General features: G+C 63.8%; 52 protein-coding genes, 2 tRNA genes and 2 pseudogenes (1 of these 56 cut by a window edge). 36 read left to right on the top strand and 20 right to left on the bottom strand.

Annotated elements, in window-relative coordinates:
• The 4 genes from D9R08_RS10705 to D9R08_RS10690 form a co-directional block, all read left to right on the top strand.
• Nucleotides 1–559 carry the 3' portion of an SDR family NAD(P)-dependent oxidoreductase gene (locus tag D9R08_RS10705; RefSeq protein WP_121898051.1) on the top strand. It extends 203 nt beyond the left edge of the window, so only the last 559 of its 762 coding nucleotides appear in the window; its start codon lies off the left edge, out of view; the stop codon is at nt 557–559.
• 165 nt (nt 560–724) lie between these two features.
• The gene (gene edd / locus D9R08_RS10700; RefSeq protein WP_121898050.1) at nt 725–2,530 is read left to right on the top strand and encodes a phosphogluconate dehydratase; all 1,806 of its coding nucleotides are present in this window, start codon (nt 725–727) and stop codon (nt 2,528–2,530) included.
• 75 nt (nt 2,531–2,605) lie between these two features.
• Entirely contained in the window at nt 2,606–3,244 is a 639-nt protein-coding gene (gene eda, locus D9R08_RS10695; protein WP_121898049.1) for a bifunctional 4-hydroxy-2-oxoglutarate aldolase/2-dehydro-3-deoxy-phosphogluconate aldolase, read from the top strand.
• A 158-nt stretch (nt 3,245–3,402) separates the two neighbouring features.
• Entirely contained in the window at nt 3,403–4,017 is a 615-nt protein-coding gene (locus D9R08_RS10690) for an outer membrane protein (protein ID WP_233557413.1), read from the top strand.
• A gap of 70 nt (nt 4,018–4,087) precedes the next feature.
• Here D9R08_RS10690 and D9R08_RS10685 read toward each other — a convergent pair whose 3' ends face one another.
• The 4 genes from D9R08_RS10685 to D9R08_RS10670 form a co-directional block, all read right to left on the bottom strand.
• Nucleotides 4,088–4,912 carry an isocitrate lyase/PEP mutase family protein gene (locus D9R08_RS10685; protein WP_121898047.1) on the bottom strand — a complete coding sequence of 275 codons (825 nt, stop codon included), beginning with the start codon at nt 4,910–4,912 and terminating at the stop codon, nt 4,088–4,090.
• The gene (locus D9R08_RS10680) at nt 4,909–5,970 is read right to left on the bottom strand and encodes a bifunctional transcriptional activator/DNA repair enzyme AdaA (RefSeq protein ID WP_121898046.1); all 1,062 of its coding nucleotides are present in this window, start codon (nt 5,968–5,970) and stop codon (nt 4,909–4,911) included. Before D9R08_RS10680 ends, D9R08_RS10685 begins: the two co-directional genes overlap by 4 nt.
• A gap of 50 nt (nt 5,971–6,020) precedes the next feature.
• Nucleotides 6,021–7,208: a pyridoxal phosphate-dependent aminotransferase gene (locus D9R08_RS10675; RefSeq protein ID WP_121898045.1), complete on the bottom strand. Its 1,188-nt coding sequence runs from the start codon at nt 7,206–7,208 to the stop codon at nt 6,021–6,023.
• Nucleotides 7,209–7,286: 78 nt separating this feature from the next.
• On the bottom strand, nt 7,287–7,685 hold the full coding sequence (locus D9R08_RS10670; RefSeq protein ID WP_158598981.1) for an MmcQ/YjbR family DNA-binding protein: 399 nt from the start codon (nt 7,683–7,685) through the stop codon (nt 7,287–7,289).
• 217 nt (nt 7,686–7,902) lie between these two features.
• Between D9R08_RS10670 and cysS the strand changes: the two genes are divergently transcribed.
• From cysS to D9R08_RS10650, 4 genes are all read left to right on the top strand, one after another.
• Complete coding sequence (gene cysS, locus D9R08_RS10665) at nt 7,903–9,390, top strand: cysteine--tRNA ligase (RefSeq protein ID WP_121898043.1); 1,488 nt, start codon at nt 7,903–7,905, stop codon at nt 9,388–9,390.
• A gap of 393 nt (nt 9,391–9,783) precedes the next feature.
• A complete protein-coding gene (gene cimA, locus D9R08_RS10660; protein WP_121898042.1) occupies nt 9,784–11,406 on the top strand; it encodes a citramalate synthase in 1,623 nt (540 codons plus the stop codon).
• A complete protein-coding gene (locus D9R08_RS10655) occupies nt 11,403–12,110 on the top strand; it encodes a class I SAM-dependent methyltransferase (protein WP_121898041.1) in 708 nt (235 codons plus the stop codon). The genes cimA and D9R08_RS10655 overlap by 4 nt, the downstream gene beginning before the upstream one ends.
• Nucleotides 12,107–12,877, top strand: coding sequence for a squalene/phytoene synthase family protein (locus D9R08_RS10650; protein ID WP_121898040.1), 771 nt, complete (start codon nt 12,107–12,109; stop codon nt 12,875–12,877). The genes D9R08_RS10655 and D9R08_RS10650 overlap by 4 nt, the downstream gene beginning before the upstream one ends.
• A 30-nt stretch (nt 12,878–12,907) precedes the next feature.
• On the opposite strand, the gene D9R08_RS10645 is transcribed toward D9R08_RS10650, so the two are convergent.
• Nucleotides 12,908–14,140: an MFS transporter gene (locus D9R08_RS10645; RefSeq protein WP_121898039.1), complete on the bottom strand. Its 1,233-nt coding sequence runs from the start codon at nt 14,138–14,140 to the stop codon at nt 12,908–12,910.
• Nucleotides 14,141–14,254: 114 nt separating this feature from the next.
• On the opposite strand from D9R08_RS10645, the gene D9R08_RS10640 reads away from it, so the two are divergent.
• The 8 genes from D9R08_RS10640 to pgi all read left to right on the top strand — a co-directional run bounded on the left by D9R08_RS10640 (nt 14,255) and on the right by pgi (nt 22,540).
• Nucleotides 14,255–14,875: a DNA-3-methyladenine glycosylase family protein gene (locus D9R08_RS10640; RefSeq protein WP_121898038.1), complete on the top strand. Its 621-nt coding sequence runs from the start codon at nt 14,255–14,257 to the stop codon at nt 14,873–14,875.
• Nucleotides 14,872–15,546, top strand: coding sequence for an alpha/beta hydrolase (locus tag D9R08_RS10635; RefSeq protein ID WP_121898037.1), 675 nt, complete (start codon nt 14,872–14,874; stop codon nt 15,544–15,546). The genes D9R08_RS10640 and D9R08_RS10635 overlap by 4 nt, the downstream gene beginning before the upstream one ends.
• Before the next feature lie 171 nt (nt 15,547–15,717).
• The gene (locus tag D9R08_RS10630) at nt 15,718–16,344 is read left to right on the top strand and encodes an HNH endonuclease (protein ID WP_407690607.1); all 627 of its coding nucleotides are present in this window, start codon (nt 15,718–15,720) and stop codon (nt 16,342–16,344) included.
• Between the two features lie 46 nt (nt 16,345–16,390).
• A complete protein-coding gene (gene speB, locus D9R08_RS10625) occupies nt 16,391–17,350 on the top strand; it encodes an agmatinase (RefSeq protein WP_121898036.1) in 960 nt (319 codons plus the stop codon).
• Nucleotides 17,347–18,558 carry a 4Fe-4S double cluster binding domain-containing protein gene (locus D9R08_RS10620; RefSeq protein WP_121898035.1) on the top strand — a complete coding sequence of 404 codons (1,212 nt, stop codon included), beginning with the start codon at nt 17,347–17,349 and terminating at the stop codon, nt 18,556–18,558. Before speB ends, D9R08_RS10620 begins: the two co-directional genes overlap by 4 nt.
• Before the next feature lie 229 nt (nt 18,559–18,787).
• Nucleotides 18,788–20,239 (top strand): glucose-6-phosphate dehydrogenase, encoded by a 1,452-nt coding sequence (gene zwf, locus D9R08_RS10615; protein WP_121898034.1) that lies wholly within the window; start codon nt 18,788–18,790, stop codon nt 20,237–20,239.
• The gene (gene pgl, locus D9R08_RS10610) at nt 20,239–20,913 is read left to right on the top strand and encodes a 6-phosphogluconolactonase (RefSeq protein WP_121898292.1); all 675 of its coding nucleotides are present in this window, start codon (nt 20,239–20,241) and stop codon (nt 20,911–20,913) included. Before zwf ends, pgl begins: the two co-directional genes overlap by 1 nt.
• A 19-nt stretch (nt 20,914–20,932) precedes the next feature.
• A complete protein-coding gene (gene pgi, locus D9R08_RS10605; RefSeq protein ID WP_121898033.1) occupies nt 20,933–22,540 on the top strand; it encodes a glucose-6-phosphate isomerase in 1,608 nt (535 codons plus the stop codon).
• A 30-nt stretch (nt 22,541–22,570) separates the two neighbouring features.
• On the opposite strand, the gene D9R08_RS10600 is transcribed toward pgi, so the two are convergent.
• From D9R08_RS10600 to D9R08_RS10575, 6 genes are all read right to left on the bottom strand, one after another.
• Nucleotides 22,571–22,644 (bottom strand) — tRNA-Gly (locus tag D9R08_RS10600).
• 54 nt (nt 22,645–22,698) lie between these two features.
• Nucleotides 22,699–24,738 (bottom strand): ASKHA domain-containing protein, encoded by a 2,040-nt coding sequence (locus D9R08_RS10595; RefSeq protein WP_121898032.1) that lies wholly within the window; start codon nt 24,736–24,738, stop codon nt 22,699–22,701.
• A gap of 41 nt (nt 24,739–24,779) precedes the next feature.
• Nucleotides 24,780–25,469: a hypothetical protein gene (locus D9R08_RS10590; RefSeq protein WP_121898031.1), complete on the bottom strand. Its 690-nt coding sequence runs from the start codon at nt 25,467–25,469 to the stop codon at nt 24,780–24,782.
• A 129-nt stretch (nt 25,470–25,598) separates the two neighbouring features.
• Nucleotides 25,599–26,564 carry a methyltetrahydrofolate cobalamin methyltransferase gene (locus tag D9R08_RS10585; RefSeq protein ID WP_121898030.1) on the bottom strand — a complete coding sequence of 322 codons (966 nt, stop codon included), beginning with the start codon at nt 26,562–26,564 and terminating at the stop codon, nt 25,599–25,601.
• A 12-nt stretch (nt 26,565–26,576) separates the two neighbouring features.
• The gene (locus D9R08_RS10580; protein ID WP_121898029.1) at nt 26,577–27,506 is read right to left on the bottom strand and encodes a methylenetetrahydrofolate reductase; all 930 of its coding nucleotides are present in this window, start codon (nt 27,504–27,506) and stop codon (nt 26,577–26,579) included.
• A 34-nt stretch (nt 27,507–27,540) separates the two neighbouring features.
• On the bottom strand, nt 27,541–27,852 hold the full coding sequence (locus D9R08_RS10575) for a virulence factor (RefSeq protein WP_121898028.1): 312 nt from the start codon (nt 27,850–27,852) through the stop codon (nt 27,541–27,543).
• A gap of 236 nt (nt 27,853–28,088) precedes the next feature.
• Here D9R08_RS10575 and D9R08_RS10570 point away from each other — a divergent pair, with 236 nt between their 5' ends.
• The 5 genes from D9R08_RS10570 (at nt 28,089) to D9R08_RS10550 (ending at nt 35,338) form a co-directional block, all read left to right on the top strand.
• Nucleotides 28,089–29,246 (top strand): Ppx/GppA phosphatase family protein, encoded by a 1,158-nt coding sequence (locus D9R08_RS10570; protein ID WP_121898027.1) that lies wholly within the window; start codon nt 28,089–28,091, stop codon nt 29,244–29,246.
• Nucleotides 29,247–29,376: 130 nt separating this feature from the next.
• Complete coding sequence (locus D9R08_RS10565; RefSeq protein ID WP_121898026.1) at nt 29,377–30,093, top strand: RlmE family RNA methyltransferase; 717 nt, start codon at nt 29,377–29,379, stop codon at nt 30,091–30,093.
• A gap of 107 nt (nt 30,094–30,200) precedes the next feature.
• A complete protein-coding gene (gene guaB / locus D9R08_RS10560) occupies nt 30,201–31,655 on the top strand; it encodes an IMP dehydrogenase (RefSeq protein WP_121898025.1) in 1,455 nt (484 codons plus the stop codon).
• 31 nt (nt 31,656–31,686) lie between these two features.
• Nucleotides 31,687–32,859: an RsmB/NOP family class I SAM-dependent RNA methyltransferase gene (locus tag D9R08_RS10555; RefSeq protein ID WP_121898024.1), complete on the top strand. Its 1,173-nt coding sequence runs from the start codon at nt 31,687–31,689 to the stop codon at nt 32,857–32,859.
• Nucleotides 32,860–32,986: 127 nt separating this feature from the next.
• Complete coding sequence (locus tag D9R08_RS10550) at nt 32,987–35,338, top strand: ATP-binding response regulator (protein ID WP_121898291.1); 2,352 nt, start codon at nt 32,987–32,989, stop codon at nt 35,336–35,338.
• Nucleotides 35,339–35,398: 60 nt separating this feature from the next.
• On the opposite strand, the gene D9R08_RS10545 is transcribed toward D9R08_RS10550, so the two are convergent.
• Nucleotides 35,399–36,004 (bottom strand): gamma-glutamyl kinase, encoded by a 606-nt coding sequence (locus D9R08_RS10545; protein ID WP_121898023.1) that lies wholly within the window; start codon nt 36,002–36,004, stop codon nt 35,399–35,401.
• Nucleotides 36,005–36,188: 184 nt separating this feature from the next.
• On the opposite strand from D9R08_RS10545, the gene recA reads away from it, so the two are divergent.
• The 3 genes from recA (at nt 36,189) to D9R08_RS10530 (ending at nt 40,438) form a co-directional block, all read left to right on the top strand.
• A complete protein-coding gene (gene recA / locus D9R08_RS10540) occupies nt 36,189–37,271 on the top strand; it encodes a recombinase RecA (RefSeq protein WP_121898022.1) in 1,083 nt (360 codons plus the stop codon).
• 212 nt (nt 37,272–37,483) lie between these two features.
• Entirely contained in the window at nt 37,484–40,144 is a 2,661-nt protein-coding gene (gene alaS, locus D9R08_RS10535) for an alanine--tRNA ligase (protein ID WP_121898021.1), read from the top strand.
• Nucleotides 40,145–40,147: 3 nt separating this feature from the next.
• Nucleotides 40,148–40,438 carry a DUF1330 domain-containing protein gene (locus tag D9R08_RS10530; RefSeq protein WP_121898020.1) on the top strand — a complete coding sequence of 97 codons (291 nt, stop codon included), beginning with the start codon at nt 40,148–40,150 and terminating at the stop codon, nt 40,436–40,438.
• 137 nt (nt 40,439–40,575) lie between these two features.
• Here D9R08_RS10530 and D9R08_RS10525 read toward each other — a convergent pair whose 3' ends face one another.
• A complete protein-coding gene (locus tag D9R08_RS10525) occupies nt 40,576–41,034 on the bottom strand; it encodes an Lrp/AsnC family transcriptional regulator (RefSeq protein WP_121898019.1) in 459 nt (152 codons plus the stop codon).
• Nucleotides 41,035–41,151: 117 nt separating this feature from the next.
• Here D9R08_RS10525 and D9R08_RS10520 point away from each other — a divergent pair, with 117 nt between their 5' ends.
• Nucleotides 41,152–41,358 carry a DUF6356 family protein gene (locus D9R08_RS10520; RefSeq protein ID WP_199709330.1) on the top strand — a complete coding sequence of 69 codons (207 nt, stop codon included), beginning with the start codon at nt 41,152–41,154 and terminating at the stop codon, nt 41,356–41,358.
• 144 nt (nt 41,359–41,502) lie between these two features.
• Here the strand turns inward: D9R08_RS10520 and D9R08_RS10515 are convergent, their stop codons facing one another.
• The 4 genes from D9R08_RS10515 to D9R08_RS10500 form a co-directional block, all read right to left on the bottom strand.
• Nucleotides 41,503–42,717, bottom strand: a complete 1,215-nt coding sequence (locus D9R08_RS10515; protein WP_121898017.1) for an NADP-dependent isocitrate dehydrogenase — start codon at nt 42,715–42,717, stop codon at nt 41,503–41,505.
• A 118-nt stretch (nt 42,718–42,835) separates the two neighbouring features.
• Complete coding sequence (locus tag D9R08_RS10510; protein WP_121898016.1) at nt 42,836–43,417, bottom strand: hypothetical protein; 582 nt, start codon at nt 43,415–43,417, stop codon at nt 42,836–42,838.
• Nucleotides 43,418–43,482: 65 nt separating this feature from the next.
• Entirely contained in the window at nt 43,483–43,704 is a 222-nt protein-coding gene (locus D9R08_RS10505) for a hypothetical protein (RefSeq protein ID WP_121898015.1), read from the bottom strand.
• 11 nt (nt 43,705–43,715) lie between these two features.
• Nucleotides 43,716–44,369, bottom strand: coding sequence for an alpha/beta hydrolase (locus D9R08_RS10500; RefSeq protein WP_121898290.1), 654 nt, complete (start codon nt 44,367–44,369; stop codon nt 43,716–43,718).
• Between the two features lie 174 nt (nt 44,370–44,543).
• On the opposite strand from D9R08_RS10500, the gene iscR reads away from it, so the two are divergent.
• The 11 genes and pseudogenes from iscR (at nt 44,544) to D9R08_RS10445 (ending at nt 53,788) form a co-directional block, all read left to right on the top strand.
• Nucleotides 44,544–45,005 carry a Fe-S cluster assembly transcriptional regulator IscR gene (iscR, locus tag D9R08_RS10495; RefSeq protein WP_121898289.1) on the top strand — a complete coding sequence of 154 codons (462 nt, stop codon included), beginning with the start codon at nt 44,544–44,546 and terminating at the stop codon, nt 45,003–45,005.
• Between the two features lie 148 nt (nt 45,006–45,153).
• Nucleotides 45,154–46,075 (top strand): annotated as a pseudogene (locus D9R08_RS10490) (cysteine desulfurase family protein).
• A gap of 103 nt (nt 46,076–46,178) precedes the next feature.
• Nucleotides 46,179–47,699 carry a Fe-S cluster assembly protein SufB gene (gene sufB, locus D9R08_RS10485; RefSeq protein WP_121898014.1) on the top strand — a complete coding sequence of 507 codons (1,521 nt, stop codon included), beginning with the start codon at nt 46,179–46,181 and terminating at the stop codon, nt 47,697–47,699.
• The gene (locus tag D9R08_RS10480) at nt 47,699–48,577 is read left to right on the top strand and encodes an FkbM family methyltransferase (RefSeq protein WP_121898013.1); all 879 of its coding nucleotides are present in this window, start codon (nt 47,699–47,701) and stop codon (nt 48,575–48,577) included. The genes sufB and D9R08_RS10480 overlap by 1 nt, the downstream gene beginning before the upstream one ends.
• Nucleotides 48,578–48,588: 11 nt before the next feature.
• Nucleotides 48,589–48,900, top strand: coding sequence for a heavy metal-binding domain-containing protein (locus tag D9R08_RS10475; protein ID WP_121898288.1), 312 nt, complete (start codon nt 48,589–48,591; stop codon nt 48,898–48,900).
• A gap of 159 nt (nt 48,901–49,059) precedes the next feature.
• Nucleotides 49,060–49,815: a Fe-S cluster assembly ATPase SufC gene (sufC, locus tag D9R08_RS10470; protein WP_121898012.1), complete on the top strand. Its 756-nt coding sequence runs from the start codon at nt 49,060–49,062 to the stop codon at nt 49,813–49,815.
• Nucleotides 49,815–51,113, top strand: a complete 1,299-nt coding sequence (gene sufD / locus D9R08_RS10465) for a Fe-S cluster assembly protein SufD (RefSeq protein WP_121898011.1) — start codon at nt 49,815–49,817, stop codon at nt 51,111–51,113. Before sufC ends, sufD begins: the two co-directional genes overlap by 1 nt.
• A gap of 3 nt (nt 51,114–51,116) precedes the next feature.
• Nucleotides 51,117–51,614, top strand: coding sequence for a YIP1 family protein (locus tag D9R08_RS10460; RefSeq protein WP_121898010.1), 498 nt, complete (start codon nt 51,117–51,119; stop codon nt 51,612–51,614).
• A 1-nt stretch (nt 51,615) separates the two neighbouring features.
• The gene (locus D9R08_RS10455) at nt 51,616–52,212 is read left to right on the top strand and encodes a Yip1 family protein (RefSeq protein ID WP_121898009.1); all 597 of its coding nucleotides are present in this window, start codon (nt 51,616–51,618) and stop codon (nt 52,210–52,212) included.
• Nucleotides 52,213–53,433, top strand: a complete 1,221-nt coding sequence (locus tag D9R08_RS10450) for a cysteine desulfurase (RefSeq protein WP_121898008.1) — start codon at nt 52,213–52,215, stop codon at nt 53,431–53,433.
• A 278-nt stretch (nt 53,434–53,711) separates the two neighbouring features.
• Nucleotides 53,712–53,788: transfer RNA gene (locus tag D9R08_RS10445), tRNA-Arg, on the top strand.
• A 493-nt stretch (nt 53,789–54,281) separates the two neighbouring features.
• Here the strand turns inward: D9R08_RS10445 and D9R08_RS10440 are convergent.
• The 3 genes and pseudogenes from D9R08_RS10440 to D9R08_RS18910 all read right to left on the bottom strand — a co-directional run.
• Nucleotides 54,282–55,328, bottom strand: a pseudogene (locus D9R08_RS10440) (recombinase family protein); the annotation flags it as partial.
• Entirely contained in the window at nt 55,325–55,651 is a 327-nt protein-coding gene (locus D9R08_RS10435; RefSeq protein ID WP_121898007.1) for a hypothetical protein, read from the bottom strand. The gene D9R08_RS10435 and the pseudogene D9R08_RS10440, both read right to left, overlap by 4 nt.
• A 111-nt stretch (nt 55,652–55,762) precedes the next feature.
• Entirely contained in the window at nt 55,763–56,200 is a 438-nt protein-coding gene (locus tag D9R08_RS18910; protein WP_233557412.1) for a hypothetical protein, read from the bottom strand.
• Between the last annotated feature and the right edge of the window lie 333 nt (nt 56,201–56,533).

Here is a 56,533-nt window from a genome sequence, read left to right as displayed (position 1 = left end):
GGTGGCGGAGGCTGCCGAGGCGATGGGCGGGCTTACCGCCGCCATCAATTGCGCAGGTGTCGCCACGGGGGCCAAGACCGTGGGACGCGACGGCCCCCACCCGCTCGACCGGTTTCAGCGCATGATCGACATCAACCTTGTCGGGGCCTTCAATGTTCTGCGCCTGGCGGCGGCGGAAATGGCCAGGAACACCCCCAATGACGATGGCGAGCGGGGTGTGATCGTCAATACGGCCTCAGTCGCGGCGTTCGAAGGGCAGAAAGGGCAGGCGGCCTATGCGGCCTCCAAGGCGGGTGTCGCGGGAATGTCCCTGCCGGTTGCCCGCGATCTGGCCTCGCTTGGTATCCGCTGCTGCGCAATCGCGCCGGGTATATTCCACACGCCGATGCTGGAAGGTTTGGGACAGGACATCATGGATAGTCTGGCCGCCGATGTGATCTTTCCCAAGCGGCTGGGAAGGCCCGAAGAATTCGCCCGGCTGGCGGCGTTCATCCTGACCTGCCCCTATCTGAACGGCGAGACGATCCGCCTTGACGGGGCGCTGCGCATGCCGGCCTGAATGCAAACAGGTTGCAAAAAATCCGGATCGTGATTTTTTGCAACCTGTTCCGGCGGCTGGCCTTCCGGATCGCCCAGGCAGGGGGCGAAGATTTCCGGTGCGGAGCCTCTGGAATTGTTAGCGCTAACAAGTTAAGGTGCCGCAAGCCGATCTCAGGAGACACCCATGCCCCTCGACGCACGTATTGCCGATCTCACAGCCCGCATTCAGGACCGTTCGCGCAAGACACGCAGCATCTACATGGAACGCATGCGTCGCGCGGCAGAGGATGGCCCGCGCCGGGCGCATCTGAGTTGCGGCAACCAGGCCCATGCCTATGCCGCGATGGGCGCCGACAAGGACGCGCTGGTGGATGCGAGAGTGCCCAATCTGGGGATCGTGACGGCCTATAACGACATGCTCAGCGCCCACCAACCCTTCGAGACCTATCCCCGGAAGATCAAGGATGCCGCGCGCGCCGCAGGTGCGACAGCGCAGGTGGCCGGTGGCGTTCCCGCGATGTGCGACGGGGTCACCCAGGGACAGGTGGGCATGGAGCTGAGCCTGTTTTCCCGCGACGTGATCGCGCTGGCCACAGGGGTGGCACTGTCGCATAACACGTTCGACGCGGCGGTCTATCTGGGTGTCTGCGACAAGATCGTGCCCGGTCTGGTCATCGCGGCGGCCACTTTCGGCTATCTGCCGGGTATCTTCATTCCCGCAGGACCGATGGTCTCGGGCCTGCCCAACGACGAAAAATCCCGGGTCCGCCAGCAGTTTGCCGCGGGCGAGGTGGGGCGCGACGTGCTTATGAAGGCCGAGATGGACAGCTATCACGGCCCCGGAACCTGCACCTTCTACGGCACGGCCAATTCCAATCAGATGCTGATGGAATTCATGGGTCTGCACCTGCCGGGCGCCAGTTTCGTCAATCCCGGCACGCCGCTGCGGGAGGCGCTGACGGCGGCGGCGGCGGAGCGGGCCGTCTCGATCACCGGTCTGGGCAACGATTACCGCCCGGTTTGCGATATTCTGGACGAAAGGGCCTTCGTGAACGGCATCGTGGGCCTGATGGCGACGGGCGGGTCCACCAATCTGGTGATCCATCTGGTGGCGATGGCGCGGGCTGCGGGCGTGATGCTTGACTGTTCCGATTTCGCCGAGATCTCCGCGGTCACCCCGTTGATGGCGCGGGTCTATCCGAACGGTCTGGCGGATGTGAACCACTTCCATGCTGCCGGCGGGCTTGGCTACATGATCGGCGAGTTGCTGGAGGCGGGACTGCTGCATCCCGATACTGAAACCGTGGCGGGCACGGGCCTGCATCGCTATGCGCAGGAGCCGAAGCTGAAGGACGGCGTGCTGGTCTATGAGGACGGCACGGGGGAGAGCCTCAACACGAAGATCCTGCGCCCGGCAACCGACCCGTTCCAGCAGACCGGGGGGCTGGCTGAACTGCGCGGCAATCTGGGCCGGGGGATCATGAAAGTCTCCGCCGTTGCGCCCGAGCGCCATGTGGTCGAGGCGCCGGCGGCGATTTTCGAGAGTCAGGCCGACGTCAAGAAAGCGTTTCAGAACAACGAACTCAATCGCGATGTTGTCGTAGTTGTCCGGTTTCAGGGCCCGAAGTCGAACGGGATGCCCGAATTGCACGCGCTGACACCGGTTCTTGCGGTGCTGCAGGATCGGGGCCACAAGGTTGCGCTGGTCACCGACGGGCGGATGTCCGGTGCGTCGGGCAAGGTGCCGTCGGCCATTCACGTGGCCCCCGAGGCGCTGGATGGAGGGTTGATCGGCAAGCTTGAGGACGGCGATATCATCCGGGTCGATGCCACGAGAGGCGTGCTGGAGGTTCTGACCGAGGGCGTCGAGGACCGCGCGCCCGCGACGCCGGATCTTTCCGCCAATTCCCATGGCATCGGGCGGGAGATGTTCGAGATCTTTCGTCGGACAGCCGGTTCGGCCGCCGATGGCGCGGGCGTGGTTGTCTAGGCGCCGCGGCCTGCGTATCCCTGTGGCAGGCATTGCGGTGCCGCCGGAGCCGCCCCGAGTGAAAAGGACGACAGGATGACCCCTTTGCAGGCCAGCCAGGCCACCCGCAAGATCTGCCAGATGGCGCCGATCGTCCCGGTCCTCGTGGTGGAGGAGGCAGTCCATGCGCGCCCGTTGGCAGAGGCGCTGGTGGCCGGAGGCCTGCCCGCGCTGGAGGTGACGTTGCGAACCCCCGCCGCGCTGGAGGTTATCGCGGAAATGGCCCGGGTACCGGGCGGCGTGGTGGGGGCGGGTACGTTGCTGACCCCCGCGGATGTCCGGGCGGCCAAGGATGCGGGCGCGCAGTTCGGCGTGTCCCCGGGGGCGACCGACCGGCTTCTGGCCGCCTGCGAAGACGCCGATCTGCCGCTTCTGCCCGGCGCGGCCACCGCCTCGGAGGTGATGGTGCTTTTCGAGCGCGGCTACGACATGCTGAAATTCTTTCCCGCCGAGGCCTCGGGCGGGGCGCCTGCGCTGAAAGCCATCGGGGCGCCGATCCCGCAGGTCTCCTTCTGCCCCACCGGGGGCGTGTCGCCCGGCAATGCGGCGGAGTATCTGGCCCTGCCGAATGTGCTTTGCGCGGGGGGAAGCTGGGTCGCGCCCGCCGATGCGGTTGCACGCGGGGACTGGACGCGGATTACCGCCCTTGCCGCCGAGGCGGCCGCACTCGGCTAAGGCTTGCCGAAATCCCCGCGCGCGGGCGGCGGGTGATTGCCAGATCGCGGATTCTGACGATCTGGTTCAAAGAAATGATCGAAATGTGCATCGTAACTGCCCCCGGATACCCCCAAATTCTGCCGTATCGCGCAAGACATCAAAAAAGGAGTCGCCCGATGCGAAAACGACATATCTTTGCTTTGCCCATGGCCTTTGTCGTGGCCGCCGGAACAGGCCCGGCACTGGCAGGCAACCTTGACCCGGCGCCGATGGAACAGCCTGTGGTTGTTGCACAGCCGGCGCCGGTTTTTGCCGGCAACGACTGGACCGGTTTCTATCTCGGTGGACAGCTCGGCTATGGTGACGTTGGCACCGGCGGAGCGGCCAACGTGGATGGCGATGGCGGGTTTGCCGGTATTCACGGCGGCTATATGTGGGATTTCGGGAACACCGTGATCGGTGCCGAAATCGACTATGATTTCTCCGAGATGGAACTGGACGCAGGCGCCGGCACGATTGACGAGGTCGGGCGGCTGAAACTGCGTGCCGGTTGGGATGCGGGCAACACGCTTATCTACGGCACCGTGGGTGCGGCAAATGCGGCTGCCAATATCGGTGGCGTCGATTATGACGATACCGGCTGGCTGGCGGGCGCGGGCCTTGCCTACGATCTGGGCAACAGCTGGCTGGTCGGCGGCGAGATCCTGTATCACGAGTTCGAAGATTTCGACTCCACCGGCATCGACGTGGACGTGACCACGATCAGCGCGCGGGTGTCCTACCGGTTCTGATCCGATCCGCACTTAATGAAACAAGGGGCGGGCCGCGAAAGCGCGGGCCGCCCTTTTTGGTGGTATCGTCTCAGTCCTCTCCACGCAGCAAAGCGTCGACCGTGTCGCTGGAAATGCCCCGGGTCAGGGGCGTGAAATCGCCATGATTGAACATTGCCATCGCGGCATCATGGATCACCCGGTGCGTGGCCCGTGCAAGGGCGGACCCAAGCGAGATGCGCGCCACGCCCGCGGCGGCATAGTCGGCCCGGGGAACTCCGGCAAACCGGCCCGCGGCCAGGGCGTTGACGGGCACCGGGCTTGCCGCACAGAGCCGGGCGATGTCGGACAGATCGGGCGGCATCGGCGTATAGACGCAATCGGCCCCGGCCTCGGCATAGGCCAGGCAGCGGCGCAGCGCCTCTTCCATATCGTATTGCCCGGTCATGACCCCGTCGGCGCGTGCGCACAGCACGAAATCCCGGGCCGACGCGCGGGCGGCCGCAGACGCGGCCCGGATCCTGTCCACCGCGTCGGGAAACGCATAGGGCTTGCCTGAGGGGAAGGCCGTATCTTCGATGGAGATGCCCGCAAGTCCCGCCTCGATCGAGAGCCGTACCGTTTCGGCGCAGTCCTCGGGGCCGTCGCCGAAGCCGTTCTCGAAATCGCCAGATACGGGCAGGGGCGTGGCCGCGACCAGATCCACGGCGTGGGCCAGCGCCTCGTCACGGGTGAGCGTGCCGCCATCGGGGCGGCCAAGGGTGAAGGCGTGGGCGGCCGAGGAAGTGCCGATGGCCTGTGCGCCAAGGCCGGCCAGCATCCGGGCGCTGCCTGCATCCCAGGCATTGGCTAGGATGAACGGATTGCCGGGTTGATGAAGCGCGCGAAAGTCGCGTCCGGGGTCGTGACGGCTCATGTCGATATCCTTTTCTGATCTTCATATCTTCCTTCGAGTGTCAGCAGGTGATCCTTGCGCCAGAGCCCGCCGCCATAGCCGGTCAGGGCACCGTCGGCCCCGGTGATCCGGTGACAGGGCACCAGAATGGCAAGGGTGTTCGCGCCGTTGGCGCGGGCGACGGCGCGCACCGCCTCGGGCCGGCCGAGCGCTTCGGCAAGCTGGCCATAGCTGCGCCGTTCACCCGCCGGGATACGTTGCAGCTCGGCCCAGACCGATTGCTGAAAGGCACTGCCCGGTTGCCGAAGCGGCAGGTCGAACCGGGCGGAACCGCCGCTGAAATAGAGGTTTAGCGCGCGCTCCAGCTGGTCGATCAGATCGGTCCTGCCAAAGCCGAGCCTGCCGTGGCTATCCAACAGAAGCCGGCGCAGCGCGGCGGGCAGGGCCCTGCGGTCGAAGAACTCCAGCAGATGTAGCGCGTGGCGGCTGGCCACGGCGATCATCGGGCCGATGGGGGTGGCGATCCAGTCGGCGGTCAACTCGGCGGATTTGAGCAACTGGCCGGGCGGCAGTCCCAGAAGCCGGATCACGGCCTGACGGAACGCATCGGGGGAGGAGAAGCCCGCATCGATCTGCGCGTCGATCACCCGGCCGCCCGCGGCCAATGTGGTGAACCCGGCCGCCAGACGGCGGTGTCGCGCCATTTCCAGAAAGCTCAGCCCGAAGGCCCGTTTGAAGGCGCGCCGCGCGGTGGAGGGGTCGATCTTCATGGCGATGATGTCGGTCTCAGACCAGCGGCGGGACGGCTCGGCCTCCAGCGCGGCCAGAAGCCGCGTCACCACCGGGTCGCCATGGGCCAGCGGATCGCAGCGCTTGCAGGGACGAAAGCCTGCACCGATAGAGGCCGCAGCACTGTCGAAAAAACGGCAATTCGCTCGGTTCGGCTTGCGGGCGGGGCAGCTCAGGCGGCAAAATATCCCTGTCGTCGAGACGCCGACAAAGACCTGCCCGTCATAGGCCGGATCACGTGCCAGAAGAGCGGCATAGAGCGTATCAGAATCGGGTGTGGTCATCAGCATGCGGGCAGAGTAGCGCGCTTGCCACTGCGGGTGAGCCGGAAATCGGGCGTCTAGTCCGCGCCGTCCCGGGCCGCGCAAAGATTGGCGAAGCGGATCAGCCGGTTGGCGGCCTCCCCGAACTGGTCATCGGGCAGGGTCAGCGCCACGCGGATATGGCCCGCCGCGGCCACACCGAAGCTTTCGCCGGGCATCACCGCGATCTTTTCGGCCTCCAGAAGCCGCCCGGCAAACTCTTCGCCGCTGAGCCCTGTCGACCGGATGTCGAGCATCGCGTACATGGCTCCTTGTGCGGGGACAGCGCGCACCGCCTGCTGCCCCGCGAGAAGGGTCAGGATGATCTCTCGGCGGCGCAGGAAAGGGGCGGCGATCCCGGCCTCGAACTCCGCGCCGAGGCCAAGCGCATGAAGGCCCGCGTCCTGAATATAGCCGGGCACGCCATAGGTGGTGTGGGTGGCAAGCGTGATCATATGGGCGATGACCTCGGCGGGTCCCACGACCCAGCCAAGGCGCGACCCGGTCATCGCATGGCTTTTGGAAAGCGATCCCACCACAAGGGTGCGCCCGGCCATGCCGGGCAGGGCGCGCGGGGAGATATGGGCGCCCTGCCAGACCTGGGTGTCATAAACCTCGTCGGAGATCAGCCAAAGCCCGTGGTCGCATGCAACCCGCGCAATGCCCGCAAGTGTCTCCGGGGTGTAGACGACGCCGGTGGGGTTGTTGGGCGAGTTGATCAGCAGGGATTTCGCCCCGGGTGCCGCAGCGGCAAGGGCGGTCTCCTGCGGCTGGAACCCGTCCTCCGGCACGGCCTGAACCGGAACGGGAACAGCGCCGACGCTGCGGATCGTCGCGGGGTAGGTGGCATAATAGGGATCGATGAACAGCGCGCGGTCGCCCTCGTCGCAGGCGGCGTGGTGGGCGGCGAAAAGACCGGCCTGTCCACCCGGCGTGATCAGCACATTGTCGCGGGACGTGGGCACCCCGGTCCGTTCAGTGAGCCGCGCGGCCACTGCGTCGCGGAGCGCGGGGATGCCGGGCACGGCGGCGTAGCCCGTATGCCCGCCCCGGGCCGAGGCCGTCATGGCCGCCAGAATGCGCGGATCGGTGGGGATGTCATGCTCCCCGATGGTCAGCTCCAGCACCGGCTCGCCCGCGGCTTTCATCGCGCGGGCGCGCAAAAACAGGCCCCAGCCATCATCGCCGGTACCGGTCAGCGTGCGAATGCGGTTGGAGGCTTTCATCGCGCCACCTCATCTGATGCTGCGATCAGATGGACCGGCGGCGCGGGGAAAGGCAAGGGCTACCCCCGCGATCCCGGTTCAGGCGCCTGCGGCGCGCCCGCGCATCGGCGGCGGAGGAGGAAGCTCCGCCTGCCGTTCGCAGGGCAGACCTCCGCGCACGATCAGGTAGCTGTCGGTCAGCCGCCGGCGCAGCTCTTCGGGCGGGGTGTTCTCCCACAGGAACATCACCCAACCGCCCCGTTTGAGATAGGGTGCCGAGATCGCCTTGCGGGTCTGGATCAGCTTTTGGGCCGCCGCTCCGTCGGCGCATTTGACCGAAACTCCGTTCGCGCCGCGCGTATGGGCGGCAAACATCCGGCCACCAACTTTCCAGACCTGCGTGTCCGGTCCGAACGGTTGTTCGGCAACAGCGCCGGGCAGGGTCGCGCAATGGGTGTCGATCACATGGGCGAACATGGCGGAAAGGGTAGTTTGCATACAACGGAATGCAAGCGGACGGGCCGCGCTGCCGTCGCCGGTCTTGATTTGCGGGACGGGCGGGAGTATGGGTGAGCCATGACCGTGCTGATGACCCCGATTTGCGGCATTTGTATTCCTGTCTGACATTTGTCGGCGGGCCGGTCTTCTTTGTTTCCCTAACACTCCGAAGCTGCTACCCCGCCGGCGCGAGCGCTATGGCGAAAGGCTGTCCGTGATGGTTGAGATCCGTCTGAGAAACACCAAAACCCGTAGGGTGGAACGGTTCACCCCGCTCGATCCGAAAAATGTGCGGATGTATGTCTGCGGGCCCACGGTCTATGACCGGGCGCATCTGGGCAATGCGCGGCCCGTGCTGGTGTTCGACGTGCTTTACCGGCTGCTCAGGCACGTCTATGGCGCCGATCACGTCACCTATGTGCGCAACTTCACCGACGTTGATGACAAGATCAACGCGCGCGCGGCTGAAAGCGGGCGACCTATCGGCGACATCACCGCCGAGACGACCCAGTGGTTTCTGGACGACATGGGCGCGCTTGGCGCGCTGGAACCCGACCACATGCCGCGCGCCACGCAATACATCCCGCAGATGGTGGCGATGATCGCCGACTTGATCGTCAAGGGACACGCCTATGCCGTCGAGGGCCATGTGCTCTTTGCCGTCGAGAGCTACTGCGACTACGGCAAACTCTCGGGCCGCTCGGTCGACGACATGATCGCCGGCGCAAGGGTCGAGGTCGCGCCCTACAAGCGCAACCCGATGGATTTCGTGCTGTGGAAGCCGTCCTCGGATGAGCAGCCCGGCTGGGACAGCCCCTGGGGCCGGGGGCGGCCGGGCTGGCATATCGAATGCTCGGCCATGGCCGACAAGCTTTTGTGGCAGGACATGAAAGCCGCCCTGTCGCCCGAGGCGCTGGCCCGCCCGCATCAGTTCGACATCCATGGTGGCGGCAACGACCTGACCTTCCCGCACCATGAAAACGAGATCGCCCAGTCCTGCTGCGCCCATGGCACCGAGGATCTGGCGCAGGTCTGGATGCATAACGAGATGCTGCAGGTCGAGGGCAAGAAGATGTCCAAATCCCTGGGCAACTTCTTCACCGTGCGCGACCTGCTGGATCAGGGCGTCCCGGGCGAGGTCATCCGGTTTGTCATGCTGAGCACGCATTACCGCAAGCCGATGGACTGGACCGAGAAGAAGAAGAGTGAAGCGATTGGACACTTAAGCGGCTGGTATCGGTTCAAGCAGTTCGCGCTCTCGGACCCGAAGCGAGAGTTCTCTGGTAGTGGTGTGGATCAGATCGTCTTGGATGCTGTGGCCGATGACTTAAACACCCCACAGGCCATTGCACGGCTCTTTGAGCTAGCCGGCGAAGCAAGACGATCTGGAGGGATCGACTCGGAGGCCGCTATAAAGCTCTACGAAAGCTTAGCGTTTCTAGATTTTCACAACCTCGACACGCAGCGCATCCTTAGGCGCCAATCCATTGAATACGGTTGGAAGAGCGGGGAAATGCTTGACAAAGTTCGGGTTCGTTTCGCTGCGGCTAGGGAGGCCGCGATGGCGAGCAAGGACTTTTCAACGGTAGATGCGATGAAATCGGCCTTGATCGAGGCAGGCGTTGAAGTGCGCATGTCCAAGGCGGGCGTCGAACTCCTACCCGGTCCCGACTTCGACCCCTACAAACTCGAGGGCCTCTTGTGATCTTGGTCTGCCGAACAAAGGGCTGCCCGGCGTGCCACCGGGCGGGGCGTGCCTTCAAAGCCAGCCAGCTTGATGTCATCAGAGGCGAACGCAACCCAAGCCGGGCGTGCGCCTGCCCGTGGTATGGCGCCACAACGCCCGTTCTGCTCGATTTATGGCAGCCAAGTCAGGGTGTAGACCTTCGGGGCGCGACGCTTCCACTGCGCCAGCCCGCCGGGACGGGCAGGCGCACGCCCGGCGCCTTCGGCGCTATTCGGGCGAATTTCGCCTCAATCAGACGGGGTGTGAAAGCCCAAAATCCAGTAAGCAAAGGGTTAGCAAAATCATGAAACCCTTTGAATTCAGAGCTTTAACGGCCCGTGCAAACTTGAACACCCCCTGCCGAGGCCCCCAATGACCCCCGACCGCCTCTTTCTCTACGACACCACCCTGCGCGACGGCCAACAAACCCAGGGCGTGCAGTTTTCCACGCCCGAAAAGGTCCGCATCGCCGAGGCGCTCGATGCGCTCGGGCTCGACTACATCGAAGGCGGCTGGCCCGGCGCCAACCCCACCGACAGCGCATTCTTCGAGACCGCGCCGAACACCCGGGCGACGATGACGGCATTCGGGATGACCAAGCGCGCGGGCCGTTCGGCGGAGAATGACGAGGTCCTTGCGGGCGTCCTCAACGCGGGTACCGGTGCCGTCTGTCTGGTCGGCAAATCCCATGTGTTCCACGTGGAAACCGCGCTTGGCATCTCGCTTGCGGAAAACCTCGACAATCTCTCGAAATCCTTCGCGCACCTGGCCGCTCAGGGTCGGGAGGCGCTTTATGACGCTGAGCATTTCTTCGACGGCTACCGTGCCGATCCGGGATATGCGCTCGACTGCCTCCGGGCGGCACTTGATGCCGGGGCGCGGTGGGTCGTGCTGTGCGACACCAATGGTGGAACCCTGCCCGATGAAATCCGCCGCGTGACAGAAGCGGTGATCGCCGCCGGCATCCCCGGTGACCGGCTTGGCATCCACACTCATAACGACACCGAAACCGCCGTGGCCGGCAGCCTCGCGGCGGTGGAGGCGGGCGCGCGGCAGATCCAGGGCACGCTGAACGGACTGGGCGAGCGCTGCGGCAATGCCAATCTGACGACGCTGATCCCGACCCTGCTTTTGAAAGAGCCCTATGCCAGCCGCTATGAAACGGGCGTCACCCCGGAGGCGCTGGAGGGGCTGACACGGATCAGCCGGATGCTGGACGATATCCTGAACCGCGTACCCCACCGGCAGGCACCCTATGTCGGAGCATCGGCCTTTGCGCACAAGGCGGGGCTGCATGCCAGCGCGATTCTGAAGGACCCCACGACCTATGAGCATGTCGACCCGGCGACCGTGGGCAATGCGCGGATCGTGCCGATGTCGAACCAGGCGGGGCAATCCAACCTGCGCCGCCGTCTGGCCGAGGCGGGTCTCGATGTGGCATCCGGTGATCCGGCCCTGCCGCGGATCCTCGACGAGATCAAGGCGCGCGAGGATCAGGGCTATTCCTATGACACCGCGCAGGCCAGTTTCGAGCTTCTGGCGCGCCGTATCCTTGGCCGGATGCAGCGGTTTTTCGAGGTGAAGCGCTACAAGGTCACGGTCGAGCGGCGGAAGAACAAATACGACCGGATGGTCAGCCTGTCGGAGGCCGTGGTGGTGGTGAAGATCGGCGATCAGAAAATGCTGTCGGTCAGCGAGTCGATGGACGAGACCGGCAGCGACCGGGGTCCGGTGAACGCGCTGGCCAAGGCGCTGGCAAAGGATCTGGGCCCCTATCAGAGCTATATCGACGATATACGCCTTGTGGATTTCAAGGTGCGGATCACGCAGGGCGGGACTGAGGCCGTGACCCGCGTCATCATCGACAGCGAGGACGGGCAGGGGCGGCGATGGTCCACGGTGGGTGTGTCGGCCAATATCGTGGATGCCTCGTTCGAGGCGCTGCTGGATGCGGTGATGTGGAAGCTGGTGCGAGACGGGGCGGTGGGATCATGAATGCGGCCTTCTTCAGACTGCATGCGGATCTGCCGCGCGAAGGGCCGGGTGAAACCGCCGATGTGGCCTGGGCGACGACGGTAGCAGAGGCGCGCCCCGATGCGCGTATCTGCGATGCGGCCTGCGGCCCGGGCGGCGATATCGGCGCGCTGCTCAGAGCTGCGCCCGAGGGGCATGTGACGGCGATTGATGCCCACGCGCCGTTTGTTGAGGCCGCGCGGGACCGGTTTCGGGGCAACCCCCGGGTGACGCTCCGGGTCGGCGATATGGCGGCGCTGGATGGCCGGTTCGATCTGATCTGGTGCGCCGGCGCGGTCTATTTTTTGGGCATCGAAACGGCGCTGCGCGGCTGGCGCGATGCGCTGATGCCGGGCGGCGCGGTGGCGTTTTCCGAACCCTGCCTGTTCAGCGCGACCCCGTCGGAGGGCGCACGCGCTCTCTGGGAAGGGTATGAGGTGCGCGACGCACGCGAGATCGCCCGACAGATCGAGGCTGCCGGCTATGAAACACTCGGTACGCGGCGGCTGTCGGACGTGGCCTGGGAGAGCTATTATCGTCCGATGGAAGCGCGGATTGCCGCCCTGAAATCCGGCGCGGATGCGGAGTTGCGACAGGTTCTGGAGGAGGCGGAGCGGGAAATTGCCGCCTGGCGCGCCCATGCGCAGGAGACCGGCTACCTGCTGTCCGTGGTGCGCCCGGTATGACGCTGGAGGCCTGCGCCGAGATCGTCCGCCGCGCGGATCCGGACCGGTTCCTTGCCGCGATGGCTGCGCCGCCCGGGGCGCGGCGGGTCCTGTTTCCGCTCTATGCGTTCAATGTCGAGGTCAGCCGCGCGCCCTGGGTCACCGAAGAGCCAATGATCGCCGAGATGCGGTTGCAATTCTGGCGCGATGTGGTGGAGGAACTGGCCGCGGGCAAGGCGCCCCGCGCCCATGAGGTCGCCGCCCCGCTCGCCGCGGCCGTGCGCCCGGAGGATGCCGGTCTTCTTGATGCGCTGGTGGCCGCGCGGCGGTGGGATATCTACAAGGACGCGTTCGAGGACCAGGCGCATTTCGATGGCTATATCGCGGCCACGAGCGGCAATCTGATCTGGGCCGCGGCGCGGGCGCTTGGCGCAACGGACGCGGCCGAAGCGCCGATCCGCGCCTACGGGTTTGCAAGCGGGGTGGCGGCCCTGCTGCGGGCCGTGCCGGCGCTGGAGGCGCGGGGGCGGGTGCCGCTTCTGGACGGGACGCCGCAAGGCGTGCGGGATCTGGCCGCGCGCGGTCTGGCGGAACTGGCCCGGGCGCGCGCCACCCGCGCCGCCGTCGGTCGCGACGCTGCAGTGGCACTTTATGCAGGCTGGCGGGCCGAAGGCACGTTGAGGGCGGCCCGCGACCTGCCCGAACGCGTGATCGAGGGCAAGCTGGATGAAAGCGAGTTTACCCGGCGCGCGCGGCTGATCTGGGTTTCGGCAACCGGACGTTGGTAAGCCTCGACAGGGGGCTGAGCGGGCGCGGCCTCAGGCCGTTTCTGATTTCGGGCGCAGCGACAGCCAGATCAGGGCGCCGCCCGCAAGCGTCAGAAACGGGATCATCGCGATATTGACCGCCGTCCAGCCGGCGACCACATCGGTGCCGCCCGAATTCATCAGGACCCCCGAGCTGAGAGAGGCCAGCGTCACGCAGCCGAACACCAGAAAATCGTTCATCCCCTGCACCCGCCCGCGTTCTTCGGGCTCATGGGCCGCCTGAAGCATGGCGGTGGCGCCGATGAAGCCGAAATTCCAGCCGATCCCCAAAAGGACAAGCGCTCCGAAGAACTGGTAAAGCTCCACCCCGGTCAGCGCGACCACACCCGCCGCCGCGAGACAAAGCAGGCCGATGGCCACGATACGGGTTGCCCCGAAGCGCGCAATCAGATGGCCGGTGAAGAAGGACGGCGCGAACATCGCGATTACATGGGCGGTGACCACATCGGCCGCGTTCCCTGTGGTGAAGCCGCAGCCGACCACAGCAAGCGGCGTCGAGGTCATCATCAGGTTCATCAGCGCATAGGTCACCATCGCGCAGATCACCGCGACCGCGATGCGCGGGTCTTTCAGCAATGCCGTGCGGCTGCGGATGGCGGCGGCACCGGGGCGCGGCTTGGGCGCGGGCGGCAGGTCGAGAAAGAGAAACATCGCCATCCCGGCGAGGTTGATCAGCATCGCCACCGCATAGGTGCCCAGAAACGGCACTACCGTCAGATCGTTGGTGACCTTGACCAGTTGCGGGCCGATGATGGCCGAGATCAGCCCTCCCGCCATGACGTAGGAAATCGCCTTTGGCCGAAACGCCTCGGACGCGGTATCGGCGGCGGCGAAGCGGTAGAAGCCCTGGGCGGACATGTAGATGCCGGTGAAATAGGACCCGACGAGGAACATCGGGAAACTGTCGAGATAGAGCCCGGTCGCCGCGATGAGCGAGCCGATGGCCCCGCCGACCGCGCCGAGAAAAAAGCCGGTCTTGCGGCCAAAGCGCTGCATCACGGCCGAGAGCCAGGGCGCCGTCGTCATCGAGCCGAAGACGATGAGCGAGATCGGCAATGTCGCCAACGCGGGCGAGGGGGCGATCATCAGCCCGGCCAGACCGCCGACCACGAAGATCATGGTGATCTGGCTGCCCAGTATCGCCTGAGCGCCGACAAGCACGGCCACATTTCGCCGGGCGCGCGCGTCGTCGATCACGATGTCGGGAGCCGTTGCATCAGTCATGACAGAGGCGTATCGCAGAGCCTGTACGGGGTCCAGCGCTATGTGACTGCCGGGATGCGCCGACCTCTGTCGGGCCGGTCGCGCGCGATATGTCCGGCCGGAAGAAAGGGTGCGATGCGTATTCGGAACAGGCAGGATCTGGATCGGGGCGCTGCGGCGCTGGTGGCGCTGGAACCGCGGTTCGGGCCGGTTCTGGATGCCGTGGGGCCCTTGCCGCTTCGGCTGAGAGGGGACGGATTCGCCGCCCTTCTTAGCGCGATTGTCAGCCAGCAGGTCTCCACCGCGTCGGCCGCCGCGATCTGGGCGCGGATCGAGGCGGCGGGCCTGAACGAGGCGCGCGCGGTGCGCGTCGCCGGGGATGCCACACTGAAAGCCGCTGGCCTGAGCCGGCCCAAGATGCGCTATGCCCGCGCCCTGGCGGAGGCGGATCTGGATTACGCGCCCCTTCGCGGGATGGCGCCGGAGGCCGCGGTGGCGGAGCTGATCCGGGTGCCGGGGATCGGGCGCTGGACGGCGGAGATCTACGCGAAATTCTCCCTCGGGCATGCGGATGTCTTCGCCGCCGGCGATCTGGCCCTGCAGGAAAGCGCGCGGCTGGTTTTCGATCTTGCCGCGCGCCCGGACGAAGCCGCGCTGCGCCGGATGGCGGAGTCCTGGTCGCCCTGGCGCGCGGTTGCCGCCCGCGCGCTTTGGGCCTACTACCGGGTTGCAAAGGATCGAGAGGGCATCAGGTGACGCGGGTATTGGATTTCGGCCGCAAGGCTGCGCAATCGGGACAGGCGGACAGCCTTGTCGTGTTCCTTCATGGCTATGGCGCCGATGGCAAGGATCTGCTGGGTCTGGCGGACCCGCTGGCCGATCATTTGCCGAACACCGTGTTCGTGGCCCCCGATGCGCCGGAACGCTCGGCGATGAACCCGATGGGCTTTCAATGGTTCCCGATCCCGTGGATCGACGGCTCCTCCGAGGAGCAGGCCGAGCAGGGAATGGCGCGCGCGGTTGAGGATCTCAACGCGTTCCTGGACGCGGTGATGGCCGAGGAAGGCCTGCAAGCCGACCGCGTGGCGCTGGTCGGGTTCAGTCAGGGTACGATGATGGGCCTGCATGTGGCGCCGCGCCGGGATGCCGAGTTTGCCGGCGTTGTGGGGTTTTCGGGGCGTCTTCTGGGTCCGGAACTGCTTGCCGATGAGGTCAGGATGCGCCCGCCGGTTCTGCTGATCCATGGTGATGCGGATGATGTGGTTCCACCGCAATCCCTGCCCGAAGCCGCCGAAGCGCTTCAGGGCGCGGGGTTCGATGTCTATGCCCATATCATGAAGGGCACGGGCCATGGCATCGCACCCGACGGGCTGAGCGTCGCGCTTGCCTTTCTGCGGGACCGGTTCGGCGCTGAGAACCCGGGCTGAACCCTGGGCGGGCCGGTATCGGAAAAGCTGTGGATAACGTCACAATTCTGTCAGGGAGCGCAGGTATCTCTTCAGGCGGCAGCCACAGCATATTGCGGGGGTTGTCAGGGGCGGAAGCCTATATATAGTCATCTCATGGCCGGATTGGGTGCCCCCGACGCAAGGCCTGGAATGGCGGCTGGCATGGGAATGGAGGCGCGGATGATACTGGCAGGCGACGGCGATTTCCGAACCAGTTTCGTGCGCGAGGCCGGCGGCCTCAAGCAGAACCCGGCATTGGTGCTGAACGCCGATTACCGGCCGCTCTCCTACTATCCGCTGTCTCTCTGGCCATGGCAGGACGCGGTTAAGGCCGCATATCTGGACCGGGTGCAGATCGTCGCCGAATATGACGAGGTCGTGCGCAGCCCGACCACGGTGATCCGAATACCCTCGGTCGTGGTTCTGAAAGACTATGTGAAACCTCAAAAGCGCGTGGCCTTCACGCGCTTTAATTTGTTTCTGAGGGACGAATTCAGTTGCCAGTATTGCGGCGGACGGGGCGATCTGACCTTCGATCATGTGGTGCCGCGCGCCCGCGGCGGGATCACGAGCTGGGAAAACGTGGTCGCGGCCTGCTCGCGCTGCAATCTCAAGAAGGGGTCCAGAAGCCTGCGGCAGACGGGCATGTCGCTGCGCAAGCCGCCGCGTCAGCCGGGCTCGGAGGAGTTGCGCAACATGGGGCGGAAGTTCCCCCCGAACCACCTGCATGAAAGCTGGCTCGATTTCCTCTACTGGGATGCCGAACTGGACGCGTGACAGGGGCATCGGCGCGCTGTTAGCTTCCCGCGGAAAAGGAGGCACCATGTCCGATCCGTTCTTCATCCCGCCCTCGGGGGCCGATCTGCCGCGCTATGCGGGCGTGCCCACCTTCATGCGCCTGCCCTATCTAAGCCCGGAGGATCCGCGCCGGGCGGAGGTGGAGCTGGGGTTCTTCGGCTTGCCATGGGACGGGGCCACCTCGAACCGTCCAGGCGCGCGCCACGGGCCGCGCGCCCTGCGCGACGCCTCCACCATGATCCGCGCGATGAACCGGGCCACGGGCCAGACGCCCTTCGCCGCCATGCAGTGCGCCGATCTGGGCGACGTGGCGATGAGCCCAGTCGATCAGGACGAGGCGCTTGGCAATGCTGAAGCCTTCATCGCCGGAGTTGTGGAACAAGGCATTCGGCCGCTGATGGTGGGGGGCGACCATCTTTGCACGCTGACCGTGCTGAGGGCGTTGAGAGCCGCGCGGGGGGAGGCGTTCGGCCTGATCCTGCTGGACAGCCACACAGATCTCTATCCGCCTTATTTCGGCGGCCAGACGCTGACCCATGGCAACCCGTTCCGGCAGGCGGTGACCGAAGGCCTGATCGCGCCCGAACGGACCGTTATGATCGGCATGCGCGGCACCGCCTATGACACCGAGGATTTCGATTTCGGGCATCGCCACGGCATTCGCATCGTCCAGATCGAGGAGTTCTTCGATCGCGGTTTCGGACCGGTGATGGACGAGGCGCGGGCCATCGTCGGCACCGCGCCCGCCTATCTGAGCTTCGACATCGATTTCATCGACCCGGCCTATGCGCCGGGCACCGGCACGCCCGAGGTGGGTGGCCCAACGAGTTTTCAGGCAATCCAGTGTGTGCGTGCGCTTCGGGGGCTGGACATCATCGGCGCCGATCTGGTGGAGGTTTCCCCGCCCTTCGATCCGTCGGGCGGTACGGCCTGGCTGGGCGCGTCGGTGCTGTTCGAACTGTTATGCGTGATGGCACCGGCATGAGCTGGCCCGAGAACCGCACGCCGGAGCACCTGCTGGAAAGTGACCGGGCGGCGGGGTTCGACATCAGCGCGGATTTCCGGAGATTTTCGCAGATGAACGACGTCTTCACCCGCGCCTTCTGGGACAAGCGGGTGCGGAGCAAGGACAGCGACGCATTCTTCGCCAGCTACCGGATGGAGGCCGCGCCGCGCCGTGGCGATGGCTTCACCCAGGCAGATTTCGCGCTGAGAAACGCAAGCTGGCTGATCTCGGACATGATTTCGGAGCGCAATGCCGCCGAGGGGGAGCGGGAGGGGTTTCAGGCGCCGATCCGGTCCTCCGTGCCGGTGGCCGATATTCAGGCGGATCTGGGTGGCCCCGCAGATGCAGCGGCGAACATCAAGCGGGTTGCGCGGCTGTTCGGGGCCGATCTGGTGGGGATCACGGCCATCGACCTGCGTTGGCATTATGCGGACAGGCCCGATGTCCGTGAGATGAAGCCGGTGCCGAACGATCTGCCGCCGGGGCTGACCCATGTGATCGTCATGGGCCACGCGATGGATTTCGGACTGGTGGAGACCTATCCAAGCGCGCTGGCCGGGGCGGCGACGGGCCGCGAATACAGTCATGAGGCCGCCATCGTGATGCAGCTGGCCGCCTATATCCGCAATCTGGGGTATGAGGCGGTGGCGAGCATGAACGACACCGCGCTGGTCATTCCCTATGCGGTTAAGGCGGGGCTTGGCGAGTATGGGCGTAACCAGATGGTTCTGACGCCGGAATTCGGGCCGCGGGTCCGGTTTTCGAAGATCTTCACCAATCTGGACATGGCGCTGGACGCGGTGAAACCCCTTGGGATGGCGCATTACTGTCAGGATTGCACCGCCTGTGCGGCTGCCTGCCCGGTCAAGGCGCTGCCTTTCGGCGCCCCCGATTTCGGGGAAGAGGTGGCTTCCGGATCGCCGTCGACGCTGCGGGGAGTGCGCAAATGGTCTTCGAACGCGGAGGCCTGTTTCGGCTATTGGACCAAGATCAAAACCGATTGCGCGATCTGCATGCGGGTCTGCCCGTTCAACAGGGATTACACCCGCGCGGCAGATCGGCTCTGGCGATGGCTGGCGCGGCGACATATGGGCGCGGCAGGTGTGAAACTTGCCCGTTGGTGGGAGGCTCGCCGTGGCAAACGGGCGCGGCTGAAACCCTCCCAATGGTGGGCGCGGGGGCACTGACACTCCGGAATTTTTCTTTGGGCTGCGAGGCGGCGTCCGGGGGGCGGCTTGCGGTCCTTGCGGGAGTGCCCGCGTCGGGGGGCGGAAAACACCTGCCCGCGAATGCTCCGGCATTGTGGTGCCGTTCCAGTTTGCTAGACTAAGCCGACCGGGACCTGTATGAGCCGGATAGGGTTTCGTTAGCGCTAACACCATACGCCGAATTCGGCTCAGCACCTGAGGAGATCACATGGTTTCTCGCGTCATACCGGTAGATCCGTTCGATCTGGTGATTTTCGGCGGCACGGGCGATCTGGCGCGTCGCAAGATCCTGCCGGGCCTCTATCGCCGGTTCTGGGCCGGACAGGTGCCGGACGGGTTCCGTATCATTGGGGCCGCGCGCACCGATCAGGACAGCGATGTCTGGCGCGATTTCGTGCGCGAGGCGATCACCGAGTTCGTGACCGAGGCCAAGCGCGAGCCCGAGACGATCGACGCCTTTCTGGCGCAACTGCACTACATTCCCGTCGATGCCCGCGGCGACAGCGGCTGGCCCGAACTGGCCGAAATGATGCGCGGCGATGTCACCCAGGCGTTTTACTTTTCCGTCGGCCCGGGTCTGTTCGGCGATCTGGCGGAGCGGTTGCAACGCTTCAACATCTCCTGCGAAGACTGCAGGATCGTTGTGGAAAAGCCGTTTGGCCGTGACCTGTCCAGCGCCAAGGCCCTGAATGCCACGCTGGCCGAGCATTTCGACGAGCAGCAGATCTACCGGATCGATCATTACCTCGGCAAGGAGACGGTTCAGAACCTGATGGCCGTCCGCTTCGCCAATGTGCTGTTCGAACCGCTCTGGAATGCCCAGTACATCGATCACGTCCAGATCACCGTGGCCGAGGAGGTCGGCGTCGGTGGACGCGGTGGCTATTACGATAAATCCGGCGCCATGCGGGATATGGTGCAGAACCATCTGATGCAGCTTTTGTGCCTGACGGCGATGGAGCCGCCAAGCCGGTTCGGGCCCGATGCCGTCCGTGACGAGAAGCTGAAGGTGATCCGGGCACTGGACCCTCTGGGACAGGGCGATATCGTGCGCGGCCAGTATACGGCCGCGAGCGGCGAACCCTCTTATCTGGAAGATGTGGAAAACCCGGACAGCCGCACGGAAAGCTTCATCGCGCTGAAGGTGCATGTGGCGAACTGGCGCTGGAACGGAACGCCGTTCTACCTGCGCACGGGCAAGCGGATGAAGGCGAGGAACTCGGAAATCGTGGTCACGTTCAAGGAGCCGCCGCATTCCATTTTCGATGCGGATGCAGGCAGCCGCGCGAATGTGCTGTCGATCCGTCTGCAACCGGATGAGGGCATGGATCTGCGGGTGACGATCAAGGAACCGGGCCCCGGGGGCATGCGACTGGTGGATGTGCCGCTGGATATGAGCTTTGCCGACGCGCTCGGGCCCGAAGCGGCGGATGTGCCGGACGCATATGAGCGGCTGATCATGGATGTGATCCGTGGCAACCAGACGCTTTTTATGCGCGGTGACGAGGTGGAGGCCGCCTGGGCTTGGACAGATCCGATCATCGCTGCCTGGACCGAGCGGGGCGACCGGCCACTGCCCTATGCGCCCGGCAGTTCAGGGCCGGAAGATGCGCTTATCCTGATGCACAAGGACGGGCGGCGCTGGCGGGAGATCGCATGATGAGGCAACTGGTCGAGTATCCTGACCGCGATATGATGATGCTGGATCTGGCCGATACACTGGCCGGCGAGTTGGCGGATTGCCTGCGCCGTCATGAAAGCGCCAGTTTCTGTGTCCCCGGTGGCACCACGCCGGGCCCGATTTTCGATGTGTTGAGCGAGCAGGCGCTGGACTGGAAGCGGGTGGCGGTGTTTCTCAATGATGAACGGTGGGTGGGCGAAGACAACCCGCGCTCCAATACGCGGCTTTTGAAGGAAAGGCTTATCGTATCAAAGGCTTCAGAAGCAAAGCTCATCCCACTCTATACACCCTCGCCGGAGCCTGAACCGGTCATGGAGGAACTGGCGGCCGCGTTTGACGGGCATTTGCCGATCTCGGTTCTGGTGCTGGGAATGGGCGCGGATATGCATACGGCCAGTCTGTTCCCGGGCGCCGACCGGCTGGCCGACGCCCTGGCCTCCGACGCGCCAATCCTGATGCCGATGCGCGCCGATGCGGCTGTAGAGCCGCGCGTGACCCTGACCGCGCCGGTGCTGAACGGCGCGCTGTCAAAGCACATCGTCATCTTCGGAGATGAAAAACGCGCCGCGCTGGAACGCGCCGCGCATCTGAATGCGATGGAGGCGCCGATCCGGGCTGTCTGGTCGGATGCGGTGGTGCATTGGGCGAAATGAACCGGCGGAAGGGGCGCGGATGACCATCTGGGATGAGCTGAAGGACCACCGGGACGCGAATTCAGGCCTGCGCATCCTCGATCTTTTTCATGACGATCACCGGGCCGAGAGTTTTTCGCGCCGGGTCGACGGGTTGCTTTTCGATTTCTCGAAGACAGCGCTGGATGCCGGGGCGATGTCGCTGCTGCTTGAGCTGGCCCGCAGCCGCGCTGTGGAGGGCCGTCGCGATGCAATGTTCTCGGGTGCGCGGATCAACGAGACCGAGGGGCGCGCGGTGCTGCACACCGCGCTCCGGGCACCCGGCGGGGTGGTCGAGCTGGATGGTCAGGACGTCATGCCCGGCGTGCTGGAGACCCGCTCCCGCATGACAGATTTCGCGAACGCGGTCCGCCATGGCGGCATAGCCGGGCAGGGCGGTACCTATACCGACGTGGTGAATATCGGGATCGGCGGATCCGATCTGGGCCCAGCCATGGCGACCTTGGCGCTGGCACCCTGGGCGGACGGGCCGAGGGTGCATTACGTCTCCAATATCGACGGTGCGCACATCCATGACACGCTGGCGGGGCTGGACCCGGCGCGTACGCTTGTGATCGTGGCCTCAAAGACCTTCACGACGGTCGAGACGATGACCAACGCACGGACCGCGCGGGACTGGATGGCGGGAGCGGTGGCCGACCCTGCGACGCAGTTCGCGGCCGTGTCGAGTGCCACGGACAAGACGGCTGCGTTCGGTATCCCGCCGGAGCGTGTGTTCGGCTTCGAGGATTGGGTCGGCGGGCGGTATTCACTCTGGGGCCCGATCGGGCTTGGAGTGATGCTGGCGGTCGGCCCCGAGCCGTTTGGGCAGATGCTGGCCGGCGGCCACGCGATGGACACCCATTTCCGAGAGGCCGATCTTGCGGATAACCTGCCTGTGCTGCTGGCGCTGGTGGGGATCTGGCACAACCAGATCTGCGGCCACGCGACCCGCGCGGTTCTGCCTTACGATCAGCGGCTGGCGCGTTTGCCCGCCTATCTCCAGCAACTGGAGATGGAGAGCAACGGCAAGCGTGTTGCCATGGATGGCACCAATCTGGAGCACGACAGCGGCCCGATCGTCTGGGGAGAGCCGGGCACAAACGGACAGCATGCATTCTATCAACTGATCCATCAGGGGACCCGGATCGTCCCATGCGAGTTTCTGCTGGCTGCCGAGGGGCACGAGCCCGATCTCGCCCATCAGCACCGCTTGCTGGCGGCCAACTGCCTCGCCCAGTCCGAGGCGCTCATGCGGGGCCGGTCACTGAAGGAAGCTCGGGCGCTTATGGCCGGCAAAGGACTGTCGGGCGACGAGTTGGAACGTCAGGCCCGCCACCGGGTCTTTCCCGGAAACAGGCCGTCGACCACCCTGCTTTACAAGAGGCTGACGCCCTTCGCTCTGGGCCAGATCATCGCGCTTTACGAGCATCGGGTGTTTGTCGAGGGTGTGATCCTCGGGATCAACTCCTTCGATCAATGGGGCGTGGAACTGGGCAAGGAACTTGCCCTTGCGCTGGAACCCGTGCTGAGCGGTGAGAACGACGGTGCCGACAAGGACGCCTCAACGAGGCAGCTTGCCCGGGCCGTTCGGACCAGCAGCCTATAGCGACCTGATCAGTCCAATCGCGGCGGGTTCTGGAGCGGGTAACGGGAATTGAACCCGTAACTTAAGCTTGGGAAGCTCGCGTGATACCTTTTCACCATACCCGCGCTCAGACCGTTGAGATACTCAATGCCACCAGATGCGTCAATTGCGGAAACGTTTCAGGATCGGCGCCGACGGCGTCTGCCCCCATCCGATCCGCCGCTCGCGCCGAAGGCCACGGCCGGCAGGGTTGCGACCTTCGCAAGTTCGGGGAACGGATCGGTGGCGTGGGGGATCGCATTGGCGGCAACAAAATGCTCCTGAAATCGGGGTTCCACCGCGGTTTCGACCTTGTGGATCCGCCCGACGGTTTGCTCGATCTGCGTGCGGGCGGCCCGGTTGCAGAGGGCAATGCGGGCGCCGTGACCGGCCGCGTTGCCGGCACTTGTGACCTTGTCCAGCGGCGCATCGGGGATCATGCCCAGAACCATGGCGTGTTTCGGGCTGATATGGGCACCGAACGCCCCGGCCAGAACTACGCGGTCAACCGTGTCGACCTCAAGCTGGTCCATCAGCAGGCGCGCGCCCGCGTAGAGGGCCGATTTCGCCAGCTGGATGGCCCGAATGTCGCCTTGGGTCACGGTGATGCGCGGCCCGCCATCCGCCGTTCCGTCATGGAGCAGATAGGCATGGGTCCGCCCTTCGGGCTCCGCCCGCGCCGTGCCGGTCTGTGCGGCGGAGCCGATCAGGCCCGACGCGTCCAGAAGCCCCGCCATCCGCATCTCGGCCACGGCTTCGATGATGCCCGAGCCGCAGATCCCGGTCACGCCGGTGGCCGCCGTCGCTTCGGCAAATCCGGGCTGATCGGACCACAGGTCGGAGCCGATGACGCGGAAGCGGGGCTCCTTGGTGTCCGGGTCTATCTCCACCCGTTCGATGGCACCGGGGGCGGCGCGCTGGCCGGAACTGATCTGCGCGCCTTCGAAGGCGGGCCCGGTGGGGGAGGAGCAGGCAAGAACCCGGGTTCTGTCGCCCAGAAGGATCTCGGCATTGGTGCCGACATCGACGATCAGCACCAGATCCTCGGATTTGTCGGGCGCCTCGCTGAGCGCGACGGCGGCGGCATCGGCCCCCACATGGCCCGCGATGCAGGGCAGCAGATACACCTGCGCCTCCGCATTCAGCGCGTCGAGTGCCAGATCGCGGGCGGGCAGGGCGAGGCTGCCGGAGGTTGCCAGCGCGAAAGGCGCCTGACCCAGTTCCACCGGATCGATGCCAAGCAGAAGGTGGTGCATGACCGGGTTGCAGACGACTACGGTTTCCATGATCAGGGCGGGGTCTACCCGGGCCTCGGCGGCGATTTCGCCGGCCAGCGTATTGATCGCCTCGCGCACCGCATTGGTCATCTCGACATCGCCGCCGGGGTTCATCATGACATAGGAGACGCGGCTCATCAGGTCTTCGCCGAAGCGGATCTGCGGGTTCATCAGCCCCGAGGAGGCCAGAACCTCCCCAGTGACCAGATCGCACAGATGCGCCGCGATCGTGGTCGAGCCGAGATCGATCGCCAGCCCGTAAAGGCCGCCCTCATGGAAGCCGGGCCAGACATCTAGGATCTGGGTTTGTTCCGTATTCGCAGGGGTATGGAGCGCGAGGCTCACCTTCCAGTCGCCCTTGCGTAACGCCGGTTGGAGCTTGCGCAGAACGGGCAGGCCCGCGTGTACATGTTCGATGCCCCATTGCTCGCGAAGCGCATCCTGCACCCGCTCCAGATCGCCGGAGGGTTCGTGCATGTCGGGCTCCTGCACCTCGACCAGCAGAAGCCGCGTGGCAGGATCCATGGTGATCGGCCGGGCAGAGGCCGCCTTGCGCACGACCTGCCGATGGACCTGCGACTCCGGCGGGACATCGACCACCACATCGCCCTGCACGGTGGCCTGACAGCCAAGCCTGCGCCCCTGTTTCAGGCCCCGGACCCGGTCATAGCGCTCTTCGACGGCGTTCCATGCCGACAGGGCGGTTTCGGATACGGTGACGCCATGCTTGGGGAAATCGCCGAACGAAGGCGCGATCTGGCACTTGGAGCAGATGCCCCGCCCGCCGCAGACCGAATCCAGATCGACACCAAGCTGCCGGGCAGCGGTGAGGATGGGCGTGCCCACGGGGAAATGCCCGCGTTTGCCGGAGGGGGTGAAGATGACAAGAGGATCGCTGGACATTTGGATGGCCTGTATGTCTTCGGGTTAGAGGGCAGCGCGTCTTAGCCCAGAAATTCCGCGCCGAACAGCCAGACCGCAAGCGGCACCGGCGCCACGGCAAGACACAAGGTGAGGGCGATGGGCAGGGGCCTGAACACACGGCTCAGACCCGCAAGAAGCGACAATCCCCCGCCGCCTCCGATCACGGCATTGCCGGGCAGGTTCAGAAGCATCGCCAGCGTCAGATAGCGATAGCGCAGAACACAGGGCGCTGCCCACTGCGGGAGCCGTTGCCTTAGCAATGCCAGCCGCGCATCGGCCCCAAGCGGCGCGATCTCCGCGATCATCCGGCAGGCCGAGGTCATGTGTAGATCCAGAAACAGCCGCTGCATGACGGTGATCGGCAGATAACGGCCCAGAAGATAGGCCAGCAGAAGCCCGAGGACCGTGGCGAGATAAACCGCCGGTGCGATCTCCGCCCCGCGCATCACCAACAGGGCCAGACCGATCTCCACCCCCGGCACGAAGGGCACGGAAATCAGAGTTGCATAGAGCAGCAAGACGCCGCCGGTCAGGACGATCTGCGTCGCCCAACGGTCCGTTTCGGGCAACCGGTCGCTGAGCGTCATCGCGACATCGTAGAGCGACAGAAGCAGCAGAGCCGCCCCGACCACCACCGCGCAGCGCAAAGCCAGACGCGGCAGCGCCACGCGCCAGGGCGGCGGGGTCAGATCCCGTGGCGGATCGGTCATCGACCGGGTTGGCGAGGGGGCATGCTCTCTCCGCGGCTGCGTCCTGCGGAGTGTTCCGCCCTAGATATGGTTTGGTCAACATGCGGTTTCGGGGCCGCACGACCGGCCCGGCTGGCCGATCCCTCCCGCTCACGCCCGTCTGCGCCCGCCACGGCGCCCGCTGCGACCCGCACCCGATGCAATCGCGGCCTTTGCCGCCTCGGGGAAGGGCATGCCCTCCTTCACGGCCTCCAGAACCTTGGCAAAGCCGATCCATTTGCCGCCATTCGGATCGTGGTTCATCAGGAAATTCGCGGCGTTCACCGCCTCCATCTCCACCGGGCGTACCGGGTTCATGATGGCGCTGGTCATTCCCGCCCCGATCGCCATCGGCAGGAAAGCGGCGTTGATGCCGTGCCGGTTGGGCAGGCCGAAAGAGATATTCGACGCGCCACAGGTGGTATTTACGCCCAGTTCTTCACGCAGTTTCGCCACCAGCGTGAACACCTGCCGCCCGGCAGTGGCCATGGCGCCGACGGGCATCACCAGCGGGTCGACCACGATATCATGGGCCGGGATGCCGAAATCGGCGGCCCGTTCTACGATTTTCTTGGCGACGGCGAAGCGCACATCCGGATCTTCGGAGATGCCGGTATCGTCATTCGAGATCGCAACCACCGGCACGTTGTATTTCTTCACGAGCGGCAAGATCGCCTCCAGCCGCTCCTCCTCTCCGGTGACCGAGTTCAGAAGCGGGCGGCCCTCGGCGAGTTCGAGCCCCTTTTCCAGCGCGCCGGGAACGGAGCTGTCGATGCATAAAGGAACATCCACAAGCCCCTGAACGAGCTCGATCATCTTGCCCATGAGCGGCGGTTCGGTCTCGTTGGGGTTGGGGTTGGAGTTGTAGACGACGCCCGCATTCACATCCAACACCATCGCGCCACAGGCCACCTGTTCCAGCGCGTCCTTCTCTACGGTGGAAAAATCCCCTGCTTCAAGCTGAGCGGCCAGCAGCTTGCGTCCGGTGGGGTTGATCCGTTCGCCGATCACGCAGAACGGTTCGTCAAAGCCGATAACGACGGTTTTGGATTTGGACTCAAGGACAGTGCGGGTCATGGATGTTCCTGTTCAGAGATTGGCGGGGCGGGTCGAGGCGCCCCCGTGATCGATGGCCCACTGGGCATTCGTCTTGATGCCACCCAAGGGGAAGAAATGGACCGCCTCGATATTGAAATCCGGATTGGCGGCCTTGTGCGCGGCCAGTTTCGTCAGGATGTCCAGAGGCTCGAACGGCAAGAGCAGCTTGGTGACGTCCTTGGCCCGCTTCTGCAGCACATCGAGCGACGGGCCAACCCCGCAGGCAATGGCGAAGCGGATCAGGGTCTGCAGCTTGGCGGGCCCCGCGATACCGATATGGATCGGCAGGCGGATACCTTCGGCGGAAAGGCGATCGGCCCATGCGATCACCGGTGCGGCCTCGAACGCGAATTGCGTGGCCAGCGCCATTTCCGCATCGGTGCGGTCGGCAAAATCCTGTTTCCAGCGAAGCGCCTCCATCACCATGGCGTCGCCGCCGTCGGGGTCGATGTCGCGATTGCCCTCTGGATGCCCGGCAACATGCAGACGCTTGAAGCCCGCCTTGTCGAACAGACCCGTTTCCATCAACTGCATGGAGCTGTGGAACGCGCCGAGGGGCTTTGGCGGGCCGCCGGCCAGAAGCAGCGCCTGATCGACGCCCGCCTCGCCCTGATAGCGGGCGATCCAGTCGGCAAGCGTTGCCTTGTCGGCGATGATGCGGGCAGGGAAATGCGGCATCACCGCATAGCCATTGGCGGCAAGACGCGCGGCGGTCGCCACCATGTCGTCAATCGGTGTGCCCTCGATATGGGCGATGTAGACGCGGGTCCCTTCGGGCAGGAGCGCGCGGAAATCCTCGACCTTCTCTGCGGTGCGGGGCATCACCTCGATCGAATAGCCGTCCAGAAATGCCTCCAGTTCGGGGTTGACCGGCGGTGCGGGCATTGCGGCGGCGGTGCGCTTGAAGTTCAACAGGGCCATCAATCTCTCCAGGGGTGATGTCGGGCGCATGGGATCACGCGGTCTTGCCGCTTTCCCATCCGTCATTGGCGATCAGCGTTTTCAGGCGGTCCTGATCGTAGGTTCGGTCCAGAAGCTTGGCCTGCGTCGCCGCGATTTCGTCCGGCGCGCCCTCAACCTCGAACGGCTCGGCCTTGCGCCAATCGGCCAGATACGCGTCATCGTCCTTGGCGCCGACCTTCATCGCGCAGCGGTCGATCGCCTGTTCGAACCGCTCGGGGAGGGGGGCCTTCGACCCGCGCCGCCCCTTGCCCACGATGATCTGGGCCGGGATATCACGCCAGTAAACGATGGTGACGGCGGGCATGGGCGAATCCTTATCTCTGGCCGTCACCATATGGGCGGCTGACCTGCCCACCGGGCCTGTTTTCGACATCAATTGGGGCCGGAACGACCCCGGCCGAACCTTAGGCGCTGAGGCGGGCTCAGGCCAGCGCCGCGGGCTGTCATAATTCTCATGATGATGTTGAGGGCGAGCAAGAGCATTGTGAGTTCACGAGCGGGTCGCTACATTCGGGACAACTTGATCATTCGGAGGGGCCGATGTCACGCAAGCGTGTTCACGGTGGCGGCCCGTTCCCCAGACCCGTCGCCCCGGTCAGCCCGGTGGCGGCCCCGCCTGTCGAACGGAGATCCGCTGCGGACAATCGCCCCGATCCCGCGGATCTCTATGCCGCGCTGGATCTGGGCACCAATTCCTGTCGCATGCTGATTGCGCAGCCCAAGGGCAATCAGCTGCACGTGGTGGACTCATTCTCGAAATCCGTGCAGTTGGGCCATGGGCTTGAGGCGTCGGGCCGGCTGTCGCGAAGCTCCATGGCGCGCGCGGTCGGCGCCCTGAAGATCTGTCAGCGCAAGCTTGGCCAGCACGATGTGCGCCGCGCCCGCCTGGTGGCGACGGAAGCCTGCCGGCGTGCGGTCAATGCGCGCGATTTCATCAATGTGGTCAAGCGGGACACGGGGCTGGAGCTGGAGATCATCGAGCCGGAGGAGGAAGCGCGGCTGGCCGTGGTCTCCTGCGCGCCGCTGGTGTCCACCCGGACCGAGCAATTGCTGGTCGTCGACATCGGCGGCGGCTCGACCGAGCTCGTCTGGATCGATCTGAGCCGGGTGCCCGCGCTGGAACGGCCCCGCGCGATCATGCGGCTGCATCAGGGCTTCGATCACGAGGATACGGTTTTTCCGCGCGCCAAGGTGGTGGACTGGATCTCCGTGCCACTGGGCGTGGCGACGTTGAAGGACATGTATTCGGACGTGACCGACGACAGCGCGCGCTACGCGCTCATGAGCTGGTACTTCGAGGAACAGCTGGCGGATTTCTCGCCCTATGACGATGCGGCGGATCAGGCCCGCGAGGGATTCCAGATCATCGGCACCAGCGGGACGGTCACGACCGTGGCGGCCAGCCATCTGGGCTTGCGGCGCTACGACCGCAACAAGGTGGACGGGCTCCGGATGACCTCCGATCAGATCGACACGGTCATTCAGGGATATCTGAGCCTTGGCCCCGAAGGCCGGCGCAAGGACCCTCGGATCGGACGGGACCGGCAGACCCTCATCATGTCGGGCGCGGCGATACTGCAGGCGCTGCTGCGCGCCTGGCCCACTGACCGGCTGAGCGTGGCCGACAGGGGCCTGCGGGAGGGGCTGCTTTATGCGCAGATGTCCTCCGATGGTGTTCTGGAGGATGGTCCGCTATAGAAATGGCGTCCGAGCCTTGCCCGGGATCCGGCGAGGTCGTCATGCACCGGGGCGGGACGCGCGCGGTTCGGCCGCGAGGTCTCCGTCGGGATGATTTTTGAAACACTGAGGCAAGGAGCTCAAGCGCAACATGGCGAAGGGCACAAGCGGGCGCGGGCAGCGCGATTTGCGGGTGAAGGTGAAGACCGCTCGGGGGCGCAAGCTCAGCTCGACCCTGTGGCTTGAACGGCAGTTGAACGACCCGTATGTGAAACGGGCCCAGGCGGAGGGGTATCGCGGGCGCGCGGCGTTCAAGATCTCCGAACTCGACGACAAGTACCGGTTTCTGGTGCCCGGAGCGCGGGTGGTTGATCTGGGATGTGCACCGGGCGGCTGGTGTCAGGTGGCGGTGAAGCGGGTCAACGCCCTGGGCCAACGCCCGGGCAAGGCGGTGGGCCGGGTCATCGGGCTTGACCTGCAGCCGGTCGAGCCGATTGCCGGGGCCGAGATTTTCCAGCTCGATTTCATGGAAGACGGGGCGGACGCGCAGGTGAAAGCCTGGCTTGGCGGCAAAGCCGATGTGGTGATGAGCGACATGGCTGCAGCGGCTTCGGGGCACAAGCAGACCGACCATTTGCGGATCATCGCCTTGTGTGAGGCGGCGGCGGAACTGGCCTTCGACGTGCTGGAGGAGGGCGGCACCTTCGTCGCCAAGGTATTGGCCGGCGGCGCCGAGGGGACGTTGCAGAAGCGGCTCAAGCAGCGGTTCGCCAAGGTGGCCAATGTGAAACCGGCGGCGAGCCGTGCCGACAGTTCTGAGAAATTCGTCGTCGCCACCGGCTTCAAGCCTGTCGAGGATGCGGAGTGACGTGGCAATTTCGCCAAAGCCGGGGCGTACCAGATTTGGGGGTTTCCCTTCGGCGCGCCCCATGAGATAGCAGCATGCCAACGGAAACTCCCCCAGGAGGTCGCGTGATGGAGATTCGTGAGGCCCTTACCTTCGACGATGTGCTGCTTGTGCCGGGCGCCTCGTCGGTGCTGCCGAGCACGGCGGATACGCGGACGAAGGTGACCGCGTCCATTTCTCTGAACATCCCGCTTCTCAGCTCTGCCATGGACACGGTGACCGAGGCGCGCATGGCGATCGCCATGGCGCAGGCCGGCGGCATGGGCGTGATCCACCGCAATCTGGATATCGAGGCGCAGGCGCGCGAGGTCCGGCGCGTGAAGCGCTTCGAAAGCGGCGTGGTCTACAACCCGATCACTTTGAAGCCCGACCAGACGCTCGCCGATGCCAAGGCCCTGCAGGAACGTTATCGGATCACCGGGTTTCCGGTGGTGGACGAGGCCGGGCGCGTTCTGGGCATCGTGACCAATCGCGACATGCGCTTTGCGACCGATGACAGCACGCCGGTGAGGGTGATGATGACCTCCGACAATCTCGCGATGCTGGAAGAGCCCGCCGATCTGGCGACCGCGCGCAGCCTGATGCAGGCCCGGCGGATCGAAAAGCTGCTGGTCGTGAGCAAGACAGGCCGTCTGACCGGGCTTCTGACGATCAAGGATATCGAACAGGCGGTTCTGAACCCCTCGGCTTGCAAGGACGAACTGGGGCGGCTGCGCGTGGCCGCGGCGACGACCGTGGGCGATGCCGGGTTCGAGCGGTCCGAGGCGTTGATCGATGCGGGATGCGACCTGATCGTGATCGACACGGCCCATGGGCATTCCGAAGGCGTGGGGCACGCGGTGGAGCGGGTCAAGAAGCTTTCCAACGCCGTGCAGGTCGTGGCCGGCAATGTCGCGACGGGCGAAGCGACACGCGCATTGATCGGCGCGGGCGCGGACGCGGTCAAGGTGGGGATCGGGCCGGGCTCCATCTGCACGACGCGGATCGTGGCCGGCGTGGGTGTGCCGCAATTGACCGCGATCATGGATTGCGCCGAGGCGGCCGCAATCACGGGTACGCCGGTGATTGCCGATGGCGGTATCAAGTACTCCGGCGATTTTGCCAAGGCGATCGCGGCGGGTGCGCATTGCGCGATGGTGGGCAGCATGATCGCCGGGACCGATGAAAGCCCCGGAGAAGTGATCTTGTATCAGGGCCGCAGTTTCAAGAGCTACCGGGGCATGGGGTCGCTTGGCGCGATGGCCCGGGGGTCTGCCGACCGGTATTTTCAGAAGGATGCCGCAAGCGACAAGCTGGTGCCCGAAGGGATCGAGGGGCAGGTGCCCTACAAGGGCAGCGCTGGCGCCGTGATCCATCAGCTGGTCGGCGGGTTGCGCGCCGCCATGGGCTATACCGGCAGTGCGACGGTCGCCGAAATGCGCCAGGGCTGCCGTTTCGTGCGGATCACCGGCTCTGGTCTCAAGGAAAGTCATGTGCATGACGTTCAGATCACACGAGAAAGCCCTAATTATCGTTTGGGGTGAGCGTGATGCCGGCCAATCTTGATGTAATAACGTGACCCCCGAAGCGCGATATGCCGCAGCGATGACCGTTCTGGATCGCTGGTTGCAGCATGTGCCCGTGGAAAAGGCGCTGACGGGGTGGGCCCGGGGGGCGCGATATGCCGGATCGAAAGACCGCGCCGCGGTGCGCGACCATGTGTTCGACGTGCTGCGCTGCAAGGATCGCTGTGCGGCGCTTGGCGGAGCGGAGACCGGCCGCGGCCTCGTGCTCGGTCTGATCCGGTTGAACGGTCTGGCCCCGGAGCCGATCTTCACCGGACAGGGGTTCGCGCCGCCTGTTTTGAGCCCGGCCGAAGCCTCGATCCCCGTGCAGGCGCCGGATGTGCTGGCCGATCTGCCCGGCTGGCTGTTGCCCGCGCTGCGGCAGAGCTTCGGTACCGACCTGCCGGATCTGGCGCGCGCCATGGCGCAACGCGCGCCTGTGTATCTGCGGGCCAATCTGAGAAAAACCACGGTAGATGAAGCAGTTGCGCTTCTGGCTTCAAGCGGGATCGGGGCCCGGGCGGTTCCGGGATGCGAGACCGCGATCGAAGTGGTCTCCGGCGCGCGCGGCGTGCGGCACGCGCAGGCCTATCAGGATGGGCTGGTGGAACTGCAGGATCTGTCGGTACAGCGGGCCTGCGCAGCGGTGGACTGGCCGGTGGCCGGGCGCATCCTCGACTACTGCGCGGGCGGCGGCGGAAAGGCGCTGGCCATTGCCGCCCGTTCCGAGGCGGAGATCGTTGTGCATGACGCTAATCCGGCGCGCATGGCCGATCTGCCCGCGCGCGCGAGCCGCGCAGGGGTTCGGCTGATTGCACGGGAAACATCCGCGCTGACACGCGCGGGTCCGTTCGATCTGGTGCTTGCGGATGTTCCATGCTCCGGCAGCGGGACATGGCGGCGGGATCCCGAAGCGAAATGGCGGCTGACACCGGAGCGGCTGGCGGATCTGCAACGGCTGCAATCCGATATTCTGGATCGGGCCGCCCGGCTGGTGCGCCCCGGCGGATCGCTTGTCTACATGACCTGCTCACTCCTGCATTCGGAGAATGAGAAACAGGTTGAAGCCTTCCTTGCCCGCACGCCTGGCTGGGTTCTGAGCGAGCGGCATACCGAGACCCCACTGACCGCGTCGGACGGGTTTTTCATGGCCGAGTTGACGCAGGCCACCTCCACAGCTTAAAAATTTAGGAAAAGCTGGCGGTCGCACGCCGATTTTAAGACCCGTTTAAGCATTTGATTGCGAAATGGGAGACACCGAATCGGATTGGAGGTTGACTGTGGCGGATCAGGCTTTGGAGCCCGGCAAGATGCGGGTTCCCCTCGGAGCGGCCCCGCGTCAGCCATGGCTGCTGTTCGGTATGGCCGCGATATGTGCCGCCGCCGGCTGGTTCGTGCCGTCCCCGCTCGGGGCGCTTTTGCTCTTTGCCGCGTCCGGTTCGATCGCGGTTCTGGCGCTGATGCTGATGGCAAGGACCCATCTTGGAAAATCCGGGGAGCGTCGCGCGCTCATACAGGCGATTTCACTGATTGAGCTTGATCCGGCGCCGTGTTTCTGCACCGACGAACAGGGGCTGGTTCTTGCCCAGAACATCTCGGCGACGGACCGGTTCGGAGACCGCGCGGGCCAGCCCATGTCGCGCGCGCTCAGCGGCCTGCTTGCAAATGCGCCGGCGGTGGTGTTCCGGCAGGAGACCACCCTTTCGCGCACCAGGATGGCGCGGGAAACCGTGGTAACCCGCAAGGGTCACGTCCGGGTTACGGCATATCGCGTCGGAAAGGGAACGCTCTGGCGGCTGGATGAAAGCGTTGAGAGCACCAATCGCAGCGGCGATCACATCGCCCTGCCGATGATGGTGGTCAGCCAGAATGACACGATCCTGTCGATGAACGATGCGATGCGCGACACGCTCGGGCGCCGGGCACGAAGCCTGTCGCAAGTTTTCAGGCAACTGCCCCTGATCCCCGGTCAGCGGCGGAGCCTGCGGACCGAAACGGGCACGATTGACGTAACCCCGGTTGAAATCAGGGCCGGCGATGGGCGGCGCGAGATTTATCTGGTGCCCGCCTGCGTCAGCGGGAGTATCGGTGACGAGGGCGTGGCGGCCCGCGCGTTCGAGGCATTGCCTGTCGCGCTTGTCCATATCGGCGGCGATGGCGAGGTTCTGGCCTTCAACCAGCATGCGCAGACACTTCTGGGTCTTTCGCCGGGGGAGGGGCCGTTTCTGTCGAACCTGGTGGAGGGGCTCGGCCGCCCGATCGAAGACTGGATCCGCGACACGCTGGAGGAACGTATTCCCAACCGGCCCGAAGTGGTGCGCGCCAAACGCCGGGACGAGGATTGCTTCCTGCAGATCACCCTAGGACGCATCGCCACCAGCAAAGGCCCCTCGCTGCTTGCGGTGATGCATGACGCGACCGAGTTGAAGACGCTGGAGCAGCAATTCGTCCAGAGCCAGAAAATGCAGGCCATCGGCGAACTGGCTGGCGGCGTGGCCCATGATTTCAACAACCTCTTGACCGCGATCACCGGGCATTGCGACCTGCTGCTGCTGCGCCACGATCAGGGCGATCCGGATTACGGGGATCTCGTGCAGATCAACCAGAACGCCAACCGCGCGGCCAGTCTGGTGGGGCAATTGCTGGCCTTTTCGCGGAAGCAGACGCTGCAGCCCGAGCTTCTCGACCTGCGCGATACGATGGGGGACCTGACCCATCTTCTGAACCGGCTGGTGGGAGAAAAGGTGCAACTACATTTGTCCCATGACCCGGCCCTGTTGCCAATCCGGGCCGATTCCCGACAGCTCGATCAGGTCATGATGAATCTTGTGGTGAACGCGCGTGATGCGATGCCCGATGGCGGCGCGATCCATGTGGAGACCCGGATGGTCCGGCTCCGCGAAGCGCTCAGCCGGGATGAGGCGGTGGTGCCGCCCGGGCAATACGTTTCGATCACTGTCCGAGATGAGGGCTCGGGGATTCCCGCCGACAAGGTCAGACGCATATTTGAGCCGTTTTACACCACGAAAGGCGTCGGTGAGGGCACGGGCCTTGGATTGTCCATGGTCTACGGGATCATCAAGCAGACGGGCGGCTACATCTTCGTTGACAGCGAGATCGGCAAGGGCACGACCTTCACGATCTACTGTCCGGCCCATGATCATCCGGCGGCGGAGGAGTCCCCCGTTCCATCGGAGCGTCCGGCGACGGCGGTTCCGGAGCGGATAGCACAGCCGCCGGCCCCGGCAGAGCCTGAAGCGCCCGAAGCGGAGCAGGACACCGGTCCGGCCGCGCCGGGTGACGGGGTCGTTCTGCTGGTCGAAGACGAAGCCCCGGTGCGCGCCTTTGCCTCCCGTGCTCTGCGGCTGCGCGGATATACGGTGCTGGAGGCGGAGAATGCGGAGGAGGCGTTGGAAACGCTGCGCGATTCGGCGCTCTCCGTGGATGTCTTCGTGACCGATGTCGTGATGCCGGGAATGGATGGACCAAGCTGGGTGCGCCTTGCACTCAAGGATCGGCCTGGGGTGAAGGTCGTGTTCGTCTCGGGCTATGCGGAGGACGCACTGGACAAGACCAGCGAAGAGATCCCGAATTCGGTCTTCCTGCCCAAACCGTTCTCGCTCTCGGACCTGACGGCGACGGTGCAACGCCAGTTGCATTGAGCCAGGGGCCGGCCGATGGCCGGCCACGCGGCCAGGATCATTGGCCCGAGGTGTATCTGACTAGGGTCGCCGTTCCGTGAGCCAGGCCCAGAGATCGAATTCCGCCGACCGTTCGCTGCGCAGCCGTTTCTCCAGTTTCGGGGACAGATCCACCGCCATTTCTGGAGAAACATTGCGCCGGGGCAGGGCCAGATCCGCGCCGAGCCGGGTTTCGAGAAAATCGACCGCTTCCTCCAGCCGGTCATAGCGAAACAGATGGGTAACCCCGCAGGCCGCATCCCCGTCGCGCAGAAACCGGGCCTGTGATCCGATATTGGCGAATGCGGGCGGATTGTCCGTCAGCCAGGCGGTGATGAAACCGTCAAAATCGACCCCCTCGGTCGAATTGTCCTTGCCGGCCAGTTGCGGGCGGCGGCGATACCTGTACCAGCTGTCGAGCCAGGATATGGGCTCGCGCATCACCGCCATAGTTTCCATTTCATGGCGGCCGCGCTGTTCGAAGAATCCCGCAAGCATGTTGCGGTAGCGGCTGACGGAGACATGTTTCATGCCCGGCGGATCTAGGATCGCCGCGCTGGCATGGGGCAGCAATGCCGCCTCCAACGCCGTCGTGCCGGTTTTGGGTACTGCGAAAAGAACCAGTTTTTGCTTCCAGAACAATAACATGATCACACCCTTGTCTGATTTTTCCTACGCTAACCGGTTCTTAACGCTTCCGGGAAAAAACTTGGCTCTACAAGATTTCACTTGAAATGTTCTCTTTTTGTGCGCATCACCAAGCTAGAACAAGAGGCGAACACAGAGCATCATTGCCGCCCCCATGGCGGTATGAAATAAGGGATCAACACTCATGGCAATGGCGAACATTCTGGACATGACCGACCGAAAATCCGCGGATAAGCAAAAGGCGCTCGACAGTGCGCTTGCCCAGATCGAACGCCAGTTCGGCAAGGGCTCGATCATGAAACTGGGTGGCGAAAACGTCATCAAGGATATCGAGGCGACCTCCACCGGGTCTCTGGGTCTGGACATCGCGCTCGGCATCGGCGGCCTGCCGAAAGGCCGGGTGATCGAGATCTACGGGCCGGAAAGCTCGGGCAAGACCACACTCACGCTGCACGCGGTGGCAGAGGAGCAGAAAAAGGGCGGGGTCTGCGCCTTTGTCGATGCCGAACATGCGCTTGATCCGCAATACGCCCGGAAGCTGGGCGTAGATCTGGATGAGTTGCTGATCAGCCAGCCCGACACCGGGGAGCAGGCGCTGGAGATTGTCGATACGCTGGTGCGCTCCGGCGCGGTCAGCATGGTGGTTGTCGATTCAGTCGCCGCCCTGACCCCGAAATCGGAACTGGAAGGCGACATGGGCGACAGTTCGGTCGGTGTGCATGCCCGCCTGATGAGCCAGGCGATGCGAAAGCTGACGGGGTCGATCAGCCGCTCCAACTGCATGGTGATCTTCATCAACCAGATCCGCATGAAGATCGGCGTGATGTTTGGCAGCCCCGAAACCACGACCGGCGGCAACGCCCTGAAATTCTATTCCTCGGTCCGTCTGGACATCCGCCGGATCGGCGCGATCAAGGATCGTGACGAGGTGGTCGGCAACGCAACCCGCGTGAAGGTGGTGAAGAACAAGGTGGCGCCGCCTTTCAAGCAGGTCGAGTTCGACATCATGTATGGCGAAGGTATCTCCAAGACCGGTGAGTTGCTGGATCTGGGCAACAAGGCCGGCGTGGTGGAGAAATCCGGCTCGTGGTTCTCCTACGGCGATGAGCGCATCGGCCAGGGGCGCGAGAACGCCAAGCAGTTTCTGAAAGACAACCCCAAGATCGCGCTGGAGATCGAAGACAAGATCCGCGCGGCCCATGGTCTGGATTTCGATCTGGCCCCGGGCGAAGCCGTGGCCGATGACGAGGACATGATCGAGGACTAGGCCGGCGGCGGAGCGACCGGCACGCCCGAGCGTGCCCCGTCCCGAAAAGCCCCCGGCCCAGGTTTGAGGGTCCTGCATATCCCCCGGAAAGGCATCGCGATGGCGGTGCCTTTTCTTCTGTGATCGCCGGGCCGGATTGGCCTGTGGACAGGGCCGTGCGGCGAGGCTACATCCCTCTAACGCGCGATCCGCCACTCCAGAAGAGACGTCACATGGCCAGCCTGAACGATATCCGCACGACCTTCCTCGACTATTTCGGCCGCAACGGGCATGAGATTGTCGAAAGCTCCCCGCTTGTGCCGCGTAACGACCCCACGATGATGTTTGCCAATTCGGGGATGGTTCAGTTCAAGAATGTCTTCACCGGGCTGGAACACCGCGACTATACCCGCGCGGCGTCCAGCCAGAAATGCGTACGCGCGGGCGGCAAGCACAACGATCTGGATAATGTCGGCTATACGGCCCGGCACCATACCTTCTTCGAGATGTTGGGCAATTTCAGCTTCGGCGACTACTTCAAGAATGAGGCGATCCCCTATGCCTGGGAACTGATCACCCGGGATTTCGGGATCGACAGGACCCGTTTGCTGGCCACGGTCTACCATACCGACGACGAGGCGTTCGAAGTCTGGAAAAAGGTGGGCGTGCCCGAAGACAGGATCATCCGCATCCCGACCCATGACAATTTCTGGCAGATGGGCCCCACCGGGCCTTGCGGCCCCTGCACCGAGATATTCTACGATCACGGCGATCATATCTGGGGCGGCCCGCCGGGCTCTCCCGAGGAGGATGGCGACCGGTTCATCGAGATCTGGAACATCGTCTTCATGCAGAATGAGCAGTTCGCCGACGGCTCCATGGTGCCGCTTGAGATGCAGTCCATCGACACCGGCATGGGCCTGGAGCGGATCGGTGCGCTGTTGCAGGGCAAGCATGACAATTACGACACCGACCTGATGCGCAGCCTGATCGAGGCCTCCGCCCATGCAACATCCGTGGATCCGGACGGCCCGAAAAACGTACATCATCGGGTGATCGCGGACCATCTGCGCTCCACTTCCTTCCTGATCGCCGACGGTGTAATGCCGTCGAACGAGGGCCGCGGCTATGTGCTGCGCCGGATCATGCGCCGGGCCATGCGCCATGCGCATCTTCTGGGTGCACAGGATCCGCTGATGTATCGCCTTGTGCCGGCGCTGGTCGCGCAGATGGGGCAGGCCTATCCGGAACTCGGCCGCGCACAGGCGCTGATCACCGAGACGCTTAAGCTGGAGGAAGAGCGGTTTCGCGCGACCCTGGACCGGGGGTTGCGCCTGTTGGACGAGGCGTTGGATGACCTGCCCGAGGATGCGCATCTGCCCGGCGAAACGGCTTTCAAGCTTTATGACACCTACGGCTTCCCGCTCGATCTGACGCAGGACGCGCTGCGCGAAAAGGGCCGTGTGGTCGATGTGGACGGGTTCGATGCGGCGATGGCCGAACAGAAAGCCAAGGCGCGGGCCGCCTGGGTCGGGTCCGGTGAGACGGCGGATGCCAAGATCTGGTTCGATCTGGCCGACGAGCATGGCGCGACCGAATTCCTCGGCTATGACACCGAAATCGCGGAGGGGCAGATCCTGGCCCTGGTCAGCGATGGCGCGCCCGTTGAGACGGCCAGGGCGGGAGAGCGTATCGCCATCGTGCTGAACCAGACGCCGTTTTATGCCGAAGCGGGCGGGCAGGTGGGTGACAGCGGCACGCTCAAGACCGAAACGGGGCAGGCGCGGATCACCGACACACGGAAGGCCGGCGATCTGTTCTTGCACATGGCGGAGGTCACCGAGGGCGAGATCGCCTGCGGCAAGGCGGCGGTGCTTGAGGTCGATCACGGGCGGCGCGACACGATCCGGGCCAATCACTCGGCCACGCATCTGTTGCACGAGGCGTTGCGGCGGGCGCTTGGCGACCATGTGGCTCAGCGCGGCAGCCTGAACGCGCCCGACCGGCTGCGCTTCGACTTCAGCCATTCCAAGGCGCTGAGCCTCGCCGAACTGAAACAGGTGGAAGACGAAGTGAACGCCTTCATCCGGCAGAACGGCCCCGTCGAAACGCGGATCATGACGCCGGATGCGGCCCGTGACCTCGGCGCGCAGGCGCTATTTGGCGAGAAGTACGGCGATGAGGTCCGTGTGGTATCCATGGGCATGCTTGATGGCTCGGGCAAGGGCGCGGACAAGCGGACCTATTCGATCGAGCTTTGCGGCGGCACTCATGTGCGCCAGACCGGCGATATCGGTGTGTTCGTGACGCTTGGCGACGGCGCCTCCAGCGCCGGGGTGCGCCGGATCGAGGCGCTGACGGGGGCGGCGGCGTTCGAGTATCTGTCGGGCCAGGATCGCCGCCTTGCCGAGGTGGCGCTGGCGCTCAAAGCTCCGGCGGGCGAGGTGCTGGACCGGGTCGCGGCCCTTCAGGAAGAGCGCAAGAGCCTTGCCAATGAGGTGGCGCAGCTTCGCAAGCAACTGGCGATGAGTGGCGCGGCAGGCGCCCCCGCGCCCGAGGCGCGCGAGATCAACGGCATGGCCTTCCACGCGCAGCTTTTGCAGGGCGTCACCGGCAAGGATCTGCCCGGCCTTGTCGATGAGCACAAGGCCCGGCTCGGCTCAGGTGCGGTTCTGCTGATCGCCGATGCGGGCGGCAAGGCTGCCGTCGCCGCCGGTGTGACCGATGATCTGACCGAACGGTTGAGCGCGGTCGATCTGGTCCGCGCGGCGGTCCCCGAACTTGGTGGCAAGGGGGGTGGCGGACGGCCCGACCTGGCCCAGGGCGGCGGCGCGGATGCCAGCAAGGCCCCTGCCGCGATCAAGGCCGCCGAGGCTGTTTTGCAAGGAGTATAGCCGATGCCCGGAGCATTCTGGATTGCCCATGTCACTGTCACCGACGAGGAGGCATATATGAAATACGCCGCCATCGCGACCGAGGCGATTGCCGAACATGGCGGGACGTTTCTGGCCCGCGGGGGCCGGGCGGTACAGAAGGAAGGGCGCGCCCATCCGCGCAATGTCGTGGCGCGGTTTCCCAGCCTTGAAGCGGCGGAAACCTGTTATCATTCAGACCGGTATCAGGAAGCGTTGAGCTTCGCTCAAGGCGCGTCCGAACGGGATCTGGTCCTGGTCGAAGCGCTGGATTGAGCGCCGGTCCCTGCCGGATGCTGCCGACCGCTTAAACCAGATCGGAGGGGCGGCGACACTGATGCCCTGTCGCGCTGAATGATGGACCAGGCGGATTTGCCGCTGGCCCGGTGCGACGCGACCGGGCGCCGCCGCCATCACAGGGGCAGGGCGAGGGCATCCTTCAGCTCTTCCATCACGAAGCTGGCGGAAACGTCGTTCAGTTCCACCTTCCGGATCAGCCGCTGATACAGCTTGTCGTAATCCGCGACATCGGCCACGCGGGCGCGGATCAGATAGTCGAGATCGCCGGTCATCCGGTAGACACCGAGGATCTCCGGCATTTCCCGCACGGCGCGCCCGAATTTCTCCAACCACTCCGCGTCGTGACGCGCCGCGTGGACCTGAATGAACACCATCAGGCCAAAGCCCAGTTTTGCGGGGTCGAGCAGCGCCACACGCCCGGTGATGACACCGCGTGTCTCCAGCGCACGGACACGGCGCCAGCAGGCATTGCGCGACAGGCCCACCCTTGCCCCCAACTCTTCCAGTGCGATATCGGCTTCGCGTTGCAGAACGCTCAGGATTCGGCGATCCGTTTCATCAAATGTCTCCATAGTCACAGCCATATCGTGCATATCTCCCAAAATCACGTAAAATCCGCGACGGATATGGGAGGCATTCTCTCTCCATGCCGGTCATGATTGGCCTTGCGACAGGACATGGAGGACCGAATGATCTCGCGTATCTTTCTGAGCCATCCGCAGGATGTGGACGAAACCTATCTGCAACACGCGGCCTTTGCCGGTAAATTCGCGGGCCGTCTGTTTTTGGCAAGCTGCGCTGCGGCGGTCCATGCGGTGATCCCGTGCCTGTTCGAGAAAACCGCCAGCCGGATCACCGCCGAGCTTTATGCCAAGACCCATAATCGCGGACAGTAACCGGCTGTTCGCCGCCGTTGGCCCGGAAGCAGGGCGTGTGACCACCCACCATCCGTGCGCCTGCGTGCCCATGCCAAGAGACAAGAAGAAAGACCGCCCTGCGGAGCAGAGCGGCCTTCCGTCATGTTTCGTGGCGAGCGCGGATCAGCCGGCCAGCGCCTTGTTCAGGTTTTCATCGACCTTCTCAAGGAAGCCCATCGTCGTCAGCCATTTCTGATCGGGGCCGACCAGGAGCGCCAGATCCTTGGTCATGTCGCCGCTTTCCACGGTATCGACGATCACTTTCTCCAGCGTTTCGGCAAAGTTCTTCAGCGCGTCATTGCCATCGAGCTTGGCGCGGTGCTTGAGCCCGCCGGTCCAGGCGAAAATCGACGCGATTGAGTTGGTGGAGGTCTCCTTGCCTGCCTGATGCTGCCGGTAGTGCCGGGTGACGGTGCCGTGCGCGGCCTCCGCCTCGACGATCTTGCCATCGGGCGTCATCAATTGGGAGGTCATCAGACCAAGGGAACCGAACCCCTGCGCAACGGTGTCGGACTGCACGTCGCCGTCATAGTTCTTGCAGGCCCAGACAAAGCCGCCGGACCATTTCATGGCCGAAGCCACCATGTCGTCGATCAGGCGGTGTTCATAGGTGATGCCCGCCGCTTCGAACTTGTCCTTGAACTCCTCGTCAAAGACCTTCTGGAACAGGATCATGAACTGGCCGTCATACTGTTTCAGAATGGTGTTCTTGGTCGAGAGATAGACAGGCCAGCCAAGCGACAGGCCATAATTCATCGACGCGCGCGCGAAATCGATGATCGACTGATCGAGGTTGTACATGCCCATGTAGACGCCGGAAGACGGGGCCTTGAACACTTCGCGCTCATCCACGGTGCCGTCATCGCCGACGAATTTCATCGTCAGCGTGCCGGGGCCGGGAAATTTCATGTCGGTTGCGCGATACTGATCGCCATAGGCGTGCCGGCCGATCACGATGGGCTGGGTCCAGCCCGGCACCAGGCGCGGCACGTTCCGGCAGATGATCGGCGCGCGGAAAACGACACCGCCCAGGATGTTGCGGATCGTCCCGTTGGGGCTGCGCCACATCTTTTTCAGGCCGAATTCCTCGACCCGCGCCTCATCGGGCGTGATGGTCGCGCATTTGACGGCGACGCCGACCTCCTTGGTCTTCTCGGCCGCGTCGATGGTGATCTGGTCTTCGGTCCGGTCCCTCTCTTCGATGCCGAGATCGTAGTAGAGCAGATCCACGTCCAGATAGGGCAGGATCAGCTTCTTCTTGATGAAATCCCAGATGATCCGGGTCATCTCATCGCCGTCCATTTCAACGATTGGGTTGTCTACCTTGATTTTCGACATCTGGCGTCCCTCTGTTCTTGGGTGAATCGCATCTTGCGCGCGGTCTAGCGGATCATGTGGCCGCAGGGAAGTGTGTATACCGATGTATACCGGTGGCGTGGTGTCGCGGGCGCTCTGTTCACGCCTTGTGAAGGAAAACCCAGATCATCGCGCAGGTCCAGGTCAGGCCGAGGGCGAAAGCCACCATCCCGAGCGGCGGGTAAAAACCCACTAGCCCCGCGCCGATACCAAGGATCGAGATGACAGGCGGCCATGGCCGCGCAACCAGCGCTGTGCCGTTCAGAAGGACCAGCCAGAGCGCACCCGACAGCGCGGCTCCAAAGGCGAGCAGGCCGATAAACGGTACCAGCGAGGGGCTTGCAAGCCCGATCATGAGCGCGATGCTCAGCGCCGCGTTCCCGATCAGACAGGCAGCCGCCAGAAACCCGGGCCAGCGTATCCATCCGGCGTGATGCGTAAGCTTGCGGATCGCGACGATGAGCACAATCGAAGCGGCCGCAGACACCAGTTTGAGCCCATCCTGTATCCAGAAGGCGGAGGGTACCTCCATGGCGCGGCGGGCCATTATCGCGGGGTCTTGCATCGCGCTCGCCCCGATCCAGAGCATCCCGATCAGCAGCATGGAAAGCGAGGTGATCCCGTCGGTCGCCGCCGCGGCGGCGCCGGCGAAACGGTTGGAAGGGTTCGGTTCGCTCCGCAAGTTCGTCCTCCTTTACCGGTAGATTGTGCTGAAGGACCGGAGTTGCAACACATATGACCCGGCTTTCAGCCGGGGCTTTTCCTGGCGAGTTGTTCGGCCAGATACTTGCGTGCCCGCGCCTCGGCCATGCGGACGCGGACGGCGGTGCGAAACGCCTCCTCCGTCGAGGGTGAGGAGGCGCCGATCACCTCGGCGACGCGATTTATAAGAAGATCGTCATCAAGGGTTTCCGCCGCCTCGATCGTGTCCTTGGCGAGTTTATCGGCAAGCTCTTCGACAATGCTCATGGGCGTGGTCTCTAGCGTGTGGTTTCCGTCAGCCGCCGGCGCACATAGGTCTGAACGCTCTCGATCATCGGATCCATATGCGGATCTTCGAAGAAATGGCCCGCGTTTTCCACCTCTTCATGGGTGATCGTGATGCCCTTCTGCTCGTGCAACTTGTCGACCAGAATGCGCGTGTCCTGCGGTTTCGCCACGCGGTCGGCGGCCCCGTTAATGATCAGGCCCGAAGCCGGGCAGGGCGCCAGAAAGCTGAAGTCATACATGTTGGCGGGGGGCGAGACACTGATGAAGCCGGTGATTTCCGGGCGCCGCATCAGAAGCTGCATGCCGATCCACGCGCCAAACGAGAATCCGGCGACCCAGCAATGTTTCGAATTCGGGTTCATCGACTGAAGATAATCGAGCGCGGAGGCGGCATCGGACAACTCGCCGATGCCCTGGTCATACTCGCCCTGCGACCGGCCGACGCCGCGGAAATTGAAGCGCAGGACCGTGAAGCCCATATTGTAGAACGCGTAATGCAGGTTATAGACCACGCGGTTGTTCATCGTGCCGCCGAATTGCGGATGCGGGTGCAGGATGATGGCAATCGGCGCGTCCTTGGCCTTTTGTGGGTGATAACGACCCTCAAGCCGACCTTCTGGGCCGGGGAAAATGACCTCGGGCATCATGCCTCCTTCGTGGCGGTCCGGTTGGCGACGGCTTGACAGCAGGGCCGGGCGCTACCTAGAACAATTCTAAACTCCGGGCGTGTCGGAGAAATGGGTGGATGGCAATTAAGCCGCCCGCCGGCAAAGGTCAATGTTTCGGCGCGTCTTGCGCCCATGATGGAGACGGCGGCAATGAAACTCAGCACCAAGGGCCGGTACGCGATGGTGGCGCTCGCCGATCTGGCTTTGCAGACGGATGACGGGCTGACCTCGCTTTCGGAGATTGCGAAACGGCAGGATATCTCGCTTCCCTATCTCGAACAGCTTTTCGTCAAGCTGCGCCGGGGCGGGTTGGTGGAATCCGTCCGCGGCCCGGGTGGCGGGTACCGGCTGGCCAAGGCGCCGGCGGAGATCCGGGTGGTGGAGATTTTCGAAGCCGTCGACGAAACGGTAAGCGCCCTGCATACGGGCGCGGGCGCGTCGGGCGGAAGCTCGGGCAGCCGCGCGCAGAGCATGACCAACCGGTTATGGGAAAGCCTGAGCGCCCATGTCTACGTGTACCTGCATCAGACCCGTCTGTCGGATGTGGTGACCAATGAACTGACCCCATGCCCGGCGGTGCCCAATCTTTTCGAAGTGGTGGATGACACTTGACGGCGCCCGTTCACGGCATATCGCGGCTGACCGGCCCGGTGCGGTCGTGTAACGGGCGGCGCCCTGCCGCGCGCGCATCGCACCGGTGGATGGCCGGGGCCGTGCGCGCCACCGTCACGCAGGACCGGCGCGAGGCGGTGTGTCCGGGATGAGCCGGGTCTATCTGGATCATAACGCGACCATGCCGTTACGGGCTGAGGCGCGCGCGGCGATGGTCGCGGCGATGGATATCGTGGGCAATCCATCTTCCGTGCATGCGGAGGGGCGCGCGGCCAAGGGGCTGGTGGAGATCGCCCGTGCGCAGGTGGCCGAGGCCTTCGGAGCGCAGGCGGCTGATATCGTCTTTCTGTCGGGTGCGACGGAGGCGGCGGCCCTTGCCTGCGCCGGGCGGGGTCTGCATGGCGCGGCTGTGGAACATGATGCNCGAAGGGCTGGCCGTCAGCGACATGACACAGGCCTTCGGCAAGCTGCCGGTGGCGTTCGACTGGTCGGGGGTCGATATGGCGCTGATCTCGGCGCACAAACTGGGCGGTCCGAAGGGAATCGGGGCGCTTGTTCTGCGCCGCGGGCTGGATCTGAAAGCCAGGATCAAGGGGGGCGGGCAGGAGATGGGCCGGCGTTCGGGCACCGAAAACATCATTGGCATTGCAGGATTTGGGGGTGCTGCACGGGCTGCGACACAAGATCTGGAGGCTGGTGTCTGGGACAGGGTTGCCAAACTTAGAAATATTCTAGAAATAGCTCTGGAAGCCCGGGCAAAAGAGACTATTTTTGTCGGGAAAGATGTCGAGCGGCTTCCCAACACGTCCTGCATCGTGACGCCGGGCTGGAAAGGGGAGACGCAGGTGATGCAGATGGATCTGGCCGGGTTCGCAATCTCGGCAGGGTCCGCCTGTTCATCGGGCAAGGTCAGATCCAGCGCCGTTCTGCGCGCAATGGGGTTCGATGAGACCGCGGCGGCCAGTGCCATTCGCGTCTCGCTTGGCCCGGAGACGACCGAGGAAGAGGTCTTGCGGTTCTGCGAGGCCTGGTTAGGAGCCCATGCCCGGTTTCGGGCGCGGGTCGCGTAGCAGGGCAGGGCTGCAAACCCGGTTCTGAGGAAACGGCGCGACCCGTGGGCACGGGATGGAAACAGGGCGGCGGATACCGCCCCAATAGCGAACGGGATGACCCATGACAGCACTCGACACGGATATTCGCGACGGTGTGGACCGCGAAACGGTGGAAACCGTTCAGGCCATGGGCGGCAAATACAAATACGGTTGGGAGACCGATATCGAGATGGACTATGCGCCCAAGGGCGTGAACGAGGATATCGTTCGTCTGATCTCGGAGAAAAACGGTGAGCCCGAGTGGATGCTGGATTGGCGTCTGCAGGCGTTCAAGCGCTGGAAACAGATGGACGAGCCGGAATGGGCAATGGTGAACTACCCGCCGATCGACTACCAGGATCAGTATTACTACGCCCGTCCCAAGAGCATGGAAGAGAAGCCGAAATCTCTCGATGACGTGGATCCGAAACTTCTGGCGACCTATGACAAGCTGGGCATTCCGCTGAAGGAGCAGATGATCCTCGCCGGTGTCGAAGGCGCCGAGGAGGTGCCCGCGGAAGGCCGCAAGGTCGCAGTGGACGCGGTGTTCGACAGCGTTTCGGTCGGGACGACCTTCCAGAAGGAACTGAAAGAGGCGGGCGTGATCTTCTGCTCGATCTCCGAAGCGATTCAGGAGCATCCCGAACTGGTGAAGAAATACCTCGGTTCGGTCGTGCCGATCACCGACAATTTCTTTGCGACACTGAATTCGGCCGTCTTCTCGGACGGCTCCTTTGTCTATGTGCCGCCGGGGGTGCGCTGCCCGATGGAGCTTTCCACGTATTTCCGGATCAATGCCGAGAACACGGGCCAGTTCGAGCGGACGCTGATCATCGCCGACAAAGGCTCTTACGTCAGCTATCTGGAAGGCTGCACCGCGCCGCAGCGCGACACCCATCAGCTGCATGCGGCGGTTGTCGAACTGGTGGCGCTGGAAGATGCGGAGATCAAGTACTCCACGGTTCAGAACTGGTATCCGGGCGACGAGAACGGCAAGGGCGGGATCTACAATTTCGTGACCAAGCGCGCCGATTGCCGGGGCGACAGGTCCAAGGTGATGTGGACCCAGGTCGAGACCGGATCGGCGATCACATGGAAATACCCGTCCTGCATTCTGCGTGGCGATGACAGCCAGGGGGAGTTCTACTCCATCGCAATCGCCAACAACATGCAGCAGGCCGATACCGGCACCAAGATGGTGCATCTGGGCAAGCGCACGAAATCGCGCATCGTGTCGAAGGGGATCAGCGCGGGGCGCGCGCAGAACACCTATCGCGGGCTGGTGTCGATGCACCCGAAGGCGAAGGACAGCCGCAACTACACCCAGTGCGACTCGCTTCTGATCGGCGGCGACTGCGGGGCGCATACGGTGCCATATATCGAGGTGAAGAACAATTCGAGCCGGGTCGAGCACGAGGCCACGACCTCGAAGGTCGACGACGATCAGATGTTCTATTGCCGTCAGCGGGGCATGGATGAGGAAGAGGCCGTCGCCCTGGTGGTGAACGGATTCTGCAAGGAGGTGCTGCAGGCCCTGCCGATGGAATTCGCGATGGAAGCGCAGCAGCTTGTGGCGATTTCGCTGGAAGGCTCCGTGGGGTAATGTCCGCGCCGTTCGAGACAGAGCGGGCCGCCTATCTCTACGATGTGTTGTCGCCCGAGCGGCTGACACGGATCGTGGATGTGGGGGCTAATCCGCTGGATGCGGCACCCTACGAGGGGTTGCTGAAGGCAGGCCTGTGCGAGGTCTGGGGCTTCGAACCTCAGCCGGAGAGGTATGACGAGCTGGTCGCCGAAGCCGGGCCGCGTGAGCATTATCTGCCCCATGCGATCGGCGCGGATGGCGCGGCCACGCTGAACATCTGTCAGGGCTCGGGCTTTACGTCTCTGCTTGAACCGAACATGGACACGTTGGACGCGATCGGCCGGATGCGTCGCGGCGCGACGGTGAAGGAGCGTGTGGAGATCGTCACGAAGCCGCTGGACGGGCTGATGGATCTGCCCGATTTCGACTTGCTGAAGATCGATATCCAGGGCGGTGAAACGGTTGTTTTCGAGCACGGCGTCAAGAAGCTGAGTTCGGCCCTTGCGGTCATCACCGAAGTCGCGGCCATACCGCTTTACGTCGATCAGCCGCTGATCGACGCGCAGATGCAGAGCTTGCGAAAGCTGGGGTATCAGTTGCACAAATTCCTGTTCCTGAAGACGATCAAGTTCTTCAATGCTCATACCAGCCGGCTTCAGAGGCGGTTTTATCGCAGTCAGGCGGTGGATGGGGATGCGGTGTTCCTCCGCGGGCTGCTGGATATCCCCGGCCTCGGCGACGAGGAACTGAAACATCTGGCTATGCTGAGTGACGCGGTTCTGCTGAGCCAGGATATCACCGTCACGGCGATGGGCGAGTTGTCGGCCCGCGGAAAGCTGTCGGAGGATCAGCTTCACGGCTATATCGACCGGCTGCCGCATGTGGATCCAAGATAGGAATGGAACATATGATCATCACGACCACGCATAGTGTCGAAGGCCACCAGATCGCCGAATACGAGGGGATCGTCGTGGGAGAAGCGATCCTTGGCGCGAATTTGCTTCGCGACCTCTTCGCGGGCATCACGGATATTATCGGGGGCCGGTCCGGCGCCTATGAGCAGGCACTGGGCAAAGCCCGCGAGACCGCGCTTGACGAAATGGCGGACCGGGCCCGCGATATGGGGGCCGATGCCGTTGTGGGCGTGGATCTGGATTACGAGGTCATGAACGACATGCTGATGGTCTCGGCCTCCGGCACGGCGGTCCGGCTCGGCTGAACATGGCGACAAGATCCGATATCCTGCCCGGCCACAGGCCCGATGGCGTTCAGGGCCGCATATCCCGAGCCAAGGACGACCAAAGCACTCGCGCGGCGGCCCGCCGCTCCACTCATCCGGCGCCCCTTGCGGCGGCCTGACAATCAAGAGGACACATATATGTTGAGCATCAAGAACCTGCACGTGAAGCTGGAAGAGGAAGACAAGCAGATCCTGAAAGGGGTCGACCTCACGGTCGAAGCCGGGAAGGTCCATGCGATCATGGGGCCGAACGGCTCGGGCAAGTCGACGCTGAGCTATGTGCTTTCGGGCCGCGATGGTTATGAGGTGACCGAGGGCGAGGCCGTTCTGGAGGGGCAGGATATCCTTGACATGGAGCCCGAGGAACGCGCCGCCGCCGGCCTGTTTCTGGCGTTCCAGTACCCCGTCGAAATCCCGGGCGTGGGCAACATGACCTTCCTGCGGACAGCCGTGAATGCGCAGCGCAAGGCCCGCGGCGAAGAGGAGATGAGTGCCGCAGATTTCCTCAAGCTGATCCGGGAGAAGGCCAAGGCCCTCAAGATCGATGCGGACATGCTGAAACGGCCGGTCAATGTCGGTTTTTCCGGCGGTGAGAAGAAACGCAACGAGATCCTGCAGATGGCGATGCTGGAGCCGAAAATGTGCATTCTGGATGAAACCGATAGCGGGCTGGATGTCGATGCGATGAAACTGGTCGCCGAGGGGGTGAATGCCCTGCGCGATGCGGGCCGGGGCTTTCTGGTCATCACCCATTATCAGAGGCTTCTGGACCATATCAAACCGGACGTCGTGCATATCATGGCCGATGGCCGCATCGTGAAGACCGGCGGGCCCGAACTGGCCCTTGAGGTCGAGGAAAACGGATATGGCGATATTCTCGCGGAGGTGGCGTGATGGCGTTGGCTCAAGCCAAGATCGACCTGACCGAGGCGCGGCTTTCCAGGCTGGAGATGCCCACCGGGTCATCCTGGGCCGCTGAGGCGCGGCAAGGGGCGGCCGCGCGGTTGCGCGCCTCCGGCCTGCCGACGCGGCGGGACGAATACTGGAAATTCACCGATCCCGCAACACTGACCGCGGCCGAGCCGCCGCAGGCCGCCATTTTCGAAGCACGGGACGAGGCGCCGCTCTATGACGGGATCGACCGGTTGAAGCTGGTCTTCGTCGATGGCGTGTTCGATGCCGCCGCAAGCGACGACCTGACCCTTGAAGGGGTGGAGATTGACCTGCTTGCCGATGCGCTGGCCAAGGACATCCATTGGGCCAAAGATCTCTACGGTGTGCTGGAAACCCGCGGGCAGGATCCGGTCGCGCGACCGCTTGCGGCGCTGAACACCGCCTACGCCACGAACGGGATCGTTTTGCGGGCCACGGGCAAGGTCAGCAAGCCGATCAATCTGATCTATCTGCATAATGACGTGGCCTCGGACGCGATCCTTCACCATCTGGTCAAGATCGAGGAGGGGGCCGAGGTAACCGTGCTGGAAAGCGGCCCGGCCGCCGCGCGGTTCAACAAATGCATGGAAATCGAGGTTGCCGATGGCGGGACGTTCCACCATGTCAGGGCGCAGGGCAGAGACCACGAACGCCGCGCGGTTACGCACATGTTCTCCCGGATCGGCAGCGGATCGACCTTCAAGTCCTTCACGCTGACAGCCAATGGCGTGTTGACCCGCAACGAGAACATCATCGAGATCGTGGGCGACGATGCGGTGGCCCATGTGGCGGGCGCGGCCCTTGGCGATGGCGCGCGGGGCGCGTTTCACCATGACGACACGGTCTTTATCACCCATGACGCGGAGCGCTGCGAAAGCCGGCAGGTGTTCAAGAAGGTGCTGCGCAACCGGGCCGAAGGCGTGTTTCAGGGCAAGATCCTGGTGCGTCAGGGCGCGCAGAAAACCGATGGCTACCAGATCAGCCAGGCGTTGCTTCTGGACGAGGACAGCAGCTTTCAGGCCAAGCCCGAACTGGAGATCTACGCCGATGACGTGATCTGCTCCCACGGCTCGACCACGGGCGCGATCGACGAGGACGGGCTGTTCTATCTCCGCTCGCGGGGAGTGCCCGAGGACAAGGCGACCGATCTGCTGGTTCTGGCCTTTCTTGCCGAAGCCATCGAGGAGATCGAGGACGAGCGCCTGCGGGAGGATATCCTGCTGCGTCTGCAGCAATGGCTGGAGCGGCGGCGCGGGTAAGCCATGGCGGTCACGACAGATATCGTGCAAAGCTGGCGCAGGCCCCGACGGGTGATCCGCAGGCTGCTGGATATGGGGCGGCGCGAAGATCGCGCGCTGGTCTATCTTGTTCTGGCATGTCTGCTGATCTTCGTGGCGCAGTGGCCGCGCCTGCAGCGCGAGGCGATCCTGATGCCGGAGCGCCCGCTCGATGCGCTGATCGGCGCGGCTCTTTTCGGCTGGCTGTTCATCGCGCCGCTGTTGTTCTATGCCATCGGCATGCTCAGCCATCTGGTGGCGCGCATGCTTGGCGGCAAGGGCACCGGCTATTCCGCCCGGCTTGCGCTTTTCTGGTCGCTTCTGGCGACCAGCCCGGCCTTCCTCTTCTACGGGATGGTGGCGGGCTTCATCGGGCCGGGGCCCGCTCAAACCATGGTTGGCGCGGGGCTGCTCTTGGCCTTTGTCGTAATCTGGGGCATGACGCTAATCGAGGCCGAACAGGCGCCTGAAAGGCAGGGCTAGGATGACCGATATAGCGACCCTGGGATCGCTCTTGCGCCTCGCGCGCGATACGGTGGCGAACCCGCGTGAAGGTGCCACCACCGTGCTCACCTTTGCGCCGCCGCGGCAGGCGCTCTGGCTGATGCTGGCGCTTGTCGTCGTGGTCACGATGCTGCTTGGCTTCGTCTTCAATATGGTCGCTCCGCCGGCGCCCGGCGACCCCGCGGTACAGATATCGCCGGTTACGCTTGGTCTGGTTCAGGGCGTTCTGCTGATCGTCATGGTCCACGCGATCCATCGGATCGGCGCGGCGTTCGGGGGCACGGGGCGTTTCGAGGAGTCCCTTCTGCTGGTGATCTGGCTGCAATTCATCTTTATCTGCATCCAGGTCCTGCAGGTGTTGGCCATGCTGATCCTGCCGGTGCTTGGGCCACTCATCGTCCTGCTCTCGATCGCGTTGTTTTTCTGGCTTCTGGTCAATTTCATCGCGGCGCTGCACGGGTTCCGGTCGCTTGGTCAGGTCTTCGTGATGGTAATCCTGACACTCATCGGCATCGCGTTGCTGGCGAGTATCATTCTCGCAATTCTGGGTGTGCAGATGCCGCAAGGAGGCGTTTAGATGTATGATGTCGAAAGCATCCGTGCGGATTTTCCGATCCTCGCGCGGGAGGTCAATGGCAAGCCGCTCGTCTATCTGGACAGTGGCGCCTCCGCCCAGAAACCGCAGGTCGTGATCGACACGGTCGCGCATGCCTACTCGATGGAGTATTCCAACGTCCATCGCGGGCTGCATTACCTGAGCAACCTCGCCACCGAGAATTACGAGGCCGTCCGCGGCAAGATCGCACGATTCCTCGGCGCCCGCGACGAGGAGGAGATCGTCTTCACCTCCGGCACGACCGAAGGCATCAATCTGGTGGCCTATGGCTGGGCCATGCCGCGGATGGGAGAAGGGGATGAGATCATCCTCTCGGTCGCAGAACATCACGCCAATATCGTGCCCTGGCATTTCCTGCGAGAGCGGCAGGGGGTCAAGCTGGTCTGGGTCGAGACCGATGCCAATGGCGATCTGGATCCGGCGACCGTACTGGATGCGATCACGCCGCGCACCAAGCTGATCGCGCTGACCCATATGTCCAACGTTCTGGGCACCGTGCTTGACGTGAAAACCATCGTTGCGGGGGCCCATGCCGCGGGCGTGCCGGTTCTGCTCGACGGGTCGCAATCGGCGGTTCACATGCCCGTCGATGTGGATGATATCGGGGCCGATTTCTACGCCATCACCGGGCACAAGCTTTATGGCCCCTCCGGCTCCGGCGCGATCCATATCCGGCGTGAGCGGATGGAGGAGATGCGGCCCTTCATGGGCGGCGGCGACATGATCCGCGAGGTCCACAAGGATCAGATCACGTGGAATGATCCCCCGATGAAATTCGAGGCCGGAACACCTGGCATCGTGCAGCAGATCGGGCTTGGCGCGGCGCTGGATTACATGATGGGCGTGGGCATGGACCGGATCGCGGCCCATGAAGCGGATCTGACCGCCTATGCCCGGTCGAGGCTGGACGGGTTGAACTGGTTGAATGTGCAGGGCAATTCCGCAACCAAGGGGGCGATTTTCTCGTTCACTCTCAACGGCTCCGCCCATGCCCACGATATCTCGACCATCCTCGACAAGAAGGGCGTCGCCGTGCGCGCTGGCCACCATTGCGCACAGCCGTTGATGGAGCATCTGGGCGTCACCGCGACCTGCAGGGCGAGCTTCGGGATGTACAACACCCGGGACGAGGTCGACGCGCTCGTCGATGCCCTGGATCTGGCCCACGATCTCTTCGCCTGAGCGCGATGCCCTATGTGCCCCCTCGCGCGGCGGATCCCGCGGAGGGCACGCATCGCGAAGTTCGGCCCGCCTCGGCATGATCCTCCGATATGTGGCGAGGGTCTCCTTCAAGGGACGGGCAGGACCGGGTTTTCTTCGTCACAAGGGACGCCCGCAGGCCCGCCGTCCGTGTGATCACGCCATCAGCCCTTGATCGGGTCGTGCCCCGGAGGCCGCGTATCGTGTGCTGCAACGTTGAGGATTGCAGCCGCTCCGATCGGAGGGTATAGCGGCACCAGGCACCCGTAGCTCAGCTGGATAGAGCGCTGCCCTCCGAAGGCAGAGGCCAGAGGTTCGAATCCTCTCGGGTGCGCCATTTCACATTTCCCACTCTCAAATGCACCTAACAGCTTGAAAGGGCTGGATATTTCCGGGGTTCGAAACCCCTGATTACGCACATATGCGAGGCGGTCGGCAAAGGCCAGTTTTAGCACCGTGCGACGCAGTTCGATCCGACCGGAAGACCATATATTACAGGGGCTTACGAGGAATCTCATGGAGAGTTCGAACAGTTCCTCAAAGGTGGCTTTCGGCGCGCTCGCGTTTTCGGCCTTCTCCAGTAGCAGCAGCTTTTCCTGCTCCAGCCTGGCGATCCGCTTCTCATAGGCCGCGATGACGGACGGGTTGTCCGCTTCGACCAGACGATCAAGGAATTGCTCGCTTTGGGCTTCGAGCTTCTTCACCTCGCGCTTGGCAGCCTTTGCGGCATCGGTGGCGCGCGCTAGACGCTCATCCCAGAGTGTGCGCAGCATCGAGCGTGCAATGCCGAACAGTTTACGAGAGGGCGTCAGGCCTTCGAGTACGGCGACAAACTCGTCTTCGAGGCGGTCACGCGGGATCGACTTGCGATAGGAATTACAGCCCTTGTTGAAGCACATATAGTAGGGATGCTTCTTGCCCGTCTTGCTCTTCGACCAGCAGGACGTCATCGGATGATCGCACTCGCCGCAGGCAAGGAAGCCGCGGAGAGGGAAGTCCTTGGCGATGTCTGAGCGCGCGACAGCCTTGCGCTCGCCCGTCAGGCGTTCCTGATTCTTCTGGTAGGTCTCGAAAGAGATCAATGGCTCATGGTGGCCTTTGCGAAGCGAGACGTTCCACTTCGGCACTTCTATGTATCCGGCATAGAGCGGACGCGTCAGATACTCATAGATGCGCTGGTTGCGGATTTCGCCGTTAGGGAGATCGTGCGGAAACTCCGGCTGGGCTTCGAGGAAGCGCTTCACTTCAACCTGAGAGCCGAACCGTCCACAGGCAAATCCTTCGAGAGCTTCAGCCAGAATCGCGGCGTGCGGTTCATCCCGCACGAGCAGATTGCCGTGACCAGGTTTGCGTTGGTAGCGATAGCCGACAGGAGCCTGAAAGCACCAGTAGCCATTAAGGGTGCGCGCCCGCATGCGGTTGATGGTCTGTTCCCCGTTCTTTTGGCGTTGGTGCTGGGAGACGGAGGCGAGCAGGTTTTCGACAAGGATCGAGTCGGAATCTTCGCCGAACTCGATGGACGGACTTTCGAGGCGTCCGCCAGCGGCATTGAGATCGGCACGAAGGGCGAGGTGTGCTTCCAGGCCGCGCGCAAGACGGGAAATGTCGTCAATGATGACAACAGGGGCATGTCGTCGGTTCTGACGGAGATAGGCAAGCATCGCGGTCATGCCCGGACGTGCCGTCAGGCTTCCCGACATATCGTCTGCAAAAACCTTGGCGACCTCATAGCCCTTGTACTTGGCGTACTCGCGGCAACGGGTTTCCTGAGAGGAGAGGCCGTCCCCGCGCGTGGTCTGTTTGGCGGAAGAAACACGGCAATAAATGACGGCCTGTTGAATATCTGAATCGGAAATAACGGATGGTTTTGCGTTCATCTTGGCTCCTTCTTGTTGGTGATTTTGGAGGATGCCACTGTTTCAGGCGCTGTATCTTCAAGGCAAAGATACTGTAGCACATCGTCCATGCCGATGTCGCTTTTAGGATGGAGTTTATCCCCAGCCTTAACGCTGAATCCCAGATCGACAAACGCGACCATGATCGACCAAAGTGCACTCAGGCACTCCTTGGCTTGTTCATCGTTCAGCGCTTCGCCGTCCAGTTGATCACCATAGCGCTCCAGAAGTTGCTGCGGCGATGGGCGGGTCTGTGTTGCACCATGCTGCAAAACATCGCCATTGATTTTTCCTCTATCTTCCATGTTGTTGTCCTTTCTTGTTATTGATGGATGTCGTTGTTCTCCTTGCACGTCTTTGTCTTGAAGGAGGCACGGGGGCGGCCCCACACAGCCAAGCACCCGTGCCCTTCTGATTTATCGATCCAGTGACGGACCTTCGCGTCCGGCAAAGCGATTAGCAGATGCCTTACGCGGACGGTGCGGACGCTCATCCCTTTTTGGGGTGTCTCGCCCAACATGACGGTCGAGGTTATGCTCACGGCGCAAATCACGGATTAGGCCGTGGGACTCGCGGGCAAGCTCTGCCACGCGCAGCAGCTCAGAGGCCGAGAACGAACTCGTCTCCTGGAGGTGCCCGTCCTTATCTTCATAGACCTTGGCGAGCGTGACCGTGTGATAGGGTCCGTTGTCGCTCTGGTTCTCCCAAACGGTGGCCTTGAGGCGACCGTCGCGCAGCGTCTCCAGCGGTTGATTTGATGCAGGTGTTCTGTCCATGGAATGTACTTCTTTCCTTGGTTGGGTTTCAGTTTTCGGGATTTGTTCCTTGTTCTTCTCTAACGCTTTTGCGGACAAGAACAAAAAGTGAACGTATCATATTGATGATCTCCGTTTCAACGTAAAAATGTTGCAGCACAACACATTAGCGCTTGCTGATATGCGCTATCGCCCGACCGCTCTTTGAAAGCTGTGACTTACCTTGGCGCGATCGCTGCGCATTTGCGAAAAAGCCTCTTTCGATAGGCGGGTATCTTGCTGATGCTCGACAATCTTGCGGGCAGTATTCCTAGGGTCAGGACCCATTGATTTTTGGGTGGCGGCATGATTCACGGTTCAAAAAACGAGCGGTGAACATGTCTGATCTTTTCTGGCTAACAGACGCGCAGATGGCGCGTCTTGAGCCCTTCT

Origin of the sequence: Rhodophyticola porphyridii (assembly GCF_003688285.1) — a bacterium.
In the GTDB taxonomy this organism is placed as follows: Bacteria; Pseudomonadota; Alphaproteobacteria; order Rhodobacterales; family Rhodobacteraceae; genus Rhodophyticola; species Rhodophyticola porphyridii.
Note: the sequence above shows the minus strand (reverse complement) of the source record. Positions and strands in the feature narration are given on the sequence as shown.

Coding starts and splice junctions, on each gene's coding strand:
- edd (WP_121898050.1), top strand. CDS start 725: ATGCCCCTCGACGCACGTATTGCCGATCTCACAGCCCGCATTCAGGAC.
- eda (WP_121898049.1), top strand. CDS start 2,606: ATGACCCCTTTGCAGGCCAGCCAGGCCACCCGCAAGATCTGCCAGATG.
- D9R08_RS10690 (WP_233557413.1), top strand. CDS start 3,403: ATGCGAAAACGACATATCTTTGCTTTGCCCATGGCCTTTGTCGTGGCC.
- D9R08_RS10685 (WP_121898047.1), bottom strand. CDS start 4,912: ATGAGCCGTCACGACCCCGGACGCGACTTTCGCGCGCTTCATCAACCC.
- D9R08_RS10680 (WP_121898046.1), bottom strand. CDS start 5,970: ATGCTGATGACCACACCCGATTCTGATACGCTCTATGCCGCTCTTCTG.
- D9R08_RS10675 (WP_121898045.1), bottom strand. CDS start 7,208: ATGAAAGCCTCCAACCGCATTCGCACGCTGACCGGTACCGGCGATGAT.
- D9R08_RS10670 (WP_158598981.1), bottom strand. CDS start 7,685: ATGCAAACTACCCTTTCCGCCATGTTCGCCCATGTGATCGACACCCAT.
- cysS (WP_121898043.1), top strand. CDS start 7,903: ATGGTTGAGATCCGTCTGAGAAACACCAAAACCCGTAGGGTGGAACGG.
- cimA (WP_121898042.1), top strand. CDS start 9,784: ATGACCCCCGACCGCCTCTTTCTCTACGACACCACCCTGCGCGACGGC.
- D9R08_RS10655 (WP_121898041.1), top strand. CDS start 11,403: ATGAATGCGGCCTTCTTCAGACTGCATGCGGATCTGCCGCGCGAAGGG.
- D9R08_RS10650 (WP_121898040.1), top strand. CDS start 12,107: ATGACGCTGGAGGCCTGCGCCGAGATCGTCCGCCGCGCGGATCCGGAC.
- D9R08_RS10645 (WP_121898039.1), bottom strand. CDS start 14,140: ATGACTGATGCAACGGCTCCCGACATCGTGATCGACGACGCGCGCGCC.
- D9R08_RS10640 (WP_121898038.1), top strand. CDS start 14,255: ATGCGTATTCGGAACAGGCAGGATCTGGATCGGGGCGCTGCGGCGCTG.
- D9R08_RS10630 (WP_407690607.1), top strand. CDS start 15,718: ATGGCGGCTGGCATGGGAATGGAGGCGCGGATGATACTGGCAGGCGAC.
- speB (WP_121898036.1), top strand. CDS start 16,391: ATGTCCGATCCGTTCTTCATCCCGCCCTCGGGGGCCGATCTGCCGCGC.
- D9R08_RS10620 (WP_121898035.1), top strand. CDS start 17,347: ATGAGCTGGCCCGAGAACCGCACGCCGGAGCACCTGCTGGAAAGTGAC.
- zwf (WP_121898034.1), top strand. CDS start 18,788: ATGGTTTCTCGCGTCATACCGGTAGATCCGTTCGATCTGGTGATTTTC.
- pgl (WP_121898292.1), top strand. CDS start 20,239: ATGAGGCAACTGGTCGAGTATCCTGACCGCGATATGATGATGCTGGAT.
- pgi (WP_121898033.1), top strand. CDS start 20,933: ATGACCATCTGGGATGAGCTGAAGGACCACCGGGACGCGAATTCAGGC.
- D9R08_RS10595 (WP_121898032.1), bottom strand. CDS start 24,738: ATGTCCAGCGATCCTCTTGTCATCTTCACCCCCTCCGGCAAACGCGGG.
- D9R08_RS10590 (WP_121898031.1), bottom strand. CDS start 25,469: ATGACCGATCCGCCACGGGATCTGACCCCGCCGCCCTGGCGCGTGGCG.
- D9R08_RS10585 (WP_121898030.1), bottom strand. CDS start 26,564: ATGACCCGCACTGTCCTTGAGTCCAAATCCAAAACCGTCGTTATCGGC.
- D9R08_RS10580 (WP_121898029.1), bottom strand. CDS start 27,506: ATGGCCCTGTTGAACTTCAAGCGCACCGCCGCCGCAATGCCCGCACCG.
- D9R08_RS10575 (WP_121898028.1), bottom strand. CDS start 27,852: ATGCCCGCCGTCACCATCGTTTACTGGCGTGATATCCCGGCCCAGATC.
- D9R08_RS10570 (WP_121898027.1), top strand. CDS start 28,089: ATGTCACGCAAGCGTGTTCACGGTGGCGGCCCGTTCCCCAGACCCGTC.
- D9R08_RS10565 (WP_121898026.1), top strand. CDS start 29,377: ATGGCGAAGGGCACAAGCGGGCGCGGGCAGCGCGATTTGCGGGTGAAG.
- guaB (WP_121898025.1), top strand. CDS start 30,201: ATGGAGATTCGTGAGGCCCTTACCTTCGACGATGTGCTGCTTGTGCCG.
- D9R08_RS10550 (WP_121898291.1), top strand. CDS start 32,987: ATGCGGGTTCCCCTCGGAGCGGCCCCGCGTCAGCCATGGCTGCTGTTC.
- D9R08_RS10545 (WP_121898023.1), bottom strand. CDS start 36,004: ATGTTATTGTTCTGGAAGCAAAAACTGGTTCTTTTCGCAGTACCCAAA.
- recA (WP_121898022.1), top strand. CDS start 36,189: ATGGCAATGGCGAACATTCTGGACATGACCGACCGAAAATCCGCGGAT.
- alaS (WP_121898021.1), top strand. CDS start 37,484: ATGGCCAGCCTGAACGATATCCGCACGACCTTCCTCGACTATTTCGGC.
- D9R08_RS10530 (WP_121898020.1), top strand. CDS start 40,148: ATGCCCGGAGCATTCTGGATTGCCCATGTCACTGTCACCGACGAGGAG.
- D9R08_RS10525 (WP_121898019.1), bottom strand. CDS start 41,034: ATGGAGACATTTGATGAAACGGATCGCCGAATCCTGAGCGTTCTGCAA.
- D9R08_RS10520 (WP_199709330.1), top strand. CDS start 41,152: ATGATCTCGCGTATCTTTCTGAGCCATCCGCAGGATGTGGACGAAACC.
- D9R08_RS10515 (WP_121898017.1), bottom strand. CDS start 42,717: ATGTCGAAAATCAAGGTAGACAACCCAATCGTTGAAATGGACGGCGAT.
- D9R08_RS10505 (WP_121898015.1), bottom strand. CDS start 43,704: ATGAGCATTGTCGAAGAGCTTGCCGATAAACTCGCCAAGGACACGATC.
- D9R08_RS10500 (WP_121898290.1), bottom strand. CDS start 44,369: ATGCCCGAGGTCATTTTCCCCGGCCCAGAAGGTCGGCTTGAGGGTCGT.
- iscR (WP_121898289.1), top strand. CDS start 44,544: ATGAAACTCAGCACCAAGGGCCGGTACGCGATGGTGGCGCTCGCCGAT.
- sufB (WP_121898014.1), top strand. CDS start 46,179: ATGACAGCACTCGACACGGATATTCGCGACGGTGTGGACCGCGAAACG.
- D9R08_RS10480 (WP_121898013.1), top strand. CDS start 47,699: ATGTCCGCGCCGTTCGAGACAGAGCGGGCCGCCTATCTCTACGATGTG.
- D9R08_RS10475 (WP_121898288.1), top strand. CDS start 48,589: ATGATCATCACGACCACGCATAGTGTCGAAGGCCACCAGATCGCCGAA.
- sufC (WP_121898012.1), top strand. CDS start 49,060: ATGTTGAGCATCAAGAACCTGCACGTGAAGCTGGAAGAGGAAGACAAG.
- sufD (WP_121898011.1), top strand. CDS start 49,815: ATGGCGTTGGCTCAAGCCAAGATCGACCTGACCGAGGCGCGGCTTTCC.
- D9R08_RS10460 (WP_121898010.1), top strand. CDS start 51,117: ATGGCGGTCACGACAGATATCGTGCAAAGCTGGCGCAGGCCCCGACGG.
- D9R08_RS10455 (WP_121898009.1), top strand. CDS start 51,616: ATGACCGATATAGCGACCCTGGGATCGCTCTTGCGCCTCGCGCGCGAT.
- D9R08_RS10450 (WP_121898008.1), top strand. CDS start 52,213: ATGTATGATGTCGAAAGCATCCGTGCGGATTTTCCGATCCTCGCGCGG.
- D9R08_RS10435 (WP_121898007.1), bottom strand. CDS start 55,651: ATGGAAGATAGAGGAAAAATCAATGGCGATGTTTTGCAGCATGGTGCA.